The organism is Bacillus sp. ISL-34, assembly GCF_018613325.1.
Classification (GTDB): Bacteria; Bacillota; Bacilli; order Bacillales; family DSM-1321; genus Peribacillus.
This window is the reverse complement of the sequence record NZ_JAGGQJ010000011.1, coordinates 115343-173013: the sequence shown is the minus strand read 5'-3', so window position 1 is coordinate 173013 and position 57671 is coordinate 115343. Positions and strand designations below refer to the sequence as shown.

Genomic DNA, 57671 nt, shown 5'->3' with positions numbered 1-57671 from the left:
TCAGCTTTTGCAGCTACCTTTTTAGCTTTAGGATCTTCAAATCCACCAACAAGTGGTTTTTTATTTTCAAATTGAAGTTGTTGCTTTGCCTCCAACTCATCATGTTGCGCTTTCAAAATATTAAACCGCTCCTGAGTCTCTTCCTTTTTCTTTTTAAGGTTTTGCACTTCTTCAATTGGCGTAGATGGATCTCCAGCTTTTGCAACAATATCACCTTCAACTTTTGCTAATTGGTCCCCGACTGTTTTTAAGCTCATTTTCAATTCATATAGATTCATTTGTTAATCCCCCTAAAATAAGTTTTGTAGTTTCAATATTGGATTTCGCTTCTTCAATTAGCCTTTGCCTCATCTCAGCCTGTTCTTTCTCTTTTTCTTGCTGTTTTTGCTTATTTTCAGGCGTTTTCTCGGCAATTTCGAGCAATTCTTCAGGTGTATGCTTGTACTTTGCGAAAAACTCCCTATTCACACTTGCTGCAATGTCATTGGAAGCCTCCACAACGTCACAAAAACCATAAGCTAAACAGTCCTGTGCTGATAGCCAAGTCTCTATATCTAACAAGTCAATGAGTGTTTCACGATCCATCTTGTCACCTGTTTTGGCCAAGTAAGCAGCGATAAGACTTTCTCGCATTTTATCGAGATCATCTGCAACTTTTCTCAGTTCTGATGCATTTCCATAGGCAAAAGTCCATGGGTTATGAATCATCATCATGGCATTTTCAGGCATAAAAATAGTGTCACCGCTCATTGCGATCACACTGGCAATTGATGCTGCTAAGCCATCAACATGAATATTCACTTTTGCTTTATGCCTTTTTAGAATGCTGTAAATCGCGTTACCTTGGAAAACAGAACCTCCTGGTGAATTAATATAAATATTTAATGTATCAATATCCCCGAGTGCTTCCAAGTCATCTTTAAAGCTTTGTGCGGTTGTATCCGAATCATCCCATTTATAAGAAACTATGTCTCCATATATGGATAATTCGCCTGCGTTTTCTTCTGCTAAGGCCTTAAATTCCCAAAACTTCTTCAATTTTCACCACCTCCTTTCGATGTTTGAACGGTTTTTGGATTTCTTTCAGAAACTGGCATATCAATCGGGTACAAATCTCCACTTAGATGGGCTTTATCTCCACCTTCAATAGGCGGGAGCTCCTCCCATTCACGTATTTCATTTGGAGTGTAAATAGCTGAACGTACACCCTTAAACCAGGCTTCCATTTGAGTGGCGGTATCGGCACGAAGAAGGGCTTTTAAATTGAATTTATAGTAATATCCTTGTTTCCGCTGCTCTTTTGTTAGCATCTTTCGGTTAAATTCTTGCTCATATTGCCTGACTATCGGGAGCAATGTCTCTTTAACAAATTGAAGAGACATCTGCTCCATACTTGCGTAACTGTTACCGTCGGTTTCCCCAAGCATATGCACAGGTAGGTTATAAACAGACGCTACTCGAGTACGAGTAATTTTTTCTACTTCAAAAACTTTCGTGTTGATAAATTCCTGTTCTAGTTGTGTAATCTTCACACCCGGTTCTTGGAAAAGAATACCGCCGTTTTCTTTATAAAAATCCCTGAAATTTTCGATAACCTCTTTTTTCTTCTCCTCATTTACATTAGCAGCATATTCTAAGATAAAAGAAGCTTTAGCCCCGTCCATTTGTTCCAGACTGAATTTCCTCACTTCACCATCAAATTCAATAGTATTTTGTAATACATCAATCGGGCTGATCCCTTTAAAACCAAAACCATGAATATGCTTAAAATGGAGAATATCAAGATTATGCACGAAATAACTACCCTTGTCGCCTTTGATTTCATACCAAAGTTCCATGCTTTTTTCTTCAAAAATTGGTGTAACTCTTGCTGGGTCCACAATATGAATAGATTCAACTTGAAAATTAAAACCGTATATTTTAATCGCGTAACTATTCCCTGCGGTATCCCTAAGAACTTCAAGGGTTCGAATGAAATCAAAGGAAGTCATGTTTAAATTAGGTGAGTTTGATAATAAATCTGATTCATCGGTTACTACCGGCAAAAATTCCTTGTAAAGCTTTATCGGCAGAGTCCCCATTGCATTAGAAAGTTTAGATACAGCTGAAAAAATCGTTTCGTTTGTAGCCAATGTTTTCCCTGATTTGCTGGACATTCCGCTTGATGTAACTATTTTTCTTGAACCATAGCCTGAACCCACATATGGATTGGCTACGGCTGCATAGTATGCCATGGTGTTATATACTTTCTTTACTTGCTGCCACAATCCCAAATTATCACCCCCTTAACAGCTCTTTTATGCTCAATACCTTGACGTTTCCGGAACCTTGAGGTTTAGCCAAGATTTCCATAGTTTTAACGTGAGCATTTAACATAGCCGCAAAGCCATCAATTTTTCGATAACGATTTTGTTTTTGCGGAAGCCAACTACCGTTTTCATTTTTCTTTAACTTCACGTTGTTGATATACCATCTCAGCAACCTGTTTTTATTAAAAATAACCTTCCCATCCATGAACATCGTTTCTAAATCACGTAGACCTGGTGTTAAGGTTAACGGCCCCTGCCTTACAACTTCTGTAATGAATCCATAACTTTCAAGATCCTTTACCAATCTGTATGCTTTAGCAGGATCATACGCAATCTTCTCAATCGTATAGATTTGGGACTTCGCAACAAACCAATCATAAATCTGTTCCAATTTGATATAATCCTCATCTACAATCGTCAATAATCCCTTTTCAGCAAAATCATGATAGGGAATTTTTTCGTTATCAGCCAGCACCTTTTTTCTTGGAATCCAAGAATGCGACAAAACAAAAACCTCTCCTGTTTCAAGAGGAAACTCAAGACATGCGCTTGTGAAATCCTCAGATTCGGAAAGGTCAAATGAACCTATGCAATTACGATTTTTCAGTGTGTCAATATCAATAACTTTGTCATTTCGTTTGATAACGGAATAATCAAGGAATGATTGCTCATCTGATTTAACAAAAAGATTTAAACGTTTAGTTATGAAGTCACTTCGTTCTGCAGGAATGTGTTTTCGACTTTCCCATTCTTCAATAAGCGTTTCAAGCTTAAGAGTTGTCCCGAGATTAGGATTAGCCTTAATCCAGTTATCCGGATTCTCAAGATCATCCTTTTCATCTAATTCGGCTAGAAAATAAAAACAACGTTCATCATCAATAACGCCATCCAAAACGTCAGCAGCCTTATCGTAATAATCCACAAGAGGTCCATCTAATTGGTACCCTGCTGTTGTTATATATAAAAGGAGAGGCTGTTTCCGAGCTCCTGTACTGTTCTTAATAACATTGATGAGCTTGTAATTTTTATATTCATGAATTTCATCAAAAACACCAAAACTACAGTTTTTACCGTCCATCTTTTTACTGTCAGTTGCCAAAGGGATAATCTTAGACATGGTCCTTCCAAAACGAATTTCTTTATTGGTTGGGTCAAAGTGACGATTTAGGATTGGTGAAGATTTAACCATTGCAACACACTCATCGAAAACCTCTTTTGCTTGTTCCTTTGAGTTGGCCAGCTGGTAAACCCGCGCTCCATTTTCTCCATCCTTTGATGAACTATAGAGCGATAAACCAGATACAAGTGTGGATTTACCATTTTTCCTTCCAACAAAAATAAGACCCTCCTTGAAGCGCCTTATACCTGAATCTTTATGAATCCACCCATACAACGACCCTACAATAAAGTGCTGCCAGGGCTGTAATTCTAATCGGTCGTAATCACCCTGAGATGGTTTACAGAATCGCTGAATGTACTCTACTGGACGATGGCCTTTTTCTTCATCGAAAATATATGGGAAAGACTTTGTTCCTTGTCTTTTTAAATCGTTCAAGTGACGCTGACAAGCTTGAAAAACCTTTTTTGAAGTAATGATGATATGGGAAGTAACCCCTTTGGCATAATCTGTTGTTAATAATTTAGAATCGCTCAAAGTCATCACCCTTGCTGCCTTCCGCTTCTCCTCCGTCAATTGGAATCACATCTGAAACTTTTCTATCTGAGGCAGGGGTGAGCTTTAACTCTGCCTGAAGTTTACGCTGCTGCTCTATAATTTTTAAAATTTTATCCACCGATTTATTATCTCTGTACATTTCCTGACTGCCATTTTTGAAGAGTTCAACGGTTCCTCGCTTTTTCACATCAGCAATCGAATCCTGTTTCATTTGTTCAAGCAGAACCATATTATCAACCAGGATTATAGTTCTTTTACTCAAGTTGTTATCGATCCGCAATTCATCAATTAATGTTTTAAATAGGTCTTTTGCTAATTGTCGTGTAATTCCTGACTTAGGTTTGTACATCTACACCCCCCCCTCATATATAAAAATTCCATTTTCGGTGCAAGCGAAGGACCATCGTCGTTCTTTTCGTGCTTTAATTAAAGGTTTCAGGGGTAGGGGGGCTATCTGAATACTTTCCCCTTAGCTCCGTCATCCTCGTTTCAATTTTCCTTTTAATATCATCGATTTCTCGGTTAAAATCATCGATATGATTCACAGTGCCCTTTTTATATATCTTTTTTAATTTATTTTGATGCTGCCTAATATAATCATCCGTAATGAATGCAAAGTAATTTGTTTGACAATGAGTACAAGTGAAGAAGGATTCTCTTACCCCTTTGACATGGATCTTCTCTTGCAGTGTGACCTCGAAGGTGAGCTTGCAGTTATCGCACTGGCTATTCATTACCACATCTCCTCATTAGCTTTACTTGTCACGACTCTGATCTTCTTGCTGACCTTTACTTCCTGCTTACTCCCTCTGTCCGGATGCTCACCGTTATGACATGGGTTGCAAAGACTCTCGAGGTTATCAATACCCAAAGCTTTGCTCAGGTCTGCTTTATATTCAATGATGTGATGAACCATGTCTGCAGGTGTAACCCGTTTCTTTCTTAAACATTCTTGGCATAGATGGTTGTCCCTTGCCAATACAACAGCACGACACTTCTTCCATGCTGCTGAGTTATAGAACTTCTTGGCTTCCTTATCACGCTTGTATTTATTGTAGTGAGCTTGCTTACCTATGCTGTTTCCCCACCTTTTCGGTCAAAGTAAAAAGAAAAGCACCCATGAATGGATGCATACTTACTTAATATTTTCTAATTCCGTATTTAATGTTAGATATAATTCATATGCTGACTGACGGATAATGGATAATTCAGGTCCATTCGCAACAACGTCACTCTTTATTATGCCTGATTCAGTAAGAGTCTCAGTCTGCCAACCAAACCCATTCAATCTTGATAACTTAGCAAATCTATTATTTAAGATTGGATCAATATGTGCGCCACCATCTTTGTGAGCAACGTCTAATATCACATTCTTACGAGAAATATCCATTCTTGCTTTTTTATTAATCATTACTTTTTGGTTCCACCAGTCATCAAATGATATTCTGTACTGAGGTTCCCCGTTCATAGGGTAGTATCGAAGTCCTTTTTCAGTGAACCCCATTGATAATCCTACAAAAGAAAGAGTGTCTGTGTGGTCTGTAGGCTCCAGATAACTAAAATATTGTAAAGATTTCTTAATTCCAAGAATCTGCAATAAAGAATGCGAATCGTTTGTATCATGAACTAAAATACGAATGGCCATGGAAAGCCTTTTTGCTTCTCCTTCAAAACCATTATCGTATGAGTTCATCGATAGTTGGATAAATTGTAATTGCTCACGTAGATGTTCTAATAACTCATCACGCGTTTGAGATAAACCCATTTTTAATCTCTCCCTTCTACCTAGGTTAATTCGACAAAAGGAGATAAATAACCTTTATATAAAAAGCACTCAATGAATGAGTGCCTTGATTTAAACCATTTAGTTAATATCAACGATATGGTCTCGTACTTACTTATCATCATTTCCTTCTTACAGCTCCACCAACTTTTTTGTAAGTATCACGATTCTTCCCCATGATATCTTCCCAATCTTCAAAACTTAATTCTTCTTTTCTCTTAGGCTTGGATTCAGGTTTATTCTGCTTGCTGCCTCTTCTAAGTTGATTGAATTTCTGAATATCCGATTTAGATAAATGGTCAGCAAACTTCATCGAGCTCACTCTTCTTTCTCCATAATAAAAAGCGCTCTGTTTTGAGCGCTTCGCTTTTACTGTTTGGTTATTTTCACATTGGTGTAATCGACATCAAAATAATTTGGATATCCACATTCTTGTTTAGAACAATGAACTTTTAGACTCTTTGGTGTTTTATCTTCATTAGCTGTCACTAATGTAGCGCATTCCTTATTGCTATAACGCGGTATTTTAAAGACACCCTTTTCCTTATAAAAGTAATACCACCTAAAGTCATGCTTACAATCTTGACAAGTAGTCTCCCCTTCGATTTCAATCAACATGCAAAACACCTCCTTATGTACTACAGATTCGACAAAAGAAGATAATTTCCTTCAAAATAAAAGCCCCCAATATGATGGGTGCTCATTTTCTTTTTGCTTCATATTTTTCTATTTCACTGATTATTTTTTTGTGTTCCAACTCTAATGCATCAAGACATGTTTTGTAGGACTCCTTAACTTCATTCTCTGTGAAAGTAGAGATGTGGTTGGGAAATAATGAATTATATATATAATCATAAAGTTTTCTCACAGTTGAATATGTGTGTAGGTTAACAGCTGTTGACTTCTTTAATAAACCATCCTCACTTAGACCTTGGTATGTGTAATTCATTCTTAGACGCAATGTCTCTTCTGGCCTAGTACCTCTATTTAATAATGCATTTTGTTTTCTTATAAATGAAATGATATCTTCAATATTCATTAATTGTTCGGGCATTTTTCCTTGAAATTCTTTATTTAGTTCGTTTTTAATAGTTAGTCTTACCCCTATTAAAGTCAGTGCCCCTGATATTACCCCACCTATTATTGCTCCCCAAATACTACTTAAAGAACCTATCCATGTTACTACATTACCAGCTACAGGGAAATAATGTTTAAACATGAGGCCGTTTATTAGAATAGGTAGACCACCCATACATATTAAAGTAATTAAGCCAAATCCCACTGTTGTTTTTTTACCCATTTGATTCATCTCCTTATATCAAAAATTCGACATAGGATGACAGAATCCTTTTAATAAAAGACGACACCTTTATAAGTACCGCTCCTTTTCTCTTTTCTCTATGTTATAAATTAAATGAATCCTTCAGAGGGTTTTCTTTATATATTTTCTTTAAAGATTTTCTTTAGGAATTTCACTCTAATGAAGGAAAAAATTTTAGAGTACTGCGATTCGAGTACTCTAGCGTACTGCAATCCGAGTACTCTGGCGTACTGCAATTCGAGTACGCTAACCGCCGTACTGCAATCCGAGTACGGAACATTCGTTTGTAAAATTATTGGCACAACAAAACAGCTAAAGGTGCTTAGACAGAAAGCTGTTCAGGCTTCCCCTTTGAACACTTGCCCTTCTGGCTGGGACATTAGCTGCTTTGTAGAAGCAATAAAAAATACATCCGATTAATCGGATGTAAATTCTTTCTACACTTAATATCTTGAAGGGATCATAGAAGTAGTTATATCCTCTTCAATCATATCTTTATATCTACCATGATTGAGCATGTATAATATACTACTTTTTGTCACATCTAAAGTTTGATATGGACTTATTTTAATTTTTTTTATAGGGATTAAATATTCTGGATTACTCTCTTTATTAAATACAATATATGGAATGAATGCTCCTCTAAAAACTCTGAATTCTTCTTGTGCTGTTAAATCACTATCTTTTTTAGAAATAATTACAATCCTTTCCTCTTTTTCAGACGAGTATGCTGAATTTTTAATTGAAAAGGACATATTAGCAAGTTCTAAAATAACTTCTTCTAACTTTTCTATTTTAGAAGGATTGACTAGATCTTCAACGGTAAAGTGTATAAACGGTAGAAGTAACTCGTTAATTTTCATAGAGAGTTTTTCATTAGTATTACCTTCATCAACATACTCTACTTTTGTATTAATAACTTGTATTTCTTCATCAAATCCTTTAAAGTATGACTCCATTAAACCCAAGACATCATCTAGCTGCATACCAATATTGTAACCATCATTTTCAGCATAATAGTTCCATAAAGGCAATGAATCATCACTTTCAGAAAATGATAAAATATAATAGTTATATTCATTTAAATACTTTTCAAGCTCTTTCGTAATAAAATCTTGAATTTCATTACTCATTTTGTAATTAGTCTTATTAAAGTGTCTTAATAGCCTCATAATAACTACTTGTTCTGTTGCATCATTTAAGTATTCACTTTTCGTTATCCAGAATGAATTAGTTTGAATTATATTTTTTAAGGCAAATGCCCCTGTATAGTGATATAAAAATTTACTCATAATATCATTCTGACAAGAAACGCTCTAACTCTATAGCTTGTTTCTTTTGATTTGTTCTACGAAAAGCAACATTACCTAATATAACTTTTAAATCAACTAATTCAACATTGTTTGTAGATACATCTTGATTGTCAGTTAGGTACATTAGCGTATCTTCATGTGACCTGTATAAAGTTAAATTATCACTATAATATTCCCTTTTAAAATTCGTTCCATCTAAATCAACATTTTTTATGTCGATCATAAGATACGATGCTAAATTATATTTCATTTGCCTAATTTCTGCATCAATTTCCGTCTCAAAGTTGAAGAAATCCATAAAAATACCCCCTTTATTGGTACAACAGTACAATATTACCACATAATAAGATAATTTTTACAAGGGTAAGGAAATTAAGTGATTAATCCAATCTTTTAGACTGACATCTAATTTCTTTTTCCAATAAAGGCCCCTCCTTTCGCCTTATAAATTCGACAAAAGAAATTATGTTCCTCATTTTTCCATAAAGAGACGACACCATTTGAATGCCGCCACTTTCCTTTATTCTCGATAATATAAATTTAACACTTATTTCGCCTAACAACACACATTGTACCCTCAAATTATCATTAGTTTTTTCTAATGTTTTCCCTAATTCCCTCGTACTTTATTTGCTTATATTTTTACAAGATTTTATAATTCAATTACATATATTGTGAGAGGAAGGTTACCCATGCCAATCTATGAGTATGAGAAGAATGGGAAAACTGCCTACTATTATGCCTTTGAAGTGAAGGATACAACAGGCAAACGTAAAACGATTAAGAAGCGTGGATTTACAGGGAAGAAAGAAGCAAGAGATGCAGAAGCTGCTGCAAGAACTGAATGGTTAAAAGGCAGCTATGTAGATCCTACTAAAATTACCTTCGGTGAATACATTCAAGAATGGTTGGAGAATAAACAAGATATATCCCCTGAGACAAGACATACAAACAACGGACACCTGTCCAATCATATTATCCCTGAGCTTGGACATATCCCTCTACAAAAGGTTAGCGTTATTCATATTGAGCGCCTTATCAAGGCCTTACAGGATAAAGAATTGACTGACGGTACTGTCCGTAAAATATATAATCTGATTCATACATGTTTTAAAACAGCAGTAAAAAAGGAATTAATCGTCAAGAATCCATTTGACCTTTTAGATAAAGGATCTAAGCCCCGGACCAGTAAGCCTAAAATTGATTACTGGACCACAGAAGAGGTTAAGCAGTTTTTAGGTAAGATAGATGGCCGGTATCGAATATTGTTTATCCTGGCGATCTATACAGGCATGCGCCGCGGTGAGCTTTTGGGCTTGCGTTGGAAGGATATTAACTTTGAAACTTCTCAGATAAGGATTAGTCAGTCGTTAAAGGCTAGGCAAGGTCTTATTAAAGGCGTTAAGACAGATTCAGGGTATAGGTCCATAACCGTCGCACCTACCGTTATCAATGAGCTGAAAAAGCATAGGACAATGATTCTTAAAGAGAAGTTAGTGTGTCAGGATTATGAAGATCATGATTTAGTGGTTTGCCAAATAGATGGCCGGCCGAGAAGCTTAGGAACTTTCGATCGGGATTGGAAAAGGGTATTGGAGAGAACAGAAATGAGAAAGATACGTTTTCATGATTTGCGCCATACATGTGCATCCTTGCTATTCAGTGCAAATGTTCACCCTAAGATTGTCCAAGAACAATTGGGACATTCTTCCATCAAAGTCACCTTAGATACCTATTCTCATATGATGCCAAACATGCAGGCTGATGCAGCTAAGGTACTTGAAAAAATGCTGAACAATTACTCTTAAATCCTTTTTAGTGTTCTGTTATTATTTCAGATTTCCTACCAAAATCCCTACCAATTATTAAAACAGAACAAACAAAAACCGCCTCAAACCCTTTTGTATAAAGGTTTAGGCGGTTTATTTATTTTATATGATATCTTACGACCCCGAAGGACTAAAATAATATGAATCTTTGAATATTTTATCACCATAAAGTGCAGATGTAAAATTTCTGACCTTAAATGGTTCAATTGTTACAGAAACTTCCTCTCTTTATGGAAAAACGACCTCCAAGTCCCCGATGTGCTCCGAAAAGATTAACAAGGATAAATATGAGGAATAGGGTTAGAGGATCACAATTCATATAAGGAGGAAGCCCATGCTTATTTCCATCATCAACTTGATTTTCTATCTGTTCGTCGTCACGATGAATTTTTTAGCTAATTTCCTGCCATTGTACGGCCAGACATCTGGAGAGATTTCCGATGAACTGGATGTCCTTTTCACTCCTGCCGGATATGTATTTTCCATATGGGGCTTGATCTATTTCCTGCTCGCCATCTGGGTATTCAGGCAGTTTTTAAGCAAACATCAAAACAGACATGCTTATAAGGCTTCCTTCCCTTGGTTCGCTTTAAGCTGTGTCCTGAATGGTGCTTGGCTTTTGGCTTGGCACTATGAACACTTTTTGTTATCCGTATTCATTATCATTGCTCTTTTGGCTACTTTAATGGTCATTTATACAAGCATAAAAAAATGGAGCATGCTCCTTTCGACCTATTTCCGTTTTCCGTTTATACAGGCTGGGTAAGTGTTGCAACGATCGCTGACATTTCTTATTACCTCACATATATCAAATGGGACGGTTTTGGGATTTCAAGTTTAATCTGGACGATGGTCCTGCTGATTGCAGCAACAATCCTGGCTTTTGTATTTGCGGGTAAAAACCGGGATTGGTGCTATCCTCTCGTATTCGTTTGGGCGGTCATAGGCATCGGGATACGGAATAGCTCCGCCTATCCGGTAATCACAGACATTTCTTATATCCTGGCTGCCATCACTTTTATCATATCCATCACCATCTTTATTAAAAATAGAAGGAATAGGGTAGCCTAAAATGCTTGCTGAAGATCTTGCCAGACATCCTGCCAAGCTTCTAGGCCAACTGAGAGACGGACCAGCTGGTCACTGATGCCCATTTGTTCCCGTGTATCTTCAGGAACGGCAGAGTGCGTCATGGTAGCGGGATGCTGGATCAATGTTTCGGCATCCCCAAGGCTTACGGCAATTTTGATTAGTTTCAATTTATTGAGGAATTCCTGTGCATCCTGTTTTGAGCCATGCAATTCGAAAGAGATGAGGCCGCCGCCATGTTTCATCTGTTTTTGCATGATATAATGATCTGGTGAAGCTTCATCACCTGGATAATATACCTTTTTAACCTTTGGATGTTTCTTGAGTTCATGAAAGATTTCCATTGCATTGGCCGAATGACGGTCCATCCTGACTGGCAAGGTCTTTAACCCCCGCAATAGTAACCAGGCATCGAATGGTGAAATGATTCCACCGATATCCTTCTGTGTAGTGCCAGCTACCTGATTCATGAATTCCTTCTTACCGACGACAAGTCCTGCAACGACATCACCATGCCCGCAAAGATATTTCGTAGCGCTATGAAGGACGATATCACAGCCATACTCAAGCGGTCTCTGTAGGTATGGCGTCGAAAACGTATTATCGACTACGACCGTCACATTATATTCCTTCGCAACACTCACCACCATTTGTAAGTCAATCATTTTCATCGTCGGATTGATCGGGGTTTCTACATAGATGCAGGTCGTTTCCGGCCGGATCATTTTCCTTACCTGTTCTTCTGTATCCATTTCACAAAAATCATGAGTGATGCGGTATTTATTTTTCATTAGCTGTAGGAGGCCAAAGGTACAACCATATAACCCCTGTGAGCACAGGATGTGGTCATCTGTTTTTGTTAACGCAAAAAGTACAGCTGAAACGGCAGCCATGCCTGAACCGAAAGCAAGGCCAGCTTCCCCGCCTTCCAAAGCGGCGATCTTTTCTTCAAGCACCTGTACCGTTGGATTTCCAAGTCGCGAATAAATATATCCATCCTCCGTACCGGCAAAACGCCTCTCCCCTTGCTCGGCATTTTCGAAAGTGAATGTTGAGGTTTGGAATAATGGTGCTGCCAAGCTTCCTAAATGCTTCTTCGAGTCATATCCTTCATGGATTACTGCCGTTTCAAACTGCTTATACTTTCCTGTCATACCGTCTCCTCCTAACCTATGTCTATTGCTATCATATGTCAAAAACCCATATAAAGGAAGCGTTTTCATCCATGATTATCACCCATTAATGAACCCCTGGATTTAGTCAATATAATATGATTTCTGGATGAACAAGCTCAGTTGGATTCTGTAAAATGAGCAACTCTTTTAAATTTAAATTCTAAGAGGCATTTGTAAAAAAAAAGGGACAGCCGCCATGGCCGTCCCTTTTTCCCATTCATTCATCGACTACGATGTTTCCACCATAGAAGGTTACTCTCTTTAATGGTAACTCCAGTTCACGAGCCATTTTTTTCAACTCTCGCTCTTCTCTTTCCGTTACGATTGAAATGACAGTGCCATCTGCACCTGCACGCCCAGTTCTCCCGGATCTATGGATATATTGTTCGATGTTATCAGCCATATCAATATGAACGACCGCAGTAAGACCTTTAATATCAAGCCCCCTTGCCGCTACATCCGTTGCTATCAGCATCGGGGATTTCCCGGAACGAAGCTTGCGCAGCGCTTTCTCCCTGTCGACTTTATTGGATTCACCGTGAAGCACGCCCATTTCAATGCCTTTATAGCTCAGCTTTTCATGTAAGACGCTCAGCTCTGCTATATCATTCAGGAAGGCAAGGGCCTTCACATCTTTAAGTCTTGTGATTTTCTCAAGAATCTTGGACTTTTCCCGTCTCTCAACAACAAAATAAAGATGGTCCACCTTTGATTCCATTTTTTCATGCTTATCAACCTTGATCATTTCGGGTTCGTTCATGAATCCCCGGGCCGCTTTTTCCGTTTCCTCCGGCAGGGTCGCTGAAAACACCATGATTTGCCGGTCCTTTAGCGTTGTTTTGATAATATTATTGATCGTTCCCATATGCTCCGGAGTGATCAATTGGTCACCTTCATCAAGTACAATCGTCTTAACTTCATGCATCTTCAATTTCTTTTGGGCAATCAATTCGTAAATCCGTCCAGGTGTTCCAGCAATCACCTGTGGACGCTTCTTCAGTTTGTCCAACTGCCTTTTCACATTAGCACCGCCGATGAATGCTGCACCCGTGATGCCGCTTCCCTCTGACCAAATGCGAATTTCTTCATTGATTTGCATGACCAGTTCTCGTGATGATGCCAAAATCAAAGCTTGGGGCGATTTTTTTTCAGGATCTATCTTTTCCAGCAATGGAAGTAAATATGCTAATGTTTTTCCTGTACCTGTCGGTGATTCGGCCATGATATCTTTTCCCTCGACAATCACGGGAATCGCTTTCGTTTGAATCGGGGTAAGTTGTCCGAATCCGGACTTTTTCCAGACCTCTTGTATATATGGTTTTCTATCGTTTATTAATGCAGGTAATTCGCTCATATCGTTCTCCTTTAATATAAAACTTTTCCTATCTTTCATAGTACCATTTATTCTTGTCCAGTAGCCAACGGAATACGTATTGTAACCGTCGTTCCTTCATTTATCTCACTTTCAAAATGCATTTCCCCCTGAAGGCGATGAACGATCTTCCGGCAAATTGCAAGCCCGATCCCTGTGCCCTTTTCCTTCGTCGAATAAAAAGGCTCACCAATCCGTTCAAGGCGCTCGGGCCCCATTCCCATGCCATTATCACTCACGCTGACAACAGCTTGTCCATCGATGATTTGCAGCGATATATCAATTTTCCCATTATCCTTAATCGCTTCAATGCTGTTCTTGACGATATTGATAATCAACTGTTTAAGTTCAATTGAATCAGCCATAATATAAATCGGTTCGGCGGTTTTAACCCTGAACCCCATTTCGATATTATTCAAATTCGTTTCTGCTTTCATCAACGTGAATACCTGTTGTAAACTGTCGGCAAGATCGATCCTGCGGAATGCGACATCCTGTTTCTTCCCAAGAACCAAAAGTTCACTTGAGATAATATTGATTCGGTCAATTTCCTTCAACATGATATCAGAATGCAGCGGGTTTACCTCCTGGGTCATATCCATTAATTGTACGAATCCTTTTAACGATGTCAGCGGATTCCTTATCTCATGTGCGACGGCCGCAGCCAGATGTCCGATTACAGATAGCTTTTCAGACATGATCATCAATTCCTCTTCGCGCCGCAATTCAGTAATATCCCTAACGATAGCATATACTCCAAGCATTTCCGCATGAACGATGATCGGTAAAAAGGTTACACGGATTATCCGTTTTTCATCACTGCCATTCTGGATGGTCGTTTCGAATTTAACAGCCTCGCCTTGAAGGGACTGTATAAAGAATTCAGATACTTTATCACTTTCATTCCAGTTGAGAAGATGATTCGCATTCTTGCCTTTCAAATTGTCACTGTGATGACCTAAAAGTTTTTCAGCTTCCGGGTTTATCGAAACAACATTTCCTTCGAGATTCAGTTCAAGGACACAATCCGGGTTATGCTTGAACAGCGACCGATACTGTTCATCCTTCAGAATGAATTCCTGTTGGGACCTCAACATTTTCCCCGTCCAATACCTGATTATGATGTATAGGAAAAGCCCGGTTATGAAAATGAACATCCACCCTTTGGAATGTTGAAACATTGCATATATCTGAACATCTGCCCTTGCCTGTGTCATGGAGATGTAATCAGTAACGATAATCCATAAGACCCCAATGATTATATATATAAAAGCCACTTTACATGCAATTTTATGAGATTGGTTCATATTTTTTCCTTTGTATTGTTTTTGGTTTATTATTCCCAAATCACTCAAAAAAAGCCCTCATGTTTTCAACATAAGGACTCTATGGATATTGTACCATATATATTGCATTCATTGTTTTATATCGCTAAAAAATCCCAGCATTTTTACTGAAATGCTTCAATGATCAAGAAAGGTTTTTGATGGCTTGTTTGAATTCTTCTTCTATATCTTTTGTAGGCTTGGCCGATAATAAGCTGAAAACGACCACCGCTATCGAACCAGCGATGAAACCAGGAATGATTTCGTATACTTCAGCGAACTTATCGATCATATCCCAGACGATCACTGTTGCCGTACCGACAATCATTCCCGCCAGGGCTCCCCATTTCGTCATCCGTTTCCAGTACAGGCTTAACAGAATGACCGGACCGAAAGCCGCTCCAAAACCAGCCCATGCATAACCCACCAATTTAAGGATCGTACCGCTTGGATTAAACGCCAATAATAAAGCAATGGCAGATATCGCCAATACACCAAACCGGCCTACCAGCACCAATTCCTTATCAGATGCATTCGGCCGAATGAACTGCTTATAGAAGTCATCGGTCAGGGCACTTGCCGATACTAACAGCTGTGATGCAATCGTACTCATGACCGCTGCTAAAATCGCAGCCAACAAGAAGCCTGTAATTAGAGAAGGAAACAGTTCTTTAGCTAAAATGATGAAGACGGACTCAGCATTTTTTTCCCCTAAAGGACTGCCTGTCAGGTTAAAATAAGCAATCCCCACCAACCCGGTGAACATCGCACCGACGATAGCGAAAATCATCCAGCCCATACCGATTCGCCGTGCGCTTTTCAATTCTTTAACAGATGAAATCGCCATGAATCGAACGATAATATGAGGCTGCCCGAAATAACCAAGCCCCCAAGCCAGAAGGGATATGATGCCAATGGTTGAAGTTCCTTCAAAAACATGCAATAAATTCGGGTTAATCGATTTTATTTCATTAAAGGTAGGATCCCAGCCGCCAATATTTACAATCGTGACAACCGGTACTAGAATTAAGGCAATGAACATGATCGTGCCTTGTACGAAGTCGGTCCAGCTAACAGCCAGGAATCCGCCAAACAATGTATAAAGAATAACAACGCTCGCCGTCAGCCAGATGCCCCACCGGTAATCCAAATTGAAAGCCGAGCGGAAAAGCTCACCGCCTGCTACCATTCCTGAAGATGTGTAAAAGGTGAAGAAAATTAATATGACCGAGGCTGATACCACTTTTAAGACCCGGGAGCCATCTTTAAACCGATTTCCCAAAAAGTCGGGAATCGTAATCGAATTGCCGGCCACTTCCGTATATGTCCGCAGTCTTGGTGCCACGAATAACCAGTTTAAATAAGACCCTGCACACAGGCCGACGACAATCCAGCCAGCACTTAAACCGCTTATGTACATTGCACCCGGAAGACCCATCAACAGCCAGCCGCTCATATCTGAAGCACCTGCACTCAATGCAGTTACAGCCGGTCCCAAGTTCCGTCCGCCAAGCATGTAATCGGTTAAGTTGGCCGTTTTCCGATAGGCCAAATAACCAATTAACAGCATGCCTGCCATGTATATTCCTATTGATATTATAATTCCATAATCCAAGAATGAATCCTCCTAGGTTAAATTTTCATCTTGTAAGCTTATCAGAAAAAAAAACATATGTTAAGAAGTTCTTGCACCTTTCAACGATTTCACTTTCAATATAATTAAGAAAATTCATTTTATTAGATTAAATTATTAGGAGGAATACGCCATGCAAACCTATATCAATCAGCCAGATGGAGTCTTTCCCTCTGTTTGCTCTCTTGACTGTCCTGATCAATGCGGTTTACTGCTGCACAAAAAAGACGGGAAAATCATTAAAGTTCAAGGAGACCCCGATCACCCAGTCACCAAAGGAAATATTTGCAACAAAGTCCGCAACATGGCTGCCCGCCTATATGACCCCAAACGCTTAAAGCAGCCATTAAAGCGCATCGGTCCGAAAGGAGAAGGGAATTTTGCTCCAATCAGCTGGGAAGAGGCCATTGACACAATCACTTCCAAATGGAAAGACCTGATCGAAATGCACGGTCCGGAAAGCATACTTCCCTACAGCTTTTACGGAAACATGGGCAATCTTAGCGCTGAGGGGATGGATCGCCGTTTTTTCCATAAACTCGGTGCAAGCATGCTCGAGCGTTCCATTTGTAACGCGGCCGGCTCAGTCGGATACAGCTATACAATGGGTGGTTCATTCGGCACCGACCCAGAAGAAACGATTCATACAAAGCTTTTCATCATGTGGGGCATTAACGCCGTGAGCACAAATATGCACCAAGTTACGCTTGCCCAGCAAGCCCGAAAAAACGGGGCCAAAGTAGTTGTCATTGACGTACATAAAAACCAAACCGGCAAGTGGGCCGATTGGTTCATACCGATTCTGCCTGGTACCGATAGTGCGCTCGCCCTCGGATTAATGCATATTCTATTTGCCGAGAATCTAGTCGACCAGCCCTTTCTCGATGAATACACAGTGGGTGCTGCTGAATTGCGCGAACACGTCCGCCAATATGACCCTGCGACCGTCTCCGCGATCACTGGCGTTCCAATTGATGACTTATATGAATTAGCCAGGATGTACGGCACCACCAGTCCATCATTCGTTCGGATAGGCAACGGCCTGCAGCACCATGACAATGGCGGCATGGCAGTACGTACCATTGCCTGCCTGCCTGCACTCACCGGCCAATGGATGGCGGAAGGCGGCGGAGCCATCAAAGGGAATTCAGGATATCTCGCCTTTAATACAAATGCCTTAAGACGCCCTGATTTATTGCAAAATAAAGCTACCCGGACCATTAATATGAACCAAATCGGTCAAGCTCTTCTGGAAAAAGAAAACCCGATTCGCTCCATGTTTGTATACGGCTCCAACCCGGCACTTGTCGCTCCGAATGCAAATAAGGTGCAGGAAGGTCTAATGCGGGAAGATCTATTCACAGTGGTCCATGATCTATTCTTAACCGAAACGGCCATGTTGGCCGACCTCGTCCTCCCTGCCACATCATCTTATGAAACGGAGGATTTTTATAATTCATACTGGCATAATTACATCCAAATACAAAAACCTGTAATCGAAAAATATGGCGAATCGAAATCGAATGTTGAATTGTTCAAACTGTTGGCTGTTGGGATGGGATTTGGGGAACAAGCATTTAGAGATTCAGAGGAAGATATGATACGGCAGGCTCTGAATTTTCCCGACAACCCGCATTTGGAAGGCATCACCTATGACTCCCTTTCAAGGAATCAATTTGTCAAAGCAAAAATGCAGCCGATGTTCCCTGGCAAACTCCCGACACCAAGCGGTAAAATCGAACTTTATTCCGAACGGATGAAGCGGGATGGATACGAGCCTTTGCCAACATATACGCCAATCATCAAAGACAGCGACCTGCCATTTTTATTCATTCCGGCACCTAATCACAATTTCTTGAATTCAACCTTTTCAAATAATGCCAAACATATCTCCATGGAGAAGGAACCGAAACTGCACATGAATGCCGCTGATGCCAAAACAATGGGGATAGCCCCCGGAGATATGGTTAAAATCTGGAACGGTCGCGGTGAATGTTTGCTTACCGCTGCTCCCGGTGAAAATGTGTTACCCGGCGTTCTTGTCAGCCAGGGCTTGTGGCAGAATACACCTGAAACCAAACAACACATCAATTCCCTTACCCCGGATCGCCTCGCAGATATGGGGAATGGCGCCGTTTTCTTCTCAGGTCGCGTGGATCTTGAAAAAGTCAAACAAAAGTAAATTGTGGTGAGCAATCTTTAAATATGTTGCGATTCCGACATTTATCGGCGATTCCGGGATTATATCTCCGATTTTCCGGATTTTATCTCCGATTCTCGGATTATATCTCCGATTTTCCGGATTTTATCTCCGTTTCTCGGATTATAACTCCGATTTCGGCATTTTATCTCCGATTCCACAAAAAAGGCTGTTCCCTAAGGAACAGCCTTTTCGTCAAGCTATTTACTCTTCATCAAACCAGCCTGTTGGCTGGATATCCAAGTTGTTATTGATTTGCTTCACTTCAGTATAAGCTTCGTAACCGAAAGTTCCCAGTTCGCGTCCATTTCCGCTTTGCTTGAACCCTCCCCAAGGAGCTTCGTTATAAGTCGGATGATATGAGTTAATCCACGTGATTCCGGCACGCACTTTTTTAATGACACGGTACGCTTTTGCGATATCATTCGTGAACACCGCTCCCGCTAAACCATATTTCGTATCATTGGCAAGTCGAAGTGCTTCCGCTTCATCCTTGAATTTTTGAACGACAAGCACCGGTCCAAAAATTTCTTCCTGGACAATCCGCATGTCCGGTGTCGTATCAACAAAAATAGTAGGTTCGACAAAGTAACCTTTATCCAAGCCTTCTTCTTTAATTCGATTTCCACCGACGATTATTTTGGCACCTTCTTCTTTTCCGATTTGGATATACGATAATATTTTGTTCATATGTGCTTCTGAAACGATAGGTCCCATCTGGCTTTCTTCATCAGAACCTGAACCTACTTTAATTTTTTTCGCCTTCGCAGTAAGACTTGCAATGAACTGATCGTAAATGGACTCTTCCAACAGTAAACGGGAGCCTGCTGAGCATACTTGTCCTTGATTACAGAAAATCCCGTACAGAGCATAATCAACGGCAGTCTCAAAGTCAGAGTCCGCAAATACGATATTAGGCGATTTCCCGCCGAGCTCCAATGTCACTTTCTTTAGGTTACCCAGTGAAGCCTCCATGATCTTACGTCCTGTTGCCGTTCCTCCCGTAAATGCCACTTTATCGATATCTTCATGTTCGGCAATGGCTTGTCCGACAACTGGCCCTGCTCCTAAAACAAGGTTTGCGACACCCTTTGGCAATCCGACCTCATCCATGATTTCAAATAGTTTTACCGCTGTCACCGGAGTGATTTCAGATGGTTTGAATACAACGGAATTTCCTGCAGCAAGCGCCGGAGCCAGTTTCCAGGCTGACATCATTAGAGGGAAATTCCAAGGAACGATCTGGCCGCATACACCGATCGGTTCCCTTACGACCATCGCTTGCTGACCGTCAGGAACTTCAAAAGTCTGACCAGTCGGTTTTGTAGCCAATCCTGCATAATATCTAAAACAGGCTGCTGAATCAGCTATATCATAACGAGCCTCACGCAATGGTTTCCCATTATCCAATGTTTCCAACGTCGCTAGTTCTTCAGCTTTTTCTTCTATTTTGTCGGCTATTTTGAATAAAATGCGAGCTCTTTCCACTGCAGGAGTTCCCCACCAACCACCTTCATAGAAAGCGTATTTTGCTGCCTCGACCGCTGCATCCACATCTTCCTGTGTTCCTTCGGCAGCTTTGGCAATAACTTCCTCCGTGGCCGGATTCAATACATCCCTCTTTTCACCTGAAGTCGAATTCACCCATTCCCCATTGATGAACATCTTTAAGTCCAGTGCTCCCGTTCCTTCTTTTTTCATATTATTTTGCAAAGTTTCCTGCATGTAATTTCCTCCTCGGTTTTAAGTTATCTACCTATATATTAGATATGAGCAAGATTCATGCCAGTTTGAAATATTAGGTAACTTACGTTTTTTTGCCCTTTCCTGTCTCATTTAAATTCAATCGTGAATTACCTATTCATTTTTGCATAACTCATGGGCCAAACTCTTTCAAGTTTCATAGAAAAAAGAGATGAGCAGCTGCTCATCTCTTTTCTGATTAATTCCGGTTAATAATGACCAATTTCATTTCCGTCATTTCTTCAATGGCATATTTCAACCCTTCGCGGCCAGTCCCGCTTTTTTTGACTCCGCCATATGGCATGTTGTCGACACGGTAAGTTGGGATATCATTAATGATTACACCGCCGACTTCCAATTTTTCTGCTGCAGAAAGAGCCAGATTGATATTTTCTGTGTAAATGCCGGCCTGCAATCCGAATTCGGAATCATTGACCAAGTCAATGGCTTCCTCAACGGAAGAAACCTTATTGATCAAAACAATTGGAGCGAAGACTTCCTGACAAGATACCTTAAGCATTGCATCCACTTCCAGCAACACAGTTGGATGCAGGATATTTCCTTCAGATTTACCACCTGCTGCAACAATCGCACCGTGCTGTTTAGCCTCATCGATCCAATCCAGGCTTCGCTGTACATCACCAGCGCTGATCAATGCCGAAATATCCACCGACGGGTCCAAAGAATCTCCAAGTTTCAAGCCATTCGTTGCTTCTGTGAATTTTTTGACGAACTCATCATATACCTCTTCATGAACATATGCACGCTGTAAGGAAATACAGACCTGCCCTTGAAAAGCGAATGCTGCCGATACACAGCGTTGGATGATTTTATCAATATTGATCCCTTTATCAACGATGACAGCTGCATTCGAACCTAGTTCAAGACTCACTTTCTTTAACCCGGCCTTATTACGGATTCCGATTCCGACAGCCGGACTTCCAGTAAATGAAATGCTCTTCACCCGTGAATCGGTGACTAATTTATCACCGATTACCGAACCGCTTCCGGTAACTAAATTAAACGCACCTGCCGGCAAATCCGTTTCGGCTAATAGTTCAGCAAGAAATAGCGAAGATAGCGGTGTTTGGCTTGCAGGCTTAAGGACAAGTGTATTTCCGGCAGCAATCGCCGGGCCTACTTTATGGGCAACCAGGTTCATCGGAAAATTAAAAGGCGTAATCGCACCCACGACACCTAGAGGCTCACGGACTGTGTATCCTATTCTTCCTTCTCCGTCAGCTGTAGCATCCATCGTCAAAGTCTCTCCATGAATCCGTTTTGCTTCCTCTGCTGCAAATTTATATGTGGCAATCGTCCGGGATACTTCAACCATTGCCGTTTTAATCGGTTTCGCTGCCTCTTTAGCAATTATTTCAGCTGCCTCATCTTTCCGGCTTTCCAAAAGGCTTGCAAGCTTTTCAAGTATGGCAGCACGTTTATGACTAGGTAAAGCTGCCATTGTTTTTCTAGCTTGATAGGCTGATTCTATTGCCAACTCGACATCTTCAAGGCTTGCCGAAGGAATCTCCGCTAGAACTTCCCCGCTATAAGGGGACTTTAGTGTCGTGAACTTTTCAGCTTCTTGCCATTTACCATTAATGTATAATTTCTTTTTCAGCGTTTCCGTCATGACCATCACTTTCACCTCTTATAAAATTTCTTTTTCTACAGCAGTAAATGTCTCATCAAGGATTTCAATCATTCTTTCGACTTCCGATTTAGTAATGATTAAAGGCGGTGCGAATACGAGTGTATCCTGATCAAACGTAACAGACCGGCAAATCAAACCATTCTTCGCCGCTTCAGCAACCAGTCTTGGAGCAAGCGGTGTCTCAAAGCCTTCGCCTGTTTGTTTGTCCTTTACGATGGAGATGCCTCCAATGAGTCCAAGTGCCCTGACATCACCAACAATCGGATGTTTGCTTTGAAGCTTCTTAAAGCCGGCAAGCAAGTCTTCACCACGCTGTTTCGAGTTTTCTATCAGGTTTTCACGTTCAATGATTTCAATATTTTTCAAAGCAACCGCACATGCCATAGGATGGCCACTGTATGTGTAGCCGTGTAAAAGCGTGCCTTTGGAAAGGGCAATGAAATCCTGATGCATCTTATCATTCAGGACGACCCCGCCTAATTGTGCATATCCGCTTGTTACACCTTTTGCAAAGCACATCATATCAGGTACAACACCAAAGTGTTCAATCCCAAAATAAGTCCCTGTTCTTCCGAAACCTGTAATGACTTCATCCGTCACCATTAAAATGCCGTATTCATTACAAATCTCCCTTACTTCCTTAAAATAGCCTTCAGGAGGAAGATTCACGCCACCGGCCCCTTGAATCGGTTCAGCGATAAATGCCGCAATCGTTTCCGGTCCTTCCTGTTCTATGACCTTACGCAACTCCTCAATGGAGGAACCGTCCACATGGTAAAAATCCGGTGCGATTGAATTCGTGAAGTCTCGGAACGGCTTCAGGCCAGTCGCACTCGTGGCTCCCATTGCCACTCCATGATAGGATTTCGAGCGGGAAATGATTTTTTGACGATTAGGCTGCCCTTTCAAAAGCCAGTAATGACGAGCAAGCTTGATGGCCGTGTCATTCGACTCCGATCCACCTGAAGTGAAGAATACTGCATTCAAATCCCCAGGCGCGATGGAAGCGATTTTGGCCGCCAACCGGATTGCCGGCTCGTTGCTGAAAGTGGCGAAACTTGAGGTGAAAGCTAACTTCGCCATTTGTTCCTTCGCGACATCAGCCATCTCTTCTTGTCCATGTCCAATATTCACATTCCAAAGTGAAGCCATGCCATCAATGACAGTCCTGCCCGTGACATCCGTAAGATATATTCCCTTTCCTTCCTTAAAGATGAAACTTGGACCATCTGCCTGCTGTTGTTCGATTGCCGTAGTCGGATGAATAAAATGCTTTTTATCCAAATCGATTAATTCCTGAATACCCGTTGTCTCTTTAATCATGTAAAAAACACCCTTCTCATGTAATGGATTTTTTTCAAGCTAGTTTTTTATATATATAGACATAGCAAGATGCATGCCAAATTATATGAGCCTTATATTAAAGGTATTCAAGTTAAAGTGATTCATGAATGAATCACTAGGAGGTTGTGCTGATTCACATATAAATCATTTGATTCGTATATGAATCACTCAACTTCCATTCATTGAATTAAATACTAATTTACAAGCATTTTTTCGAATCCCCCTCTTTATTTTCTATTTGATGTTACAAAACCTGACACACAATGTTGAATTTTCCGAAGATTTGTATTATTATCATGTTAATATTTTTTCACACCTTTTGAGCCGCCATGTTAATTTAAACGAAAGAAGTTGATATATATGCAGGTAGGATTTGAACTATACCAAAAACAAACCATGAAATTGTCATTAACCCCTGAATTACAGCAATCGATCAATATCCTTCAATATTCCACCCATGAACTGATAGATTTCCTGAACCGACAGGCTTACGAAAATCCCGTTCTCGAAATCAGCTTTAAAGAACCCCTCGCATCACTTTCTGAATCTAGCATTCATACACATAAAATAAATTCTCAGATACGGTCCTCTAAAAGTAAAAGTTTCAACGGAGACAATGATTACAACCCTATCAACAATTATTCAATCAACACAGAAACACTTGAAAGCCATTTACTGGAACAAATTAGTTTACTAAGTTCGTTGAAAGCATTTGAAAAGAGAATTCTCCAATTCTTGATTGGGAACTTAAATGAATATGGATTTCTTGAATTGGATGCCAATTGGGCTGCCGCACATCTTTCCGTGTCCGTGGAAGATATCGAAAATATGATTCAAGTATTGCAGTCCCTTGACCCCATTGGAGTCGGGGCTAAAGATCTGACCGACTGTTTACTCATTCAGCTGCGTGAGCATGAGGATTGCACTGAATTGGCGTATAAAATCGTTAAAAAGCACTTAACGGATTTAGCGGAAAAACGCTACAGGAAAATTGCCGGCCTTTACCAAGTGACCGTTCAGGAAGTACAAGAGGCCTCGGATTTCATCCGTACGTTAAACCCGCGTCCCGTCAGTCACTTTTCCAATGAGATGACTCATTACATCGTTCCGGACGTTTACGTGGAAAAAGATAAAGAAGGGTTTTTGATAACGGTCAACGATAGCTTCACACCTAAACTTTCCATCAATCCTTACTACAAGAACCACGTTGCTATGAATTCTGTTAATCCAGCTAAAGATTATATAAAAGGGCATATAAATGATGCCCAATTACTTTTAAAAGGACTCGAACAAAGGCAAATGACACTTTACAAAGTGACAGCGTCAATCGTGGACGAGCAGCAAGAGTTTTTCATGAAGGGAATTACGGGATTAAAACCTATGACACTGAAAGACATTTCGGAAAAACTTCAGCTTCATGAATCAACAATCAGCAGGGCCACGAGCAATAAATATATCCAGACACCGCATGGCCTCTTTAAACTAAGGAACTTCTTTACTAGAGGGTTACACCGCATGAACAGCCAAGCAACCGAATCAACGACCACCATCAAAGAAAAAATAAAGGTATTGATTGCCGATGAAGATAAGGTAAAGCCTTTTTCAGATCAGAAACTTTGTCAAATATTCGAAAATGAAGGGACGAAGATCTCCCGCCGTACTATTGCAAAATACCGTGAAGATCTCGGTATACCGGGATCTTCAAAACGGCGCAGATTTTAAAATCAAACCAAATTTTTAAAAAGACTCTTTCAAAAGATGTATCTTTCGTAAGAGTCTTCTATATTTTCTCTGCTTTAATAAATCATTTCGTCACAACAAAAACCAGGGGTTTAATCTTATTATATCGATTTATTTATTACCCCATTTATCCTCGAAAATAAGTTCATCCATCGGCCTTCTTTTTTCCCAATTAGCAAGTTCAAGAATAGGTTTATCCGGATATTGATCTGTATAGCCAATCGACAAGAGTGCAACGGGTTCTATATGCGGCGGAATTTCCAAAATATCACGAATATCATTTTTCTTATAAAAGCTTACCCACCCCATTGCCAATCCTTCCGCACAGGCAGCCAGCCACATATTTTGAATCGCGCAGGCCGTGGATAGGATATCGGTTTCCGGAATGGAGTTCCTCCCTAAAACATGGGAGCCTCCCCGTGTCGGGTCGCATGTAATACAAATGGTGTACGGTGCTTCTTTTAACCCTTCCACTTTCAAACTTAGAAACTTATTTTCTTTACCTCCCTCATAATGAATAGCGAGTGCCCTTCTTTCTTTATCCGCTGCCCATGCCAAACTGTTCTTGGTTTCCTGAGACGAAATCACGATGAAACTCCAAGGCTGCATGAATCCTACAGACGGCGCATGATGTGCAGCATCCAAAATTCTGCGGAGTATATCCTTTGAAATGGGCTTAGGCAAAAAGCTCCTGATATCCCTTCGGTTATAAATGGCTTTATATACGGCAGCTTGTTCTTCATTAGTAAACATAGTTTCCCCCCATGTTTCCGGCTTCCCGGAAATTTATCTAAACATACAATATATTTTATAGGTAAACCCTTACAATTAAAAGCGAGCTCCAGCTATACCAAGATTCAGCTCGTTCCGTCCACAACAAGATTCGCTCTTTCTTGAGGCCATTGAGCGCCCACATAGAGATCTTCATGAACCATCCAATTATCCTCCCACATTTGACGCGCATCTTCACCATCCCGCTCAAGGCCACGTTTCAAACGCTGATCACGGGGACATTCCACCCAAATCGTGAAATCATGGCATCCTGCCAATTCCCTACGGATAGAATACGTTCCTTCTATAATGACAAGGCCTTCAGCAGGAAGCCCATGCCATTCGGCCATAGTGTCCGTTTCCCAATCATACCTTTGATATCTCGCTTCTTTCCCCTCTGTAAGCGGTTTTAGGATTTGGTTAAAAACCCGTTCCCAATCATAATCCGCACCAATCTGCTTTTGGGATGGAGGCAGTTGAACCCTATTCGATGATGGCAAATAAAAATCATCCATATGAACGACCGCGCTGCCTGGACATTCTGCTTGGATACGGGAAGCGAGTGTACTTTTCCCAGACCCGCCCCGGCCATCTATGGCCAATATATAGAGAGATCGTTCTTTGGAAATTTCGTGAATTTCAGCTATAAGACTGCTAATCGTATACTGTCCATTAAGTGTTGGAAAGTTCATAAGCATCCTCCTATACTACTTATTTCTATTCATCCACCCTTAAATTCCTTCCTTGAGAGGATAAAATGAAAATACTAAGAAGAAGGTGCTGATATTGACTAACATCCAATTTGCCGCCATTTTCGATATGGACATGGATTCAAACAAATAAGAGATCATGTTCTTCACTTAAGAAAAACGTTTAAGATTCTTTGAACAGAAGTAAGCTGGACAAGGATTACCCCTCTTGGATTACGGACTTCCCACTTAAATTCGTTTAGGAAACTAATATGACAAGCACCATATTTGATGCTTATCGGCTGTATTCTTCAATTCGGATTTTCCCAAGAAAATGATTTGGCAGATGCCGGCCTGTTTCTCGCAGATCCTGAACTTCATGGATACTAATGGCCACTTCCCAATAGGTTTTCCTGTTTTGCGAGCATTACGGCTATCTTATCCTGAATTGCCGTAATGCCCTTTTCTTCTACAATATTATTGAAGATAATTGAAAATATGATTTTTTCCCCTCTTTTAGTCGTCACATAACCTGATAAGGAGCTCGTTCCTGAAATCGTCCCTGTTTTCGCGCGAACATTACCAGCTGCAGGTGTCCCTTTCATCCTTTTTCTAAGCGTACCGCCCACCATCCGATTTTCGTTGCCTGCAATCGGCAAAGCATTCAAGTAAGCAGGAAACCACGTTTTTTCCTGAACGGCATACAGCAGCTTCGTTAGTTCATTCGCTGGAATCATATTGACTTGGGAAATGCCAGATCCATCACGCATCATGATCGTTTGCATATCGAGACCCATACTCTTCAGCTGATTTCGAGCAACCTTCAAACCATCCTTCCAGCTTCCCTCCCCTTCTGCCTCTTTGCCCATTTCTTTCACTAAAACCTCGGCATGGCCGTTATTGCTCATTTTCATGAAAGGAATAAGCAGTTGTGAAAGCGGCATGGACTGATGAGTGGCAATCATGTCCGCTCCTGCTGGCGTTTTCCCTTTTTTCCTTTTTCCCAACACTTTAATTCCATGTTTCTTCATTGATTTTTCAAATAGGCTCAGCGCATATCCTGTGGGATCTTCCACCGAAATCCACTCTTTGGTCACACCGGAATGCTCCGGAATGGTCCCGGTCACGGTAATGACATGTGTTCCATGAGACCGTTCGACTTCAATTTTGTTATTAGCGTCTGACGATACAGTTTTCGTTTTGTTGATGACCTTCACGTAATCGGTTTCCGGCTCCAGCTTCACCGTTGCCCTCTTACCAGCCTTTTCCCCAGGGGTTATCCCCACGATGATGGTACCGGTATCGTAATCTTCATTCGGGGAAGCGGTTAAAGCCGAAACGGCTGCACCGTAATATTCCTGTTCATCGCTCCAAACTAAGTCTTGGGAATAACGAACATCATCATACCAAGAATCATCGCCTATAAGATCCCCGTGAACCAGCTTAACTTGCCTGTGCTTCAGTGAAGCTGCCAGCTCATCAAAATCCTTTTCCAATAATGTGGGATCTCCTTTTCCCTTCAGGTATACATTGCCCTGCAGAACCTGGCCAACCTGCACTCCTTTTATGTGTAATTCCGTTTGAAAAGTATGATCTTCCCCTAAAGTTTCCAGCGCAGCTGCTGCAGTCAAAAGCTTAAGATTCGAAGCAGGCCGCAATCTCGTTTGCGACCCCCGTTCATAAATCATTTCCCCCGTTTCAGCTGAACGGATGGAAATTCCCGTCAACGCCCCAGCCAATCCTGGCGAATACTCCAATATTCGTTGAATTTCCTGCCCTAGGTTTCCATCATCATTCGCAGCCTGCATCGATTCTCCATCAAAAAAACAAATCAAAAACAGGAAGAATATAAAACTCAACTTCCTTTTATACGTCAAACCTATCACTCCCACTCTAAAAACTCACCACTTCTATCTTGTCCATTTTATGGTCATATAAAAAGAAAAGATCCACTAGATAGTTCCTTATTAATACATACTCAGGAAACGGCAGGATTATTCGGCCGCCACTCCATGGGATGCGGCTACATAATTTCTTTACATAATCTTATAATAGGGAACTTTTTTGCAAGATAATCCGTATAAGTATAAAGACATAGTAAGGAGTGAATATATGTATTCCAAGATACAGCCACCAACGAAGAAAATATCCAAAGAATCAGTGAAGGTGTGGCGGATGACTGAAGCCATTACCAATCTCATTATCCTCGCCGTCCTTGGCATCCTATTATTTGTTGATGATTATTTCACTTGGAAAGAATGGATTGGATGGATTTTAAACGGACTTATCGTATTATCTTTTTTCCATGCTATCTGGTCCATCTTCATTGAACCGATACTGTTGCAAAAGTATTGGCGTTACGACGTGAACGAAGAATTCATTCAAACAAAACGTGGAGCCTGGAGTGAAACGCATGAACTCATTCCGATGACGAAGGTTCAATCCGTCAAATTGAACCAAGGACCGTTTTTGCGAAAATACAACCTTTATTCCCTAAGCATCGGAACAATGGGCGACTCTCATGACATACCAGCCATCCCCGAGAAAGAGGCGTATGAATTACGAGATAAAATTGCCCATTTCGCAAAAATTAAGGAAGTGGATTAATGATGGAAGAACAATCAAAACGATTACACCCTTTCAAAATCCCTTTCGAATATTGGAAATTGCTGAAAGGAAATGTATTTTTCATAATCATGCTTTATGTCCTGAATTTCGGTTCTGAAAAGATGTATATGAAGGTACTCCAAATCGGCTTTCTAGTTTATCTGATTTGGAAAGTCATTTCTGTCATCGTTAAATGGTATACATATAAATACCAAATCAAAGAAGGTACCATATATATTACTTCAGGGCTTGTCTCGAAATCGTATCGAACTGTCCCGCTTCATAAGGTTCAGAATGTTCAGCAGCGCACGACGTTATTTCATAAGATTTTCAGATTGACCTCTTTAACATTCGAAACGGGGATGACTGGTGATCAGGGTAGCGTACCTTTCGAGATGCTTTCCCGAAAAGAGGCTGAACGGCTTGAGGGGGAATATGCTTCAAAACAGGAACTTCCAGTTATCGAAGTGGATATTCCCGAAGAACGAATAGCTGAGGATATGGAACCAACCAATGAAAAAACGATTCATTTCACGCCAAGCAAACAAGATGTGCTGAAAGCTTCCTTTACATCACTCAGCTTCCTGGCTCTTATCCCGATATTGGCTACGTTATATAATACACTCGATGATTTTATCGACTTGGAGAACGCCGAAGGGTTCCTTGCCAAGCTATTGGATACATGGTGGATCATCACCATCGTTATTGCTGGCCTCGTATGTGTCGCCGCTGCCTTCGGAATCGTTTCCACATTCGTTAAATATGGAAAATATGAAATTTCATCCGATCACGAGCGTATATATATCAAGAAGGGCGTACTGGATGAATCTGCTTTTTCCATTCAGAAAGAAAAAGTACAAGCAGTCGAAATCACCCAATCAATCATTAAAAGATTGCTAGGGTTGGCAGAAGTGAAACTGATCAGTGCAGGAAGCACGGGTGATGAAGAGCTGGAAACGAACACCCTCTATCCTTTTTTATCAATTGAACGGGCATATGGGATGGTAGAAGAGATTTTACCAGCTTACAAAGTGGAACGGTCAATGAAGTCACTATCGAAACAGGCCTTCAAAATCCGAATGCTGCGGCCCAGCTTTTTCTGGATTCTCACAACATTGGCGCTCTATTATTTCAAACCTTCCTTATGGTATATTTCGCTGATTCTGCTCGTCCTCATTTATACATTGAGAATAATGGATTACAAAAATAGCCGTTACTTGTTAAATGATGAGTTCATTCAGTTCAAATCCGGAAGTTTGGAAACATCAATATTCATTACCAAAAGAAGCAAGGTCATTCAAATTGAGGTGGAACGTTCGAAGCTGCAAAAGCTTTTCGGGCTTGCCTCAATTGAAACGATCAACCGATCCAAGCCTGTACACCATACAAAGCTCCAGGATGTATCCGTTGAATATGCTGACGAGTTTTACGCATGGTATATGGACAGGACAAAAAATATCCAAGTCGAATAGTTATCAATGAATGAAAGAGTTGACGATGGCAGTCAACTCTTTTTTTATCCTCTATACCTTGAATATATGTCTTCCACTCACCTCAGAATTAATATTGGGAATTTTCTAACTTGAAACTTCAAAAAAGTCAAAGCAGGCCGAAATATCTATAGAAGCCTAAATTAACTTGAGGTACATAAGGAGAATTGTACATATGAAAAGACTGACAGACTGGTATTTTAATTCGCTAAAAAAACAAATATTGATTCCTTTTTTAGCTTTGATCATGTTAAGCGGAATGGCCATCTCTTATATGAGCTATAAAAATAGTATCGAGTTGACCACCCAGGAACTTACCGGAACGACGGAAGAGCAAGTCAAGTCAATGAACGATTCTTTTGAAATCTTCTTTCAAAAAACGGAAAGTCAATTGGATAGGATCGGTAAGTATCCTATCATGAGCACTTATGACAAGAATCCGGAATCCATTATGGATGAGTTTTCCCATACACAGTCAAGCAGTTCTGAAATAAATGGTTTATACCTTGGCACGGAGAAAGTTGGGAAAACATTGATATTCCCAAAAGCTGAATTGCCGGCTGACTTCGATCCAAGACAAAGGGATTGGTATCAATCCGCATTGAAACAAAAAAACAAAACCATTTGGACGGAACCTTATACAGATCAGGCGACGAATACACTTGTCATCACGGCAGCAAAAGCCATATATGATGATCGTGATGAATTAATAGGCGTGCTCGGTGTCGACATCTCGATCGATACATTGATCACGATGGTCAATCAAACGAAATTCGGCGAAACGGGCTATACGGTTTTACTGGATAAGAAAGGGTCATTCGTTACACATCCAGACAAGGAAAAAATTCAACAGGATATATCAAAGGAAAATATTTTCAAAAAAATGAAAAGTGATTCCGGATCGATGATCGAGGAATATGAAGGGCAAAGCCGGATTGTCGGATACGCCACCAACCCTACAACCGGATGGAGAATAGCAGGGGTAATGGATGAAAATGAAGTGAAAGTCCGTGCAAGCCCGATGATAATCGATAATATCATCACAATGTTGATCGTCTTTACTATCACTGCACTATCTGCCATCTTCATCACCCGTTCTTTAACGAATCCGATTAAAAAGCTGCAGGAATCCATACGGAAAATGGCTGACGGCGATTTCACATCCAGGAATTCCATTTCCAGGAAAGATGAGATAGGCCAACTTGCAGAAGACACCAGCTTAATGACCAGGAATATGAGTCATATGTTAGGGGTTGTCAACAACCTTTCCGATAAAGTATCGGATTCCTCCATGACGCTAGTGGCTAGTGCAGATGAGAATTCAGCGGCAGCTAACGAGGTGGCCATGACGATGGAACAAATAGCGGCCGGTGCCATAGACCAAATCGAAGTTGGGCAGAATAACGAATTGGCCGTAAAGCTATTGGCTGACAAAATCAATGATCTTGAGGCGCAAACGGGTAAAATGGCCACGGAATCCGAAAATATGTTCAAGGCTTCCGAAAACGGAATCACTCAAGTGCAGGGCCTAAAACAACAATTCAATGAAACGTCCCTGATATCCAATAAGATGAGTACGGCAGTGAAATCTTTGGATGCACGGTCCAATGATATTAGTGCGATCGTAAAGACCATAAGCGGGATTGCAGGACAAACGAATTTACTCGCTCTGAATGCTGCCATCGAAGCAGCCAGGGCTGGTGAGCACGGAAAAGGGTTTGCAGTCGTTGCCGATGAAGTGAAGAAATTGGCCGAACAGACGGAAAACTCACTGAAAGAAATCTCTGAAATCATTCAAGCCATGCAAACCGATACAACCAATACCGTTCATTTGATTGATCTAGTCAATCAAAAAATCCATCTTCAGGATAATTCCGTAACGGATACGGAAAATGCCTTCAGTCACATTGCGTCCATTATCGCAAACACATTCAGCAATTTTGACGAAATAAAAAAGATGATGAACGATATGGTAAACGAGGTCACACGGATGGCAAGCAATGCAGAAAAATTAAATTCGATCAGTCAGGAAACTGCAGCAGGAACTGAAGAAGTATCTGCTTCCGTAGAACAAACGAATGCTTCCATGGAACAATTAAATGCCCTGGCTAGTGAATTGGATGCCCTATCCCAGGAAATGCACAAAGAAATAAAGAAATTCACATTCTAATCAAAAAAAAGACGGGTCCTGAGGGATCCGTCCTTTTTTAACTTACGACTTATAGAGTTCTTCTACCGTTCGTTAGCGTTGCATCGGTTTCAGTTATTCCTGAGTAAGAAGAACTGGATTTTCGCGCATCCGAATCGACTAACACAAGCAGCTTGCCACTCTTTACATCCGCTTCATAACGATTCGCCTCGTCTTCAGGTATGCCCATACCGATTAATGTACCGGCCAATCCTCCTGTACCAGCACCTACAGCCGCTCCGGCTAATGTTGCAGCAAGCGGTCCAGCTGCCAGTACCGGTCCGATTCCCGGAATTGCCAAAGCACCCACACCTGCTAATAATCCTGCTGCACCGCCCAAAATACCTCCGGTCGCCGCACCAGCTGCGAGCCCCTCTTCAACTTTTGTACCCGTTTCTTCATTCACTGCATTTAATTCTTCTTTATCTTTAGCTACCACTGAAATATCCTCACGATTATATCCTTGGGCTTGTAATGACTCAACAGCCTTTATGGCTTCTTCTCCAGTTTCATATACACCAATTATACGTTTATCCATATCTATCATCCTCCTTAAAGAATGTAAATTGTCGCTCCCCCTTTACATACCCCAGAGGATGAAAAGGCTAAACGTTATTTAACGGGAAAATATTTTTTGAGTTAACCTTTACTCAGAAAGGGTATATATAATAATAGTATGCATATTTTTAGGAGGTTTTCTTTTTGCTCATCGAGTTACTTAAAGATTTAGTATCTATCGACAGTTCATCGAAAGAAGGAGCTAACCAAGCAGTTGATTACTGTGCGGACTGGCTTAAAGAACAAGGACTTACCGTGAATGTGATCGTAAATAACGGTTATAAAATGCTTGTTAGCGAGATTGGCAGCGGAGATAAAACCCTAATTTGGAATGGCCATGTCGATGTTGTCAGCGGGACGCCGGATCAATTTTTCCCTGAGGTTCATGAAGGAAACTTATATGGACGCGGGACAGCTGATATGAAAGCAGGAGTTGCAGGGATGATGTGTGCATTTACCGAACTGAAAGATAAGGACTTAGGTTTGAAAATCCAGCTTCAGATCGTATCGGATGAAGAAATCGGCGGGTTGAACTGTTCCGGATATTTAGCGAAACATGGTTATAGAGGGGACTTTGTAATCTGTGCTGAACCGACGCAATTGGGAATCGGGCTCCAGGCAAAGGGTGCCCTTCGCCTCGATATTGAAGTGTCCGGCAAATCGGCACACGGAAGCCGTCCATGGGAAGGCGTGAATGCAATTGAAAAGGCCTATGATCTCTATCAAAAAATAAAGGATCTTCCTTTCACCCGGGATCATACTCCCCTATACTCTTCCCCTTCACTTAACCTAGCAAAAATAAAAGGCGGGGAGGTCTATAATAAGGTACCGGATGCCTGTTTGCTTAGTCTTGATATCCGTTATCTCCCGACGCAAACAATGGAAGATATCATTGCTCAGATCGAAAGTGTGACAGGAAATAATGTCCACCTTAATATGTACAGTAAACCTGTAAAAACCGAAGAGACAGACCCCTTCATCACTCTGCTCCGTCCGATTATCGAAAGAAACACCAAGCAAGACGCTGTCATTTTTGGACAGCACGGCTCCGCAGATACCGTCTTTTTTGCGGCATATGATATCCCAGCGATTGAATTCGGACCAAAAGGTGAGAACTGGCATGGAGATAGGGAATGCGTCAATCTTGAATCGGTAGCAGTCTATCAAAAAATGCTAGTCGATTTCGCTTCTGAATTTGTTTTACATTAATCCAAAGCATGAAAAAAGCCGGCATCACATAGATGTCGGATCAGTTTGTAGACAAAAGGAATTCAATTATAAAACACAGTTGATTGGAACGGAAGGTGCGAGACTCCTGCGGGAAAAGCGCGTTCAAGGGAGACCCCACAGGCGCAAAGGCGCCGAGGAGGCTCCCGGACCGCCCGCGGAAAGCAAGTGCCTGGAGTGGAAATCAACGTTCGAATTTTTACAAACTCTCAAAAAAACTGTAGACAAACTCGATTTTCACCGAGTTTGTCTACAGTTTGAGCCGGCATCACATAGATGCGGGCTTTTTCATGTTCCGAATATCCTCTCCTACTAAAATAAACGGCATTCAACCGTCTATTATTCCCGTTGTTTTTTTACAAAATATACAGGACTATAAAACTAGGGAATGCATATCCACATTTTACCTCATTAAACAGGATACGCCATTATACCAACACCATTTAACAAAAATACGCTTATACTGACATAATAAATAATATATTTACATTTAATAGATAAGTACTTTTATCCTAGTTTATATTACATTTATTTATCAAGGGAAACCTTTTTGTAACACAATTACTATTCCACCGAAACATTATTGTCATAAAGACCTGTTATTCTAAGTCTACGATTTAAAACAAAGGAGACTATTCATTTTGAAAAAAATACTACTTCCACTATTCACTGCTTTCTTTTTGGTATTTAGTTTTTCCGGAGTTTCATCGGCTGCTACTACTACATACAAAGTTAAAAGCGGCGACACACTATGGGGTATCGCCAATAAACATAATATAACAGTCAATCAACTCAAAAGTTGGAACAACCTGAAAAAAGATAACATCCACCCAAAACAAGTATTAAAGGTCAAGAAAACATCTACCTCTGCTAAACCTAAAGCTAAAGCTAAAACGACATCATCCAAGAAATATAAAACGATCACGGTGAAGGCAACAGCTTACACAGCGAACTGTAAAGGTTGCAGCGGTATTACAGCATCGGGTCTTAACTTAAAGAAAAACCCTAACGTAAAAGCCATCTCAGTCGACCCTAAGGTCATTCCACTAGGAACAAAAGTTCATGTAGAAGGATACGGGGATGCCATTGCGGCAGATAAAGGCGGCGCAATCAAAGGAAATAAAATTGACGTCTTCTACTCTTCTCACTCAAAAGCTATCAATTGGGGCAGAAAAACCGTTAAAGTAAAAATCTATAAATAATTAATGATAAGCACCAGCCTGAAACCTTTCAGGCTGGTCTTTTGTTTTTCCCATTCTTACAAACATTTAAACAACCAGTATACCTTCAAACAGAAATATTTACCGAAAATTCAGTCAATGTTATGATTAGTACATCTTAATAAAGAGAGAGGTGTGCACTTTGAATATTGTCATTATAGGGGCCGGGGCACTCGGCTCCTACTTTGGAGGCAGGTTGCAGCAGGCCGGGCAGGATGTTCAATATCTTGTCCGAAAAAACCGTGCCAAACAATTGAAAGAAAACGGTATCAGCATAACCAGCCCACACGGAAACTACCAATTTAACGACCTTCATATCACAGAGAACGTAAATGATATAGAAAAGGTCGACCTCGTGATTCTCGCCGTAAAAGGCCAGCATCTGCAAGGCACCCTTACCGATTTAAAGGTCCTTGTTGAAAAGGGCGCAAAGGTCCTCCCGCTTTTGAACGGGTTGGAACATGTATCCATTTTACAGGACGAACTGGGCGATGAAGCCGTCTTGGGAGGAAGCGCCTTCATCATTGCCACCCTTGATGAAAAAGGTCATGTCATTCACTCCAATGATAATCACGATTTAATCTATGGCCCGCTTCATCCGTCACAAAAAAAGGTTTGTGATGAATTCGAACAGGCGGCCGGATCAGCTATCATGAAGGCAAGCAGAACGGAAAACATATTGATCAGGATGTGGATCAAATACATGTTCATCACCGCCTTCTCCGGTGTGACAACAGCCTCCAACCTCCCTATCGGCACGATACGGAGATTCCCGGAAACCAATGGATTGCTAGAAAAGGTCCTAGTTGAAATGAAGGAGCTTGCAAATGCTTATGACGTCGGAATTACTGTGGATAATATTACTCAGGCATTGGAAAACATGGCAGGTTTACCTGATGAATCCACCTCTTCCATGCACCAGGACCGCCGGAAGGGCCTTACCCTCGAAGTGGAGCATTTACAGGGCGGTGCACTGCGCCTTGCCGACAAGGCCGGTTTGAAACTTCCTGTTATCGGAACCCTATATGCACTCATAAAACCTTTTGAAAATTGATTTTCGCCAATACCGGTGCTCCACCGGTATTTTTTTTGCAGCTTAGTAATCTATCTATATCCTAATCGTCACCTTTAATTCCTCCTCTTCCCTTCAGTTAATTAAAAATCCCAAAGACCAAAAAGAACTAAAAGAACAATATCACCAAAAGAATATTCTGATTCTTCCTTCTGTTACACTATTATCATATTAAGAAAGCGCTATCATATGACAAAGGAGAATGCACCTTGAAAATATTAAAAAATCTAACAGTTCAGGTCATCATCGGTATCATTCTGGGTATAACAGTCGGTTTCTTTTTCCCTGCTTTCGGTGAACAGCTGAAGATATTAGCTGATTTATTTATTAAAATGATTAAAATGGTCATTGCACCAATCATCTTCTTAACCGTCGTAATCGGAATCGGTGGTATGGGAGATATGAAAAAGGTTGGCCGCATTGGCGGAAAGGCCCTGCTCTATTTTGAAATCGTTACCACTTTCGCACTTGCCATCGGAATCATCGTGGTCAATCTGCTGGGACCTGGTAAAGGCTTTAACATCGATTCCGTCGAGGGCGGAGATGTATCACAATATACAACAGCCGCTTCCGAAACGGAACATGGCGCCGTTGCTTTCATTTCTAATATCATTCCTGATAACGCCGTTGCCGCACTGGCTGGCGGAGACTTACTCCCTATTCTATTCTTTGCCGTATTATTCGGATTATCAATGGCGGCAATGGGACCGAGAGTGCAGCCAGTCGTTTCTTTCTTTCAGCATATTGCCGATATTTTCTTCGGCATCGTCGGTATGATCATGAAAGTATCTCCATTGGCGGCATTTGGAGCAATGGCTTATACAATCGGTAAGTTTGGCATTGGTTCTCTAACCTCGTTAGGACAATTAATGGGTAGCGTATATATCACAATGGCACTATTCATCATTCTAATCCTTGGCTCGATCGCAAAAATCTACGGCTTTAATATTTTCAAGTTCATTGCCTATATAAAAGAAGAGATCCTCTTAGTTTTAGGAACATCTTCGTCGGAATCCGCCCTGCCAAGCGTGATGAAAAAACTCGAAAAATACGGTTGCTCAAAATCGGTAGTCGGTTTGGTTGTCCCAACCGGTTATTCTTTCAACCTTGATGGCACATCCATCTACTTATCCATGGCCGCGATTTTCATCGCCCAAGCCTATGGTGTCGATTTAAGCATCTGGCAGGAATTGACCCTTCTGGGAATCTTGATGTTAACATCCAAAGGAGCTGCCGGTGTAACGGGATCCGGTTTCATTACACTTGCTGCAACACTAGCTGCCTTCCCAATGATTCCAGTTGAAGGAATGGCATTACTGCTGGGAGTCGACCGCTTCATGTCTGAAGCACGTGCCATCACTAATCTAATCGGTAACAGTGTTGCTACAGTGGTCATTTCTAAATCAGAAGGTGAATTCAATCCAAATCAAGCCATTTCAGGTGATATGAGTGAAGTGGCCGTCTCATCGGAAAAATAATCGAATTTTGAATGAAGAGGTGTGCAACTTGCACCTCTTTTTTTTTTGCATTGCTCCCTGTCTATCAATGAATAGCCAATTTTCTATAAATGGCCAATCAAATAAATTTCAGAATCACGGAAAAGTGTTTATACTTTTATGTAACAGGTAAAAAAAGTATAAAGTTAAAAGTTTTAGTGGTTTGATGGATTTAACCAAATTAGGAGGTTTTATCATGAAGGATTACGGATTATTTATTAACGGTGAGTGGTCGGATTTTGGATTGGATAAAATTGAAGTGAGAAACCCGGCAACGGATGAAATAGTTGCCACAGTTCCTAAAGGCGGTGCAACTGAAGCAGCGAAGGCAGCAGATGCCGCATATGAAGCCTTTACGGGATGGGCTGCACTCTCAGTCTACGAACGTGCTGAACTAATTTGGAAATGGCATCGATTGATTGACGATAATAAAGAAGAACTAGCCAAAGTCATGACTGAAGAGCAAGGCAAGCCCCTTAAAGAGGCTCTTGGTGAAATGACATATGCAAACGGCTTTTTATCTTGGTTTGCCGAAGAAGGAAAAAGGGTGTACGGCGAAACGATTCCTGCTTCCGTGTCCAATAAGCGGCTTTTCGTGACTAAGCAGCCTGTCGGAGTTGTAGCTGTCATCACTCCTTGGAACTTTCCTGCAGCCATGATTACAAGAAAAGTGGCACCAGCGCTTGCCGTCGGCTGCACAGTCGTCATTAAACCGGCAAACCTGACTCCCATAACAGCTTTAAAAATGGCTGAATTAGCTGAAGAAGCTGGCATTCCAAAAGGAGTCATCAATGTCGTGACAGGAAAATCATCAGAAATCGGCGAAACTTGGCTTCAAGATACGAGGGTTCGTAAATTGACGTTCACCGGTTCTACAGAAGTCGGTAAAACCCTTATGAGGGGCTCAGCTGACACGGTAAAGAAAATCTCGCTTGAGCTTGGAGGTCACGCACCTGCAATCGTTCTTGAGGATGCCGACCTTAATAAAGCGGTTGATGGCATCATCAGTTCAAAATTCCGTAACGCAGGACAAACATGCGTCTGTTCAAATCGCATTTATGTCCACGAAGCCATTCAAGACGCCTTCATCGAAAAGCTCGTTGCCAAGGTAAAAGAACTAAAGGTAGGAAACGGACTGGAAGATGGCATCGATATCGGTCCGCTTATCGATCAAAATGCAGTGGATAAGGTTCAAAAACAAATAGATGAAGCAATCAGCAGCGGAGCTAAGCTCGAAGCTGGCGGTAAATCAATAAGCGGCCTTTTTCTTGAACCAACCGTACTGTCCAACATTGATGACAGCATGCTCTGCATGAAGGAAGAAACATTCGGTCCACTAGCTCCCATCGCTTCCTTTAAGACTGACGAAGAGGCAATCAAGAGGGCAAATGACTCCATCTTCGGTTTGGCAGCTTACGTCTTCACTGAAAATATCACCAAGGGCATCAAATTCACCGAGGCACTTGAATTCGGAATTGTAGGCTTGAACGATGGACTTCCTTCCGTTCCGCAAGCTCCATTTGGCGGATTCAAGCAAAGCGGGCTCGGCCGTGAAGGCGGACACCAAGGCATCGAGGAATTCCTGGAAGTAAAATATATCTCCTTAGGTTTGTAACCAATTTATGCGCTCTAAGAAAACGGGCCCGACTCAATGGAGTCGGGCCCGTTTTTTCATTCCAATATATCCTCTTCAAGCTTTTCCTCTTTTCGGATCCTGATAAATTTTACAATATTCAATACAATCGTTTTAACAACGGAGTAAGTCGGAACGGCCAAAATCATGCCGATGATACCGGCAATGTTTCCGGCGACGAGCAATAGGATGATGATCGTAAGCGGATGTGTGTTCAATTTCTTCCCGATGACTAACGGTGAAATGAAATTACCATCCAATTGCTGAATGACCGTTACAACCAGAATGACCAATAACGCCTCGGTCGGTGAATGAATCAATGCCACAATGACGGCAGGAGCGGCTCCGATAAACGGACCTACATATGGAATGATATTGGTTACAGCACCAATCAGCGCGAATAAGAACGCATAAGGCAAACCGATGATCAAATACCCGATGAACGTTCCGATCCCGACAAACATGCAAACAAGCATCTGCCCTTGTATGTATGTAGTAAGCGTCCCGCCAGTTTCCTGAAGTACTGTTAAAGCTGGTTTCCTATAGCGAACCGGCACGAATTTCATAATGGCGGCCGGAAGCTTATCCCCATCCTTCAACATATAAAACAGGATGAAAGGAACCGTTACGACCACTAAAGTAATATTCGTCACTACGCTGAAAACGGAAGTTAAACTGTTCGTAATATTACTAGGTAAATCAGTCAAATATTTCTGCAGCGTATCCCCTACTTCTTGCAGAGGTACATAATCTTGTTCCACCGTCCACAAAAACCATTTTGACTCAGCTGAATCTTCAACGAACTTCCTTACTTGATTGAAATAATCCGGAAGGTTATTGATTAAATCCGTAACCTGTTTGGAAAGTGACGGTCCAACCAGACCGACCAGCAAACTAATCAATCCCAGGAAAAATACATAAAGCAATAATATCGCCAATCCCCTAGGCACTCTTCTTTTAACGAGGAAATCAACAGTGGGATTGAACAGGAAATAGAGAAAACCTGAAATCAAGATTGGAAAGAACAATGTAGATGTAAAAATGACTATTGGTTCAAAAAGAAAGGAAATCTTTGTACCAACATAAAAAAGTAAAGACAATAGTAATAACTCTAACGTCCAAAAATGTAATTTTGTCTTGAACAAATTATCTCCTCCACTATAAGCATTCTATTTAACTCCCTATTTCTAAGGAAACAACATCATAAATACGAAAAATCCTATGTATGATAATCTTTCATTGTTAGCAGTTTACCATATTTCTATAACTTGAATGAATAATTATATACAAAAATATAAGAAAAAAACCTAAAGATACAGTTCCCTATCCTTTTGATGGTTAAGCATCATTTCACACTTTAAATCTGTTATCTATTGGAGGAAAAAGGACTAATCGGCAACATCATGCAAATTACTTAGGAGAAATAATCTATTTACCTTTCAATATTCCATTAGTGTGTGACGAAAGATTACCCAATACGGGACGGAACCAAATAAAAAAACCCCGCTGTATTGGCGGGGTTTTGACTCTTATTTTTGATCTTGAAGAACCGCTTCAAGCATCGTACCGTTTTTAGCTAGGTTTGTATGCCATGAGAATGCTTTTTCAAGAATATGTGGAGTTTGATGCCCACCAGTTTGCGCAACCGCTTCAGTGAAGTATGCACGAAGCTGTGGACGGTAGTCAGGATGCGCACAGTTTTCTATGATTAACTCTACGCGCTCTTTTGGTGCCAAACCACGTAAATCTGCGATCCCTTGCTCTGTCACTAATACATCCACATCATGTTCGGTATGATCCACATGGGAAACGAAAGGAACGATACTAGAAATCTTACCGCCTTTTGCATATGATTTCGTTACGAAAATGCCTAGGCGTGAGTTACGGGCAAAATCTCCTGATCCACCAATCCCATTCATCATTCTTGTCCCAGAAACATGTGTCGAGTTCACGTTACCATAGATATCACACTCTAACGCTGTATTGATTGAAATCAAGCCAAGACGGCGGATGATTTCAGGATGGTTGGATATTTCTTGTGGACGAAGAACTAGTTTATCACGGTATTTTTCAAGCTCACCGTAAACTTGCTTACCTTTTTCTTCAGCTAATGTAATCGAACACCCTGAAGCGAATTTAACTTTTCCAGCATCGATTAAATCAAATACCGCATCTTGCAGCACTTCTGAATAAACTTCCAAATCTTTAAATTCAGAATCAAGGAAGCCAGCGAATACTGCATTTGCCACCGAACCTACACCCGACTGAAGCGGAGCAAGGCTTTCAGTTAAACGGCCAGCCTTGATTTCTTCACGAAGGAAGTTAATGAGATGGTTGGCGATTGTTGCAGTTTCTTCATCCGGCGGCACGATAGTAGAAGGTGCATCAAGATCTGTAGAAACGACGATTCCCATTACTTTTTCAGGGTCAACCGCAATACCGATCGATCCCAGGCGATCACTTGCGCTATTCATAGGAATCGGTTCGCGCTCCCCTTGTTTAGCTGGTGTATATATATCATGCATCCCTTCCAAACCTTCTGGGTGGGACACGTTCAATTCAATGATTACATGTTTAGCTTCCTGAACGAATATGGCTGAGTTACCTACAGAAGTTGTCGGGATGATCAATCCTTCTTCCGTAATCGCCAATGCTTCGATGATTGCAAAATCTATTGGTCCGACAATGCCTTGACGAACTTGTTCAGCTGTATGAGATAAATGCTGGTCCACATAAGTGACTTCATCAGCATTGATTTTATTGCGGATGCCTTTATCCGCTTGGAACGGCAAACGTTTGTTTATGATACCGGCTTCCGCCATATGTTGGTCGACTTCCGGTCCTAATGAAGCACCAGTATAAACGTCAACTTTGAATTTTTCTGTTTTAGCTTTTTCAACTAGAGCCATCGGAATAACTTTAGCATCACCAGCACGGGTAAATCCACTCATACCGAGTTTCATCCCATCTTTAATCCATGAAGCTGCTTCTTCCGCTGTAACTACTTTCCCCTTAAATTGTTCATTGCGAATTTTTTTGAAAACGCTTTCGTTCATACAAAAGACCCCCATTTTCGCTTTTCTTACACTTAATTTTACCAATCCTGTGTAATCGTCACATTCATTTTCGAATGAAAAGCCTTAAATTGGGCATAAACCAGCATTTTTTTCACACAAGGGAGAGTCACTAAAATCCTAAAGCCCTTCTGAATTGACTTGCATATGTTTGACTGACCTGGATTTTGGAATCGTCTTTCATTATCAGTAAAAATGTAGAATGAAAATCGGGAAGGATTTCTTTAATATAGTTGATATTGACGATGTACGAACGATGCACGCGAATGAATAAATCACTAGGTAAAATGAATTCCAATTCACTTAAGTTCATTTTATGAAATCCACTCACACGTTCGGACTGAATTTTAGTTTTCCTATTTTGAGCTTCCAAATACATGATTTCATCATATGGAAGCGGTATCCAACGATCATCTGTTTTAATGGTCAAGAATGATGTCGGTAAAATTAATGGCTTTGACGGCAAGATGGCCGTTACCGCTCCTAAAGGATTTCCCTCGTCCATGATAGGAACACTCAGCCCATAGTAAGGTACGCCAAATACGTTGCTTTCAACTTGCACCCCTATTTTTTTACGGACACTCAGAGCTTTATATGTCGCCGTGTTTTCACTGATTAAATCACCTGGTTTTATTCTTAAGTCAACTTGTTTGCTCGGTTGATAATAAATGTATTTTTCGGAATCAGCCACAGAAATTGAAGCATCCTTCGGTACAAACTCCCTGATGATATTTAAAACGGATTCGACCGTAAATTGATCCATTTCCTTTCACCTCTTAAAAGAACATATTAATAATTTCCCTATTATTAAACAGGGCATTCAAGAAATAATTCATCGTTTTTTCGGAAAACTTACATTTTTTTGAAATAACTTTTCGCAAAATTAAAGAAAAATTGAAGTAACTAAGCGAAAAGCGTCAAAAAAGGCAAAAAAATCGTATTTAAATTTATATCCTTATTCATTATAGTTGTAAAGCTCCCCGATTTCCATGGGGGATTCAAGAAAAAAGCTTCCTTATTCTAACATTTAAATGCCACCCGGAGGCTGGAAATCAAACGCATTAAAAAGCCGCTCTCCCATATAGGATAACGGCTGAAAGGTCATTTTTTAAAACGGGGATTTTGAAACGAGGATTTCATTCGAAGGGATAGTATCTCTTCTAAATTTTTCAGTGGCAATTCCAATAAAAAGGGTCGGTCATCAGGTTGATATACATCCTCTGAAATGAGCGTATTAACGATCTTCTGTTTTTTTGCATTAACAATTCGGACCAGTCTCCCCATTTTCAGCTCCCTTTCTTTACATAACTGTATCCGGCACATCCGGCCGGACAATCAGATGTCATTCTTTAACGCATCATGACCTTCTTTTCCGGTACGGATATTCACAACATTCGCCAATTCATAAATGAAGATTTTTCCGTCACCTGGTTTACCGGTACTCAAGAATTTCCTTGCTACATCCACAACATCCTGAACTGGCACTTCACACACGACGATTTCGATTTTCATTCGGTCATGTAATGACATTTCACGATTTCTGCCTCTATAGGTTTCCACATAACTTTTCTGAAGACCCGTTCCTTTTACTTCCGATACAGTCATTCCGCTTACCCCTATTTTGGCAAGTTCGGCTTTGAATTGTTCAAACTTGATAGGACGTGTAATGATTTCTATTTTCGTTAAAACCTCGGACATATGAGCAACCCCCTTTTATATGGATTCGTGATAAGCTTTTTCTCCATGAAGTGTAAGATCAAGCCCCATTGACTCATCTTCTTCACTGACACGCAACGGCACGAAAAGGTTAATGACTTTAGCAACGATATAAGTGACCACGGCAACGAAGATATATGTCGCAATGATCGCTACAAGCTGCTTCCACAACAAGTTGAAGTCTCCATAGAATAAACCATCTGCACCGTTTTCGTTTACGGAAGTGGTCGCGAATAAACCTGTAGCGATGCCCCCCCATGTCCCGCCGATCCCATGTAATCCGAAAGCATCAAGTGCATCGTCGTAACCCAGTTTATTCTTCAGGAAGAATACGCCCCAGAAACATACGGCACCTCCGATGACCCCGATGATGATGGAAGAGGCAGGGGTTACGAATCCGCAAGCAGGTGTAATGGCCACCAAGCCAGAAATAGCTCCGGATACCGCGCCCAGCAATGTTGCCTTTTTATTGGCCATATACTCAACGATCAGCCAGCCTATGATACCAGCAGCTGCTGCAACAGCTGTATTGACGAATACATTCATTGCCACTTCATTGATTGTCAGTGCGCTTCCGACGTTGAAGCCGTACCAACCGAACCAAATTAATGATCCGCCAAGGAATGTTAAAGGAAGATTATGCGGTGCACTGTCCCCCGACTCTTTCCTTTTACCTAACATGATCGCTAAAACCAGACCTGCAACCCCTGAAGAAATATGAACAACGTTGCCACCTGCAAAGTCAAGTGTACCCAGTTCCGCTAACCAGCCGCCTCCCCATACCCAGTGTGCAACGGGAGCGTATACGAATAAAGACCAAAGGATCGTAAAAATCAGGAATGCTGAAAACTTCATCCGCTCGGCAATGCCACCTGCAATGATCGAGACGGTTAAAACGGCAAAAGTCATTTGGAATAACATGAACAAACTATGAGGAATTGTTTCGCTGTATGGTCCAGGTGCAAAGCCTACATCCTTTAAGCCAACCCAGTCCAGACCGCCCAGAAGTGTATTACCAGGTGAAAATGATAAAGAATACCCAATCAGCACCCAAAGAATCGAAATGACAGCCAGCGGCATATAACTATGCATTGCCGTATTCAGGACATTTTTACTTTTCACCATCCCTCCATAAAATAGGGCAATCCCTGGTGTCATTAACCAAACCATCATCGTCGCCAAAAACATGAATACCGAATCTGCCATTTGCATACTGTTTTTTTCCCCCTTGTTTTTTTGTATATGTTATGTTTATTAACACTAATATGTTATATCTTTTATCATATAATTAATTTTCTAATAATTCAACTTAATTTTTAATATTTAATAAAAAATTGTTAGGTTATATAACATCTCTATGAATAAAGGATTAGAAATTTGATTTTTTTAGTTTTAAAAGTACTTTTCAACATCCATTGGCGTTACATTTCCCCTCTACTTATGTCCCACTTCAAAAAAACCACTAAAAAAAGGGCCCTCCTATTGAGGGCCCTTCAAAAAATTTCCATTAACAGCAACGAGACACTTTCCCACCCTTTGCGTTATACCGTTCATCCTGGGCTTCGCAGAAAAATTCTTTCCTGGTTTTCACGGGATCCTCAGGATGATGCATTCTCATATGTGCTACATACGTATCATAACTTGGCACGCCGACGAGCAAACTGACGAACTGCTTCCTGTAGCTGAGAATTTTAATTAATCTTTTCAACATTGCCTTCCCTCCCTTATGACGACCTTGATACATAAGGTGTTTCATGTAAATCTATTTTCTGGTTCTTTAAGACCTTTATCCATAACCTAATGGCAGAAATAAGGACGGTGATCACCACAATCATGAAGATGGCACAAAGGGCAGCATCCACATAATCATTGACGATGACCCGCTTCATCTCGGCCAGATTAGCTGCCGGAGCAAGAATTTCCCCACTATCATAGGCAGCTTTAAACTTATCCTTATGCGCTAAAAAGCCAATCGCCGGATTTTCGTGGAACAGCTTTTGCCACCCTGCCGTCATGGTCACTATCAACAAGAATGTAGTAGGCACAAGAGTGACCCATGTGTACGCTTTTTTGCCCATTTTGAAAAGGACCGTCGTCCCAAGCAGCAACGCAATGGCGGAAAGCATCTGATTGGCAATTCCAAACAATGGCCAAAGGGTATTGATTCCGCCAAGAGGATCAATGACCCCTTGATAAAGGAAGTACCCCCAACCGATTACACAAATCGCAGTCGCAATAATATTGGGCAGCCATTTATTCGTTTTTGCAAATGGTTTGTAAAAGGTGCCGATGATATCCTGTATCATAAAACGCCCTACCCTGGTTCCAGCATCAATGGTGGTCAGTATGAACAATGCCTCGAACAGGATCGCGAAATGATACCAGAATGCCATCAGGGACGCCCCGCCAATCACTTGCGAGAAGATATGGGCCATGCCGATAGCAAAGGTTGGAGCTCCTCCAGTACGGGATATAATGGTCTCTTCCCCAACATCGTCTGCAAGGTCGGTAATCATCTCAGGTGTCAAAACGAAACCCCAATCGGATATCGTGGCAGCCACCTGAGCAGGTTCCGTTCCCACAACGGCCCCCGGGCTGTTAATGGCAAAATAGATCCCTGGCGTCAATACACAGGCTGCTATCATCGCCATGATGGCTACAAAGGATTCAGTCAACATCGCCCCGTATCCGATTGGACGTGAATGCGATTCGCGTTCAATCATTTTAGGAGTTGTACCTGATGAAACGAGTGCATGGAATCCCGATACCGCTCCACAAGCGATCGTAATGAATAGGAACGGGAATAAATTCCCGGAAAATACAGGTCCTGTTCCATCAATGAATTGAGTGACGGCAGGCATTTCAAGGCTCGGCATGACAATAAAGATACCAAGTGCAAGTCCGATGATCGTACCGATTTTCAAGAATGTGCTTAAGTAATCACGCGGTGCCAATAACATCCATACAGGCAAAACGGAGGCAACAAATCCGTATACAATCAACATGATGGCGATCGTTTCCCCGCTGAAAGTGAACATTGGCGCCCATGTTGGGCTCTCGGCTACAAAGCGGCCGAAATATAAAGCGAGCATCAATAGTATGATTCCGATGATCGATCCTTCACCAACCCGTCCCGGCCTTATATAACGCATGTAAATGCCCATAAGGACTGCAATAGGTATGGTCGAGGCAATCGTGAACATCCCCCACGGACTGCCCACCAGCGCTTTTACGACAACCAGGGCAAGTACCGCTAATAAAATGATCATGATACCCAGGATACCGATCATCGCTATCAATCCAGTAATCGGCCCAATTTCCTCTTTGATCATCTCTCCCAATGATTTGCCGTTACGGCGCATCGAACCGAAGAGAATGATGAAATCCTGTACGGCACCAGCCAATACAACTCCGACTACAAGCCATAGCGTCCCTGGCAAATATCCCATCTGCGCTGCAAGGATGGGACCTACCAGAGGGCCAGCTCCGGCAATTGCTGCAAAATGGTGGCCAAACAACACCCATTTGTTTGTAGGAACATAATCTTTCCCATCATTATTCGCTTCAGATGGAGTCTGGCGATTGTCATCTAGCTCAAACACTTTCCGTGCAATGAATTTACTATAAAAGCGGTATGCAATTGAATAAACACAAAGTGCTGCAGTGACAATCCACATGGCATTGATGCTTTCCCCCCGGTTTAGCGCGACGAAACCAAAACTCACCGCACCCAAAGCAGATATGACTCCCCAAAGAATGACCGACTTAAGCGCTTTCATTTTTTCCATCTCCTCTCTATTGAACTATTTTGCAACTATAAAAAACCTTCATTTATAAGGGGCCTGAGCAGTATTCCTCCCAATGCCCATTAAATTTAAAGAATTTTATATATATTCTGAATTATATGTTACCATAAGGTTTTTTAGCAATAGTAAAATGGTAAATTTGTAAGGTATTTTCCATTATTTTGTCGATAATTACCTCTTTTGCCATCAATACGGATTTAGGAATTCACGTTTCACAAAAACCGTTTCGGGTAAAAAACCCCCATTTTTAGAAGGTGCATCATTAAATGAAACGATGCAATCCCCAAGTTTAAGGCCGTTGTTATGAGACCAACACAAAAAAATGTGCGCCTGACGGCACACATTCTTTCTTCATCCAATCTGATTTCCCCTTAATGAACTCCGAAATAAGTCGTAATAAAAACCCCTCTGCCGCAACAAATCATCATGGGATCCCTTTTCGATGATCCTTCCTTCATCAAGTACAAGGATTTGATCACTTTGCTGAATTGTATTCAATCTGTGGGCTATGACAAAACTTGTCCTTCCCTCCATCAAGCGGTGTAATGCTTCCTGGATTTTAAGCTCAGTAATCGTATCTATGCTACTTGTCGCTTCATCCAAAATCAATAGAACGGGATCGGCTAAAATAGCCCTGGCAATCGATAATAGCTGGCGCTGTCCCTGGCTTATTCCACTGCCATCTTGATTCAAGATGGTATCATATCGATCCGGCAGTTTCATGATAAAGGAATGGGCATTGGCAAGCTTGGCTGCATTCACCACTTCTTCATCTTCCGCCTCCAGTCGACCGTAGCGGATATTTTCACGAATCGTACCTTGAAACAAGAAGGAATCCTGCAAAACGAAGCCCATATGCTTACGGAGACTGTACCTCGTCACCTGTTGGATATCCTGGCCATCAATCATTATCCGGCCGCTGTTCGGCTCGTAAAAACGTGCAAGAAGATTAATGATCGTAGTCTTACCGGCCCCAGTGGGACCCACAAGCGCGATGGTCTCCCCTTTTTCGGCATGGAAATTAACACCATATATCGTTTGCTCCTCATCATTATACGAAAAGGAAACATCCTCAAAGTCCACTTCACCGCGGACATCACGAAGTTCAGAGGCCTGTTTCTCATCCACTTCCTCTTCTTTTTCATCAAGTATGGCGAAAACCCGCTCCGCACCGGCAACAGCTGAGAGGAGTGTATTGAATTGGTTAGCCAGGTCATTGAGCGGACGGGTGAATTGCCTTGAATACTCGGTGAAAATGACAATGACCCCGATGGAAACCGTTCCGATGCCACTCAGCGCCAAAAACCCGCCGACAGCAGCTATTACCGTGAAACTTAAGTTGTTCAGTAAATTCATCAGTTTTGGAATCAGCCCAGAGTATGATTGTGATAGAAAGCCGGCTTTCTTTAAGTTTTCACTCCGGATGATAAAATCCCGGATCACTTTATCTTCCTGTGAAAAAGCCTTTACGATCCGTTGTCCGGAAATCGTTTCTTCTATAAACCCATTCAGTTCTCCAAGGTTCTTCTGCTGTTGTTTAAACAGCTTTCCCGTCCGGTTCGTTATCCATCTCAGACCGAAGAACATAAGAGGAACGATGAATAAGGTTAAAACAGTTAATAATGGGCTCAAATACAGCATGACTCCGATCGTCCCGACCAGTGTCAGCACACTAGAAAAAATCTGGATGACGGAGCTATTCAAAGTGGAGCTGACATTTTCTATATCATTCGTGACCCTGCTCATCAATTCCCCATGCTGACGCCGGTCAAAAAAGGGAATGGACAACTGGTGAAGCTTTTTGAATAATTGATTGCGCATTTCATAAACCGTATCCTGAGCGATTCCAATCATCCAATAATTCTGAAGCCACATGGATAGGGAATAGAATATATAGACTCCGAGAAGTCCGAAAAGAAGGCTGATCAGCCCCCTGCTATCTCTTGTGACAATATAATCATCAATGGCCATCCCAACAAGAAAGGGGCCAAGCAGTCCCAAAACCGAGCTTATCAGTACCATGAAAAGGACACAAAATAGCAGGCTTTTATTCGTTGCCAAGTAGGGAATGATCCTTTTTATCGTATTCCAGGAGTTGACCGGTTTAGACTTTGCCTTATCGGGAGATATTCTTAGACTCAAGCGAAATCCCCTCCTCCCCAAACTGTGAGTGAACGATTTTTCGATAAAGATCGCTTGTTTGAAGCAAATCCTCATGTTTCCCCAGCGCAAGGACTTGACCGCTTTCCAGCAACAAGATTTTGTCAGCCTCCCTGGCTGTACTGATTTTTTGTGTAATGATTAGCGTTGTGCATGTATAGTCCTTTAAAGCGGCAAGCAATTTACTTTCCGTTTTCAAATCCAGCGCACTCGTACTATCATCCAGAAGGAGAATCTTCGGTTTGCGCACCAATGCCCTTGCGATCGATAAGCGCTGTTTTTGCCCTCCGGACAGATTCACTCCCTTTTGCCCTAACTGGGTTTCATATTGTTTCGGGAGTTTCATTACGGTCTCATGCACCTGAGCATGCTCGGCCGCAGCCATGATTTCCTCCATCGAGGCACCTTCTTTTCCCCAAGCGACATTATTTTTTATGGTTCCTGAAAAAAGCAGGGCCTCTTGCGGTACATAGCCGATCCTTTTCCGCAGCGAATTCAAGGGAATATCTTTCAGGTCCTGGTCATCAATTTGAATGGAGCCGCTTTCAACTTCGTATAATCTCGGAATCAGCTGAAACAGTGATGTTTTCCCTGATCCTGTCGCTCCTAAGATGGCAAGCGATTCTCCCGGATTGATGGAGAAGGTCAGGTTTTTCAATATCGAGGCATCGGTTCCAGGATAGCGGAAAGATACATCCAGAAACTTGATGCCTCCACCATTGACGGCCCCATTCTTGCTTTCAGCCTTACCTTCATCAATATCTATCGGGGTTTCAAATATTTCCGTCACACGCTCCGCTGAAGCCTTCGCACGGGAAATGACCATGATCAGCCATGAAAAAACGGAAAGGGATGCCGCAATCCTTGTGGCATAGTTGACAATCGCCACAACTTCCCCTACCTGTATATCTCCCGTTGTTATAAATTCGCTTCCAAGCCAGAGAATGATCAGAATCGCCACATTCATGACAAGCATAAGTACAGGCATCGTCGTTTCAATTAAACGAAGGGAAGTCACGGTCTTTCTTTTCAACTCTTCATTCGCATCGTCAAATCGGCCGATTTCATGCTCCTTACGAAGAAAAGCCTTGATCAAGCGCATGCCTATCAGGTTTTCCCTCATGACGCCATTGACATTATCGAGTTTTTTCTGTACAAGCTTAAACAGCTTGGCTGCTCGTTTCATAACCCATCTCAGGAAGAAAACAAGAACCGGAATTGAAATGACCAAAACAAGTGATAGTTTCAAATCCACCGCAATAGCCATTATCGCTCCGCCGATTACGATCAATGGCGCCCTTGCCATGATACGCAGGCCCATAAAAACCGTATTTTGAAGTTGGGTCACATCATTCGTCATCCTTGTTATCAACGAGGAAGTGGGGATATTATTCAAATTTGCAAAAGAAAACGCCTGTATTTTACCAAAAAGGCTTTTCCTGACATCATGTCCAAAGCTTTGACTTACATGTGATGCCGTAAAGGAATTAACGATCCCGCCAAGAAATGAAAAAACGGAAAGCCCGACCATGACACTTCCCCATTTAATCACCACCGATAAATCTCTCTGCAAAATGCCATCATCAATTATTTTTGCTATAAATAAAGGTTGTAACAGCTCTACCCCGAGCTCGACAATCATTAAGGATAAAGCAAGAATGATCAAAAGCCAGTACGGCTTAAGAAATGAGGACAACTTTTTCATCTATGACACCTTCGATTCTTCATATGTAGATAGCATCTTTTCATCCTCTCATTATACATTTTTATACAGATTTTTTAAAAGATTTTAACTGTTTTAAAGGATTGGTAAATATCTTGAATTTTTTTATAAATACCCTTGACAAATAACAGGAAATAAGCGAAAATTCTAATTGATAATGATTTTCAATTTCATTATCGATCTCTGAAATTTGATAAGCAATTACGATACTCTCTTATCGTACCCTTTTGATATTGTACATAGTTACAATGTCGCCCCGGCTTCTCTGTGCCTAGTAAAAATTATATGCTCATTAGCGAATGCAAGTCACTAGAATATTGCCCCCTCTTTATTCAAGTAATTTATTCACGTTGGAAGCATATTAGGCAGCCGGGGATTATTTTTTTCAACTATTAAACTTACATATATGATTAAAGGAGCAGGATGATCATGAAACTAGAAGATATCATTAAAGAACGGCGCAGCATCAAACGATTTAAGGACATTCCTGTTCCTATTGATACCATCCAATCACTATTGGAAACTTCAACATGGGCACCGAACCATAAAATGACCCAACCATGGCGCTTCGTCATGGTTCATGGTGATAGCCGCTTAAAACTCGCAGAAGCAACCCGTGCATTCATGGAAGGCAAAGAGAAGGACCCTGAAAAGAAAAAAGCAGCCGGACAGCGGGGATATAATAAACTTATAGGTGTACCGATGTTTGTCGCAGTGATAATGGAAGAGAATCCGAATCCTATGACACGTGAAGAAGATTATGCGGCCACAAGTGCCTTGATCCAGAATTTCAGCCTGCTTGCCTGGGAACAGGGAATCGGGATGATATGGGAAACATACGGCATGATACACAGCATGGAGTTTCGTGAAGCTTTAGGCGTGAAACCTGGCGAGAAAATCGTCGGCAGCCTTCACGTTGGCTATCCCGATATGATCCCTGCCCCGCGTCCAAGGAACGCGATCGATCAACTCCTGACAATTATGGACTAACATAAAAGGAAAGCCTCCAATCTTCTATTTGGAGGCTCAGACTGTAGACAAACTCGATGAAAATCGAGTTGTCTACAGTTTTTTTTATGGCTTTTACAATTTAAACGTTGATTGTAACGTAGGGCACTCGCTTTCCGCGGGCGGTCCGGGAGCCTCCTATGCTTACGCTTGCGGTGTCTCTCCTAGACGCGCTTTTCCCGGAGTCTCTCACCTTACACTCCAATCAACTTTGTTTTAACATATAGGTAGAACTTATTCCTACATTCTTTTTTGTATTATATAGAAGTATTTAACTTGAGGTGATAAGGATGCTTTCTAAACATGATTCTATTCAGCAAGATCAACTCGAAGTGATTACTTTAAATCAATTGGTGCCAGTGAATCATTTGGCTCGTAAACTTGATGCTGCCATTGACATCTCTTTCATTTATGATTTGGTGAAAGATATGTATTCAGGGGTTGGACACCCCTTTTTATCCGTTTCAAGAGCGTCAACTCCGTTCTCCTCCAATTACCTTAGCCACTTGACAAATGGGTATTAAATTAAAATAGACGCGCTGAACCCTACAGCGCGTCTGTTAGCTTGGAATGATCATCCCCACACGGTCATTGCCACTATCATAAAGAACCAGATGAAAAATCCAGCGTATGTATAGTGACTAAAAGATTAATCACAAAAACCCCCTTCTAAAAGGAGGTCTCTGAACAATTTTTCTCAAAAGAACTCGTGATATAATGCCTGAATTGCCGTCTCTTCGTTGTGTCCTTTCACACCGAACATCATGCTTACCTCCGAAGAGCCCTGATTGATCATCTCAATATTCACCTTCGCTTCGGCCAAGGCTTTTGACGCTCTTGCCGTTGTACCGACATTATGACGCATTCCTTCCCCTACAACCATGATCAACGCAAGATCATGCTCCACATTCACTTCATCGGCATGAAGCTCTTTCTTGATTCGTGAAATGATTTTCTTCTCGGCTTCACCTTTCATCTGGTCCTGCCTAAGAATAAGCGTCACATCATCGATGCCTGACGGAATATGCTCATATGAAACTCCATAATCTTCGAGGATGTGCAGCAGTTTCCGGCCAAAGCCAACTTCCCGGTTCATCAAATATTTGCTAATGTAAATACTGCAAAATCCTTTATCACTTGCAATCCCAATTACGGGCCCGTTCGTATTATCCCGTGTACTCACAATGCGGGTCCCTTGTGCCGCCGGATTGTTCGTATTCTGGATATGGACAGGTATTCCCGCACGGAATGCAGGAATCAGCGCCTCATCATGAAATACCGAGAAACCTGCATAAGAAAGCTCACGCATTTCACGGTAGGTTAATTCCCGGATTCCTTTCGGATTGGAAACAACATTTGGATTCACCGCATAAACGGCATCCACGTCCGTAAAGTTCTCATACAATTCAGCTTTGACCCCATTCGCAAGAATCGAACCCGTAATATCGGAACCGCTTCTTGAGAAGGTTAACACATCACCATCTAACGTATAACCGAAGAACCCTGGGAATACGACGATTCCAGGCTCATCACGCAGAGCATATAACCGTTCATAAGACTCTGGCAGCACCTTGGTGAATCCACCTTCATCCGTTACGATCAAGCCGGCCTTCTTTGGATTTATATACTGTGCCTCTACCCCACGGCTTTGGAAATAACCTGCGACCAGCTTCGCATTATTATCCTCGCCACTGGCCTTCAAGGCATCCAGATAGCGCTTCGGGTTAGTTTGGTTTGCATGCAGCAGTGCCATTAAATTTTCATGAATCCCTGTTATGACACTCTCGGATATATCCAACTCTTCTGCAATGCTCGCATAGCGGGATACGACATCTTCTATCAAACGCTCTCCGTTATCCCCTCGCAGCTGCTGTTCCGCAGCCTCAATTAATAAATCCGTCACCTTTATATCATCGGAATTGCGTTTCCCTGGAGCCGAAACGACTACAATCTTCCTCTCTGGATCAGAAACAACAATTTCGAATACCTTCCTCAACTGTTCACCTGACGCAAGTGAACTTCCACCAAACTTTGCAACTTTCATCTCGACATCCCCTATTTTCGTAAATATTCTGTCAAAATCAACTCTCCCTATTATTACGCTTTTTCTCAAAACAATCAAGTGCAAATTCCATTATAGGAGGACATTTGTATTTTTAAAAAGGACAAATCGTCAGGACCACTGATCGAGAATGGCTAAAAAACAAAAAAAAGACAACGGGCATATGCCCATTGTCTCTCCTATTCTTTAGCGATTATCCACGGTTTCCGGGTATAAGTCATGGTTCATCAAGCGGTAATTTGCCATTTCCTCATACTTCGTACCTGGTTTCCCATAATTCGTGTAAGGGTCGATGGAAATTCCGCCCCTAGGTGTAAACTTGCCCCAGACTTCAATATATTTAGGATCCATCAATTCGATTAAATCATTCATGATGATGTTCATGCAGTCTTCATGGAAATCACCGTGATTGCGGAAGCTGAATAAATAAAGTTTCAAAGACTTGCTTTCCACCATTTTCACACTGGGAATATAGCTGATGTAAATGGTAGCAAAGTCCGGCTGGCCCGTTATCGGACATAAGCTAGTGAATTCCGGGCAATTGAATTTGACGAAATAATCCCGGTTCGGATGCTTGTTATCGAATGACTCAAGGATTTCAGGCGCATAGTCGAATGTATATTTTGTTCCTTGATTTCCAAGCAGTGTGATATCTTTTTTTAATTCTTCTTCTTTTCTTCCAGACATTAAAAGTCCTCCTAATCCCACGTTTCAGGGAGATTCATAAAATGGGCCTCTATATAACAAAAACCATATCTCCTCAAAGATATGGTTGATTCGCGAAAAATATCAAAGCCATAGTTTTTTTAAGAGGGTGATGCTATGAACCTCTCCCGTTTATCGGGAAATATTTTAAAATTGTCATAGTAAATATAGAAAAAAATATCTAATCTGTCAATCATACTTTTTTTAATTTGGTTTGATTCCTGCATGCATTCAGCTTAAAATGTAGAAGAAGTATATCCTACATGAAGGAAGAGATTAAGTCAATGTGGATTTTTGCAGCACTCATCACGAGTTTATGTTTCGGAATCAATAACAGTATTTTTAAATGGAGCAGCGGAAAAGGCTATTCCAAGATACATATCCAATTTTTCTTTTATTTTTCAGCTTTTATTTTGTCCATTTTTTATGGAGTATTTATGGATGGTTTGCAGCTGAACTGGCTGTCCATCATGCTTGGTGGAGCCATTGGGGTACTGAACGCTAATGGTAATATCCAGATGGCAAGCGCCTTTGAAAAAGGGCCGGCAAGCTTGACATCTCCATTAATCGCAGCAAATGCAATATTCCCCATTCTCTGTGCAGCTTTAATTTTTCACGAACATATTTCTTCCTTGCAGTGGACTGGAATCGTCTGCATGTTTCTCGCTACATTAGTCATTCAGTATACACCTAACGCTAAAGGTAACCATCAATATGTCCCTTGGATAATGCACACATTATTATCCATTTTATCTTTTGGTGTGCTCGGCATTCTAATGACGACATCAACACGTCTTCATTTAAATTCCCTTGATATCCTAGTATCAATGTATGGAGGCGGAACTCTTTATCTTCTTTCGATGCTGGTTTTCAAAAAGGAAAAAATCAAGCTGCAGGAAGTCAAAATCGGTTCCTTAGTAGGCTTTTTAAGCACTATAGGCTATGGATGTTATTTCTTTGC

The 57671-nt window shown here is 41.3% G+C and carries 50 protein-coding genes, 2 pseudogenes and 1 riboswitch (2 of these 53 running past the window's edge); of the genes and pseudogenes, 17 read left to right on the top strand and 35 right to left on the bottom strand.

The window, feature by feature from the left end:
- From J7E52_RS10750 to J7E52_RS10690, 13 genes are all read right to left on the bottom strand, one after another.
- Positions 1-278, bottom strand: the 5' end (the start) of a protein-coding gene (locus J7E52_RS10750; RefSeq protein ID WP_214745829.1) for a phage major capsid protein. It extends 862 nt beyond the left edge of the window; the window shows 278 of its 1140 coding nt (coding positions 1-278); its start codon is at positions 276-278; its stop codon lies off the left edge, out of view.
- A complete protein-coding gene (locus J7E52_RS10745) occupies positions 265-1038 on the bottom strand; it encodes a head maturation protease, ClpP-related (RefSeq protein WP_214745827.1) in 774 nt (257 codons plus the stop codon). Before J7E52_RS10745 ends, J7E52_RS10750 begins: the two co-directional genes overlap by 14 nt.
- Positions 1035-2273 (bottom strand): phage portal protein, encoded by a 1239-nt coding sequence (locus J7E52_RS10740; protein WP_214745824.1) that lies wholly within the window; start codon positions 2271-2273, stop codon positions 1035-1037. Before J7E52_RS10740 ends, J7E52_RS10745 begins: the two co-directional genes overlap by 4 nt.
- 4 nt (positions 2274-2277) lie before the next feature.
- Positions 2278-3969: a terminase large subunit gene (locus J7E52_RS10735; RefSeq protein WP_214746342.1), complete on the bottom strand. Its 1692-nt coding sequence runs from the start codon at positions 3967-3969 to the stop codon at positions 2278-2280.
- A complete protein-coding gene (locus J7E52_RS10730) occupies positions 3950-4333 on the bottom strand; it encodes a P27 family phage terminase small subunit (RefSeq protein ID WP_052137204.1) in 384 nt (127 codons plus the stop codon). Before J7E52_RS10730 ends, J7E52_RS10735 begins: the two co-directional genes overlap by 20 nt.
- Before the next feature lie 73 nt (positions 4334-4406).
- Positions 4407-4718 carry a hypothetical protein gene (locus tag J7E52_RS10725; protein WP_214745821.1) on the bottom strand — a complete coding sequence of 104 codons (312 nt, stop codon included), beginning with the start codon at positions 4716-4718 and terminating at the stop codon, positions 4407-4409.
- Positions 4718-4963: an HNH endonuclease signature motif containing protein gene (locus J7E52_RS10720; RefSeq protein ID WP_309476881.1), complete on the bottom strand. Its 246-nt coding sequence runs from the start codon at positions 4961-4963 to the stop codon at positions 4718-4720. The genes J7E52_RS10725 and J7E52_RS10720 overlap by 1 nt, the downstream gene beginning before the upstream one ends.
- A gap of 156 nt (positions 4964-5119) precedes the next feature.
- A complete protein-coding gene (locus J7E52_RS10715) occupies positions 5120-5749 on the bottom strand; it encodes a hypothetical protein (protein ID WP_214745818.1) in 630 nt (209 codons plus the stop codon).
- Between the two features lie 139 nt (positions 5750-5888).
- Entirely contained in the window at positions 5889-6080 is a 192-nt protein-coding gene (locus tag J7E52_RS10710; protein ID WP_286197681.1) for a hypothetical protein, read from the bottom strand.
- A gap of 56 nt (positions 6081-6136) precedes the next feature.
- Complete coding sequence (locus J7E52_RS10705) at positions 6137-6385, bottom strand: hypothetical protein (RefSeq protein ID WP_214745815.1); 249 nt, start codon at positions 6383-6385, stop codon at positions 6137-6139.
- Between the two features lie 82 nt (positions 6386-6467).
- The gene (locus tag J7E52_RS10700) at positions 6468-7067 is read right to left on the bottom strand and encodes a hypothetical protein (RefSeq protein WP_214745812.1); all 600 of its coding nucleotides are present in this window, start codon (positions 7065-7067) and stop codon (positions 6468-6470) included.
- A 464-nt stretch (positions 7068-7531) separates the two neighbouring features.
- Positions 7532-8380 (bottom strand): DUF2971 domain-containing protein, encoded by an 849-nt coding sequence (locus J7E52_RS10695; protein WP_214745809.1) that lies wholly within the window; start codon positions 8378-8380, stop codon positions 7532-7534.
- 4 nt (positions 8381-8384) lie between these two features.
- Complete coding sequence (locus J7E52_RS10690) at positions 8385-8699, bottom strand: hypothetical protein (protein ID WP_214745806.1); 315 nt, start codon at positions 8697-8699, stop codon at positions 8385-8387.
- 394 nt (positions 8700-9093) lie between these two features.
- On the opposite strand from J7E52_RS10690, the gene J7E52_RS10685 reads away from it, so the two are divergent.
- The 3 genes from J7E52_RS10685 (at position 9094) to J7E52_RS26900 (ending at position 11301) form a co-directional block, all read left to right on the top strand.
- Positions 9094-10209, top strand: a complete 1116-nt coding sequence (locus J7E52_RS10685) for a tyrosine-type recombinase/integrase (RefSeq protein WP_214745803.1) — start codon at positions 9094-9096, stop codon at positions 10207-10209.
- 355 nt (positions 10210-10564) lie between these two features.
- Entirely contained in the window at positions 10565-10996 is a 432-nt protein-coding gene (locus tag J7E52_RS26905) for a TspO/MBR family protein (RefSeq protein ID WP_286197651.1), read from the top strand.
- Complete coding sequence (locus J7E52_RS26900; protein WP_286197650.1) at positions 10942-11301, top strand: hypothetical protein; 360 nt, start codon at positions 10942-10944, stop codon at positions 11299-11301. The genes J7E52_RS26905 and J7E52_RS26900 overlap by 55 nt, the downstream gene beginning before the upstream one ends.
- On the opposite strand, the gene megL is transcribed toward J7E52_RS26900, so the two are convergent.
- From megL to putP, 4 genes are all read right to left on the bottom strand, one after another.
- Positions 11298-12473 carry a methionine gamma-lyase gene (megL, locus tag J7E52_RS10675; RefSeq protein WP_214745800.1) on the bottom strand — a complete coding sequence of 392 codons (1176 nt, stop codon included), beginning with the start codon at positions 12471-12473 and terminating at the stop codon, positions 11298-11300. The genes J7E52_RS26900 and megL overlap by 4 nt on opposite strands.
- A 238-nt stretch (positions 12474-12711) precedes the next feature.
- Complete coding sequence (locus J7E52_RS10670) at positions 12712-13848, bottom strand: DEAD/DEAH box helicase (protein ID WP_214745797.1); 1137 nt, start codon at positions 13846-13848, stop codon at positions 12712-12714.
- Between the two features lie 47 nt (positions 13849-13895).
- A complete protein-coding gene (locus J7E52_RS10665; RefSeq protein ID WP_214745795.1) occupies positions 13896-15221 on the bottom strand; it encodes an ATP-binding protein in 1326 nt (441 codons plus the stop codon).
- A 115-nt stretch (positions 15222-15336) separates the two neighbouring features.
- Positions 15337-16806: a sodium/proline symporter PutP gene (gene putP, locus J7E52_RS10660; RefSeq protein WP_214745792.1), complete on the bottom strand. Its 1470-nt coding sequence runs from the start codon at positions 16804-16806 to the stop codon at positions 15337-15339.
- A gap of 151 nt (positions 16807-16957) precedes the next feature.
- On the opposite strand from putP, the gene J7E52_RS10655 reads away from it, so the two are divergent.
- Complete coding sequence (locus J7E52_RS10655) at positions 16958-19006, top strand: molybdopterin oxidoreductase family protein (RefSeq protein WP_214745789.1); 2049 nt, start codon at positions 16958-16960, stop codon at positions 19004-19006.
- A gap of 222 nt (positions 19007-19228) precedes the next feature.
- Here J7E52_RS10655 and J7E52_RS10650 read toward each other — a convergent pair whose 3' ends face one another.
- From J7E52_RS10650 to J7E52_RS10640, 3 genes are all read right to left on the bottom strand, one after another.
- Positions 19229-20749 (bottom strand): aldehyde dehydrogenase family protein, encoded by a 1521-nt coding sequence (locus J7E52_RS10650; protein ID WP_286197649.1) that lies wholly within the window; start codon positions 20747-20749, stop codon positions 19229-19231.
- A gap of 217 nt (positions 20750-20966) precedes the next feature.
- Complete coding sequence (locus J7E52_RS10645; protein ID WP_214746334.1) at positions 20967-22400, bottom strand: aldehyde dehydrogenase family protein; 1434 nt, start codon at positions 22398-22400, stop codon at positions 20967-20969.
- An 18-nt stretch (positions 22401-22418) separates the two neighbouring features.
- Complete coding sequence (locus J7E52_RS10640) at positions 22419-23744, bottom strand: aminotransferase family protein (protein ID WP_214745786.1); 1326 nt, start codon at positions 23742-23744, stop codon at positions 22419-22421.
- 381 nt (positions 23745-24125) lie between these two features.
- Here J7E52_RS10640 and rpoN point away from each other — a divergent pair, with 381 nt between their 5' ends.
- The gene (rpoN, locus tag J7E52_RS10635) at positions 24126-25487 is read left to right on the top strand and encodes an RNA polymerase factor sigma-54 (protein ID WP_214745783.1); all 1362 of its coding nucleotides are present in this window, start codon (positions 24126-24128) and stop codon (positions 25485-25487) included.
- A gap of 129 nt (positions 25488-25616) precedes the next feature.
- On the opposite strand, the gene bluB is transcribed toward rpoN, so the two are convergent.
- The 3 genes from bluB to dacB form a co-directional block, all read right to left on the bottom strand.
- Positions 25617-26258 carry a 5,6-dimethylbenzimidazole synthase gene (bluB, locus tag J7E52_RS10630; RefSeq protein ID WP_214745780.1) on the bottom strand — a complete coding sequence of 214 codons (642 nt, stop codon included), beginning with the start codon at positions 26256-26258 and terminating at the stop codon, positions 25617-25619.
- Between the two features lie 104 nt (positions 26259-26362).
- Positions 26363-26968, bottom strand: coding sequence for a uridine kinase family protein (locus J7E52_RS10625; RefSeq protein WP_214745777.1), 606 nt, complete (start codon positions 26966-26968; stop codon positions 26363-26365).
- A 383-nt stretch (positions 26969-27351) separates the two neighbouring features.
- Positions 27352-28842, bottom strand: a complete 1491-nt coding sequence (dacB, locus tag J7E52_RS10620; protein ID WP_286197648.1) for a D-alanyl-D-alanine carboxypeptidase/D-alanyl-D-alanine endopeptidase — start codon at positions 28840-28842, stop codon at positions 27352-27354.
- Between the two features lie 235 nt (positions 28843-29077).
- On the opposite strand from dacB, the gene J7E52_RS10615 reads away from it, so the two are divergent.
- The 4 genes and pseudogenes from J7E52_RS10615 to J7E52_RS27605 all read left to right on the top strand — a co-directional run bounded on the left by J7E52_RS10615 (position 29078) and on the right by J7E52_RS27605 (position 33232).
- Positions 29078-29572 carry a PH domain-containing protein gene (locus tag J7E52_RS10615; RefSeq protein WP_034305830.1) on the top strand — a complete coding sequence of 165 codons (495 nt, stop codon included), beginning with the start codon at positions 29078-29080 and terminating at the stop codon, positions 29570-29572.
- A complete protein-coding gene (locus J7E52_RS10610; RefSeq protein WP_214745775.1) occupies positions 29572-31044 on the top strand; it encodes a PH domain-containing protein in 1473 nt (490 codons plus the stop codon). The genes J7E52_RS10615 and J7E52_RS10610 overlap by 1 nt, the downstream gene beginning before the upstream one ends.
- A gap of 193 nt (positions 31045-31237) precedes the next feature.
- A pseudogene (locus J7E52_RS27610) lies at positions 31238-32260 on the top strand (HAMP domain-containing protein); the annotation flags it as partial.
- A 24-nt stretch (positions 32261-32284) separates the two neighbouring features.
- Positions 32285-33232, top strand: coding sequence for a methyl-accepting chemotaxis protein (locus tag J7E52_RS27605; protein WP_483861534.1), 948 nt, complete (start codon positions 32285-32287; stop codon positions 33230-33232).
- Positions 33233-33281: 49 nt separating this feature from the next.
- Here the strand turns inward: J7E52_RS27605 and J7E52_RS10600 are convergent, their stop codons facing one another.
- Positions 33282-33788, bottom strand: a complete 507-nt coding sequence (locus tag J7E52_RS10600; RefSeq protein ID WP_063595257.1) for a general stress protein — start codon at positions 33786-33788, stop codon at positions 33282-33284.
- A 164-nt stretch (positions 33789-33952) separates the two neighbouring features.
- Between J7E52_RS10600 and J7E52_RS10595 the strand changes: the two genes are divergently transcribed.
- The 5 genes from J7E52_RS10595 (at position 33953) to J7E52_RS10575 (ending at position 40438) form a co-directional block, all read left to right on the top strand.
- Positions 33953-35017 (top strand): M20 family metallopeptidase, encoded by a 1065-nt coding sequence (locus tag J7E52_RS10595; RefSeq protein WP_214745770.1) that lies wholly within the window; start codon positions 33953-33955, stop codon positions 35015-35017.
- A 659-nt stretch (positions 35018-35676) separates the two neighbouring features.
- Complete coding sequence (locus J7E52_RS10590) at positions 35677-36237, top strand: 3D domain-containing protein (protein ID WP_214745767.1); 561 nt, start codon at positions 35677-35679, stop codon at positions 36235-36237.
- 151 nt (positions 36238-36388) lie between these two features.
- Positions 36389-37309 (top strand): ketopantoate reductase family protein, encoded by a 921-nt coding sequence (locus J7E52_RS10585; RefSeq protein WP_309476880.1) that lies wholly within the window; start codon positions 36389-36391, stop codon positions 37307-37309.
- Between the two features lie 227 nt (positions 37310-37536).
- Entirely contained in the window at positions 37537-38805 is a 1269-nt protein-coding gene (locus J7E52_RS10580) for a dicarboxylate/amino acid:cation symporter (RefSeq protein ID WP_214745760.1), read from the top strand.
- Between the two features lie 214 nt (positions 38806-39019).
- The gene (locus J7E52_RS10575) at positions 39020-40438 is read left to right on the top strand and encodes an NAD-dependent succinate-semialdehyde dehydrogenase (protein ID WP_214745757.1); all 1419 of its coding nucleotides are present in this window, start codon (positions 39020-39022) and stop codon (positions 40436-40438) included.
- A gap of 56 nt (positions 40439-40494) precedes the next feature.
- Here J7E52_RS10575 and J7E52_RS10570 read toward each other — a convergent pair whose 3' ends face one another.
- The 9 genes from J7E52_RS10570 to J7E52_RS10530 all read right to left on the bottom strand — a co-directional run bounded on the left by J7E52_RS10570 (position 40495) and on the right by J7E52_RS10530 (position 52917).
- Complete coding sequence (locus tag J7E52_RS10570; RefSeq protein WP_214745754.1) at positions 40495-41601, bottom strand: AI-2E family transporter; 1107 nt, start codon at positions 41599-41601, stop codon at positions 40495-40497.
- A gap of 384 nt (positions 41602-41985) precedes the next feature.
- Positions 41986-43512 carry a succinyl-CoA:acetate CoA-transferase ScpC gene (gene scpC, locus J7E52_RS10565; protein WP_214745751.1) on the bottom strand — a complete coding sequence of 509 codons (1527 nt, stop codon included), beginning with the start codon at positions 43510-43512 and terminating at the stop codon, positions 41986-41988.
- Positions 43513-43642: 130 nt separating this feature from the next.
- A complete protein-coding gene (locus tag J7E52_RS10560) occupies positions 43643-44293 on the bottom strand; it encodes a LytTR family DNA-binding domain-containing protein (protein ID WP_214745748.1) in 651 nt (216 codons plus the stop codon).
- Between the two features lie 572 nt (positions 44294-44865).
- A complete protein-coding gene (locus tag J7E52_RS10555; protein WP_063235326.1) occupies positions 44866-45228 on the bottom strand; it encodes a P-II family nitrogen regulator in 363 nt (120 codons plus the stop codon).
- 15 nt (positions 45229-45243) lie between these two features.
- Positions 45244-46458: an ammonium transporter gene (locus J7E52_RS10550; protein ID WP_214745743.1), complete on the bottom strand. Its 1215-nt coding sequence runs from the start codon at positions 46456-46458 to the stop codon at positions 45244-45246.
- Between the two features lie 295 nt (positions 46459-46753).
- A complete protein-coding gene (locus J7E52_RS10545) occupies positions 46754-46957 on the bottom strand; it encodes a YbdD/YjiX family protein (protein WP_098370450.1) in 204 nt (67 codons plus the stop codon).
- Positions 46958-46970: 13 nt separating this feature from the next.
- Complete coding sequence (locus J7E52_RS10540) at positions 46971-49025, bottom strand: carbon starvation CstA family protein (protein WP_214745740.1); 2055 nt, start codon at positions 49023-49025, stop codon at positions 46971-46973.
- Positions 49026-49403: 378 nt separating this feature from the next.
- Positions 49404-51194 (bottom strand): ABC transporter ATP-binding protein, encoded by a 1791-nt coding sequence (locus tag J7E52_RS10535; protein ID WP_286197646.1) that lies wholly within the window; start codon positions 51192-51194, stop codon positions 49404-49406.
- Positions 51169-52917: an ABC transporter ATP-binding protein gene (locus J7E52_RS10530; protein ID WP_214745732.1), complete on the bottom strand. Its 1749-nt coding sequence runs from the start codon at positions 52915-52917 to the stop codon at positions 51169-51171. Before J7E52_RS10530 ends, J7E52_RS10535 begins: the two co-directional genes overlap by 26 nt.
- Before the next feature lie 447 nt (positions 52918-53364).
- On the opposite strand from J7E52_RS10530, the gene J7E52_RS10525 reads away from it, so the two are divergent.
- Positions 53365-53925 carry a nitroreductase family protein gene (locus J7E52_RS10525; protein ID WP_214745729.1) on the top strand — a complete coding sequence of 187 codons (561 nt, stop codon included), beginning with the start codon at positions 53365-53367 and terminating at the stop codon, positions 53923-53925.
- A 308-nt stretch (positions 53926-54233) separates the two neighbouring features.
- Positions 54234-54377: pseudogene (locus J7E52_RS27400) on the top strand (IS5/IS1182 family transposase); the annotation flags it as partial.
- Between the two features lie 263 nt (positions 54378-54640).
- Here the strand turns inward: J7E52_RS27400 and J7E52_RS10515 are convergent.
- Complete coding sequence (locus J7E52_RS10515; protein WP_214745723.1) at positions 54641-55987, bottom strand: aspartate kinase; 1347 nt, start codon at positions 55985-55987, stop codon at positions 54641-54643.
- A 204-nt stretch (positions 55988-56191) separates the two neighbouring features.
- Positions 56192-56692 carry a preQ(1) synthase gene (gene queF, locus J7E52_RS10510; protein ID WP_034305880.1) on the bottom strand — a complete coding sequence of 167 codons (501 nt, stop codon included), beginning with the start codon at positions 56690-56692 and terminating at the stop codon, positions 56192-56194.
- A 104-nt stretch (positions 56693-56796) separates the two neighbouring features.
- Positions 56797-56842: riboswitch (PreQ1 riboswitch) on the bottom strand.
- A gap of 131 nt (positions 56843-56973) precedes the next feature.
- Between queF and J7E52_RS10505 the strand changes: the two genes are divergently transcribed.
- On the top strand, positions 56974-57671 hold the 5' portion of the coding sequence (locus tag J7E52_RS10505; protein ID WP_286197645.1) for a DMT family transporter. Its footprint extends 160 nt past the window's final position; 698 of the gene's 858 nt are visible here — the first part of the coding sequence; it begins with the start codon at positions 56974-56976; the stop codon falls past the right edge of the window.

Excerpts from the sequence above, each read along its gene's own strand:
- J7E52_RS27605 (WP_483861534.1), top strand. The coding sequence starts at position 32,285 with ATGACCAGGAATATGAGTCATATGTTAGGGGTTGTCAACAACCTTTCC.
- J7E52_RS10625 (WP_214745777.1), bottom strand. The coding sequence starts at position 26,968 with ATGAACTTTCCAACACTTAATGGACAGTATACGATTAGCAGTCTTATA.
- J7E52_RS10730 (WP_052137204.1), bottom strand. The coding sequence starts at position 4,333 with ATGTACAAACCTAAGTCAGGAATTACACGACAATTAGCAAAAGACCTA.
- J7E52_RS10655 (WP_214745789.1), top strand. The coding sequence starts at position 16,958 with ATGCAAACCTATATCAATCAGCCAGATGGAGTCTTTCCCTCTGTTTGC.
- J7E52_RS10705 (WP_214745815.1), bottom strand. The coding sequence starts at position 6,385 with ATGTTGATTGAAATCGAAGGGGAGACTACTTGTCAAGATTGTAAGCAT.
- J7E52_RS10725 (WP_214745821.1), bottom strand. The coding sequence starts at position 4,718 with ATGAATAGCCAGTGCGATAACTGCAAGCTCACCTTCGAGGTCACACTG.
- queF (WP_034305880.1), bottom strand. The coding sequence starts at position 56,692 with ATGTCTGGAAGAAAAGAAGAAGAATTAAAAAAAGATATCACACTGCTT.
- J7E52_RS10710 (WP_286197681.1), bottom strand. The coding sequence starts at position 6,080 with ATGAAGTTTGCTGACCATTTATCTAAATCGGATATTCAGAAATTCAAT.
- J7E52_RS10525 (WP_214745729.1), top strand. The coding sequence starts at position 53,365 with ATGAAACTAGAAGATATCATTAAAGAACGGCGCAGCATCAAACGATTT.
- scpC (WP_214745751.1), bottom strand. The coding sequence starts at position 43,512 with ATGAACGAAAGCGTTTTCAAAAAAATTCGCAATGAACAATTTAAGGGG.
- J7E52_RS10645 (WP_214746334.1), bottom strand. The coding sequence starts at position 22,400 with ATGACGGAAACGCTGAAAAAGAAATTATACATTAATGGTAAATGGCAA.
- J7E52_RS26900 (WP_286197650.1), top strand. The coding sequence starts at position 10,942 with ATGGAGCATGCTCCTTTCGACCTATTTCCGTTTTCCGTTTATACAGGC.
- J7E52_RS10615 (WP_034305830.1), top strand. The coding sequence starts at position 29,078 with ATGTATTCCAAGATACAGCCACCAACGAAGAAAATATCCAAAGAATCA.
- J7E52_RS10690 (WP_214745806.1), bottom strand. The coding sequence starts at position 8,699 with ATGGATTTCTTCAACTTTGAGACGGAAATTGATGCAGAAATTAGGCAA.
- J7E52_RS10700 (WP_214745812.1), bottom strand. The coding sequence starts at position 7,067 with ATGGGTAAAAAAACAACAGTGGGATTTGGCTTAATTACTTTAATATGT.
- J7E52_RS10600 (WP_063595257.1), bottom strand. The coding sequence starts at position 33,788 with ATGGATAAACGTATAATTGGTGTATATGAAACTGGAGAAGAAGCCATA.
- J7E52_RS10715 (WP_214745818.1), bottom strand. The coding sequence starts at position 5,749 with ATGGGTTTATCTCAAACGCGTGATGAGTTATTAGAACATCTACGTGAG.
- J7E52_RS10575 (WP_214745757.1), top strand. The coding sequence starts at position 39,020 with ATGAAGGATTACGGATTATTTATTAACGGTGAGTGGTCGGATTTTGGA.
- J7E52_RS10530 (WP_214745732.1), bottom strand. The coding sequence starts at position 52,917 with ATGAAAAAGTTGTCCTCATTTCTTAAGCCGTACTGGCTTTTGATCATT.
- J7E52_RS10515 (WP_214745723.1), bottom strand. The coding sequence starts at position 55,987 with ATGAAAGTTGCAAAGTTTGGTGGAAGTTCACTTGCGTCAGGTGAACAG.
- J7E52_RS10540 (WP_214745740.1), bottom strand. The coding sequence starts at position 49,025 with ATGAAAGCGCTTAAGTCGGTCATTCTTTGGGGAGTCATATCTGCTTTG.
- J7E52_RS10610 (WP_214745775.1), top strand. The coding sequence starts at position 29,572 with ATGATGGAAGAACAATCAAAACGATTACACCCTTTCAAAATCCCTTTC.
- J7E52_RS10545 (WP_098370450.1), bottom strand. The coding sequence starts at position 46,957 with ATGTTGAAAAGATTAATTAAAATTCTCAGCTACAGGAAGCAGTTCGTC.
- J7E52_RS10735 (WP_214746342.1), bottom strand. The coding sequence starts at position 3,969 with ATGACTTTGAGCGATTCTAAATTATTAACAACAGATTATGCCAAAGGG.
- J7E52_RS10650 (WP_286197649.1), bottom strand. The coding sequence starts at position 20,749 with ATGCAGGAAACTTTGCAAAATAATATGAAAAAAGAAGGAACGGGAGCA.
- bluB (WP_214745780.1), bottom strand. The coding sequence starts at position 26,258 with ATGTTTACTAATGAAGAACAAGCTGCCGTATATAAAGCCATTTATAAC.
- J7E52_RS10695 (WP_214745809.1), bottom strand. The coding sequence starts at position 8,380 with ATGAGTAAATTTTTATATCACTATACAGGGGCATTTGCCTTAAAAAAT.
- J7E52_RS10560 (WP_214745748.1), bottom strand. The coding sequence starts at position 44,293 with ATGGATCAATTTACGGTCGAATCCGTTTTAAATATCATCAGGGAGTTT.
- J7E52_RS10555 (WP_063235326.1), bottom strand. The coding sequence starts at position 45,228 with ATGTCCGAGGTTTTAACGAAAATAGAAATCATTACACGTCCTATCAAG.
- J7E52_RS10685 (WP_214745803.1), top strand. The coding sequence starts at position 9,094 with ATGCCAATCTATGAGTATGAGAAGAATGGGAAAACTGCCTACTATTAT.
- rpoN (WP_214745783.1), top strand. The coding sequence starts at position 24,126 with ATGCAGGTAGGATTTGAACTATACCAAAAACAAACCATGAAATTGTCA.
- J7E52_RS10670 (WP_214745797.1), bottom strand. The coding sequence starts at position 13,848 with ATGAGCGAATTACCTGCATTAATAAACGATAGAAAACCATATATACAA.
- J7E52_RS10550 (WP_214745743.1), bottom strand. The coding sequence starts at position 46,458 with ATGCAAATGGCAGATTCGGTATTCATGTTTTTGGCGACGATGATGGTT.
- J7E52_RS26905 (WP_286197651.1), top strand. The coding sequence starts at position 10,565 with ATGCTTATTTCCATCATCAACTTGATTTTCTATCTGTTCGTCGTCACG.
- J7E52_RS10640 (WP_214745786.1), bottom strand. The coding sequence starts at position 23,744 with ATGATTAAAGAGACAACGGGTATTCAGGAATTAATCGATTTGGATAAA.
- megL (WP_214745800.1), bottom strand. The coding sequence starts at position 12,473 with ATGACAGGAAAGTATAAGCAGTTTGAAACGGCAGTAATCCATGAAGGA.